The organism is Neisseria bergeri (genome assembly GCA_003044455.1).
GTDB lineage: Bacteria > Pseudomonadota > Gammaproteobacteria > Burkholderiales > Neisseriaceae > Neisseria > Neisseria bergeri.
On record POWY01000006.1, the window covers coordinates 57,342 to 111,560 of the forward strand.

Sequence of the window (54,219 nt, forward strand, 5' to 3'; positions counted from 1 at the left end):
AACCCGGTGCCACGCAGTTGACGGTGATTTTGCGTTTCGCCAGTTCGACTGCCAAGGCTTTCGCCGCGCCGATAATGCCCGCTTTTGACGCGCTGTAATTGACCTGCCCGCGGTTGCCGGTCAAGCCGGACACTGATGCCATGCACACAATCCGTCCGGCTTTGCGGCGGCGTATCATCGGCATAACCAGCGGATGCAATACATTGTAAAAACCGTCCAAATTAGTCCGCAGCACCACATCCCAATCGTTGTCTGAAAACGCGGGGAAGGCATTGTCGCGCGTCAGTCCGGCGTTCAACACCACGCCGTAATACGCGCCGTTTGCTTCGATGTCGGCGGTCAGAATCTCGCGGCAGGCTTCGCGGTCGGACACGTCAAACTGCAACACGCGCGCATTTCTGCCCAAAGCGCGGATTTCTTCCGCCACGGCTTCGGCTTCGTCGCGGCGGCTGCGGCAGTGAACGGCGATATCAAAGCCGTCTTCCGCCAAACCGAGTGCGGCGGCTTTGCCTATGCCCCTGTTGGAGCCGGTAATCAGGACGGTTTCGGTCATCATTGTTCTCCGTATGTGTGTGCCTGTTCAGACGGCATTAAGTTGTTTTGACAGGGTGTTCGGGGCTGTACACGTTGAGTGAGGCGCGCGCCAAAATGCCGTCTGAAGGGAGTGTTCCGGACGAAGTTTCCGGCGCGTCTGTCCAACGCAGTTCGCAGTCGAACACGCCCATTCCCCCGACATCCTGAATAGACATATGCGCCGTTGCCAACAGATGCGTGCCGACAGGGACGGATTGGGCGAAGATTTCAAGTTTGCGCGTGCCGAGCAGGAAGCCGAGCCGAACCGGTTGCGCATTTTTTCGGGCTTGGATACCGGCATACGCGCCGACAGCCTGTGCCATCAGTTCGATAAATGCCGTGTAGGGCAGTATGCCGCCGGCCAGCAGGATGTGGTCGGGTTTTATCTGCGCCCCTGCTTCGACAAAATCATCGCCGTATCGGGTAATGCGGTCTATCAGAACCATACGCCCGCTGTGCGGCAGCAGGGAGGCGGTGTCGGTAATCGGGCATTCTGGCAGTGTGTCCATATATTGCGGCGGCAGGCTGGCAAATACCGGCATTATAATGATAAATGTAAATTCAGGCTAATTCTGGCGGTTTGCCGAGGGGCGGCGTTGTCGGAGAAAGGGGCAGAAATGCGTTTGAATTTCGGCATTGTCAGGGGGATAGGCTTTGGTTAGAATGCGGCACAGTGTAAATTTTTGAAAGAAACTATGCCGCCGATTATTTGCCGGTTCCACTTCGACATCGCCGACTGGCGGGTTTCGGGCAGCAAAATGCGCGATATGGCGCAGTGGGCAAAATGGGCGGAATGTCCGGATTTTGCCGACGGTTTGCCCGATGTCAGGCCGGAATTGCCGTTCCTGCCCGCTATGCAGCGCCGCCGTTTGAGTAAGGCGGCGCGTCTGGTGTGCGATGCGGCTTGGGACATTGCCTCCGCCCATCCCGGCAGTCCGGTAGTTTATGCCTCGCACGACGGGGAAATGGCGCGCAGTTTCGATTTGTGGTTGGAACTGTTGAAATCGCATACCGTGTCGCCGACTTCGTTCGGTTTGTCGGTGCACAATGCAACGGCTGGGCAATGGTCGATATTGCGTCAGGATATGAGCGAGCAGACGGCATTGGCCGTGTGTGCCGACGGTGTGGAAACGGCTTTGGCGGAAGCGGCATCACTGTTGGAAGAGGGATGCGGGTCGGTTTTGGTTTTGGTGGCGGACGATCCGCTGCCGGAAGGATATGCCGTATCGGCAACGCGCGCGCCGTTTGCTTATGCTTTGGCGATGGTTCTGACCAAAGGGACGCGTTACAGCCTGACTTTGTCTGCTTCGGACGATATGCCGTCTGAAACCGGTATGCTGTCCGAGGCATATTGGAGCGGTTTGGAATGGGTGCGTTTTCTGTTGAACGGCAGTCGGGAATGCCGCCGGGTATATCGCAATCGTGAATGGCTGTGGCAGCGGAATGGATAAATTGGATTATTGCCGCCGTTTTGCGGCGACTTGGTTAGGATTTGTGATTTTCGGTGTCGGCGGCATTATGATGAAATTGGTTTTGCTGCCTTACACTTTGAACGGCACTTCAAGGTCTGTTGCCCGCCAATTGGCGGCGCGCCGGATTATCGGAACATCTTGGCGTTTGTTCGTTGCTTATCTGAAATGGTCGGGCGTGTTGGAGGTATCGTTCAAGGGTGTTGAAAAACTCAACCGCCCGAGACAGTTGATTTTGGCAAACCATCCGTCTTTGCTGGATGTGGTGCTGCTTGTCGGCCATGTGCCCGAAATGAACTGCATCGTGAAAAAAGATTTGCAGCACAATCCGGCAATGAGCAGCCAGATTAAAGGTGCGGGCTATATTCCGAACGAAGAGTCGGAAGCAATGCTGGAAACGGTAAAGGCGGTTTTTGACAGCGGGCAGAGCCTGCTGGTGTTCCCCGAAGGAACGAGGACGGGTTGGGACGGACGGGTAAAAATGCACCGGGGCGCGGTTTCTTTGGGGCTGCGCTATGCCGAAGTGATTACGCCCGTATGTATCAAAATGAATCCGCCCAATTTTAAAAAGGGGCAGCCGTGGTACCGCATTCCCCCGAAAAGGATACGGTATGAAATTACCGTCGGAGACGACATCCTCCCCCAAGACTGGCTCGCCGAGAAACCGTTGCCGATTGCGGCGCGGCGGCTGAATGAATATCTACAGGACTATTTTACAAGGAAAACCATATGAACGACTTGGAAAACCAAATCAAACAACTGATTATCGACAGTTTGGCTTTGGAGGATATAACCGCCGCCGATATCGGCAGCGAAGACGCGCTGTTCGGCGACGGAGGGCTGGGACTGGATTCCGTCGATGCGCTGGAATTGGGCTTGGCGGTGCAAAAACATTTCGGTTTCCGATTGGACGGCGAGCAGGAGAACTTGCGCGAACATTTTGCCAATGTCAAAACACTCGCCGCCTTTGTCAAAAGCCGCCAAGCATAAGGATGAAACATATGACCGAACAAGAAATCTACCGGTTGTTGCGCGATACCCTGACCGAGTTGTTTGAAATCGAACCGGAACGGATTACGCCCGATACCAACCTTTACGAAGATTTGGAAATCGACAGCATCGATGCCATCGACCTGATCGACCGCATCAAGCGCGAAACCGGCCGCAAGCTGCAGGCTGAAGATTTCCGCAATGTCCGCACCGTCAACGACGTGGTACAGGCGGTATTGAAGATTCAGGCGGGGTAGGCGGCATCTCTGATTATTTTTCAGACGGCATATTATTATCGGATGCCGTCTGAAAACATTTGTGCGGATTCAAAATGAAACTCGGTTTTTTCGGACATATTTTTCTGACCGTATCGAGTATTGCCTATCCGGCTTTGTGGTATTACGGCAGGGAGGCAGGGTGGTTTGTCTGGCTGGCGGCGGCGATGTGCGGGTTGTGGCTGCTGCGCGCCCTGACTGCCAAACTGCCCCAACAGCGTTATGCGGCTTTGTTTATTACACTGTTTTTTGCCGCAGTATTGGTGTTCGGGCGGCACGATTCGATGTATTGGTATCCTGTCCTCGTTAATTTGATGATGTTGGCGGTGTTCGGGGGAAGCCTGTTTGCCAAACAGACGGTCATAGAAAGGCTCGCGCGTTTGCAACAGCCCGACCTGCCTGAAAAAGCCGTGCGCTATACCCGCCGGGTAACGCAGGTTTGGTGCGTATTTTTTATAATCAACGGGACGCTTGCCGCTTTGTTGGCCCGGTTGGGGCGATATGATTGGTGGGCAGTTTATACCGGCGTGATTGCCTATGTATTGATGGGGATATTGTTTGCCGGCGAATGGCTTTACCGCAAACTCGTTTTGAAAGTCTGAAACCTTATGTACACTTGCACTTCCTGCGGCGAAAACCACGAAGAAATGCCCGCAATCGGCTTTACCGCCCCCTATCCCTATAATCAACTCAGTGAAGAAGAACGCATTGCTTATCAAGCGGAATGCGATTCTGATTTCTGCATCATCCGTTATCCCGACCAAACCGACCGCTTTATCCGCGCGGTGCTGCCGATCCCGATTATCGGGCATCAGGAAACGCTGGAATACGGCGTGTGGGTGTCCGTCAGCGAAAAGAGTTTTAACGACTATCAAGGCCGCTTTTACAATAATTCTGAAAACGCCGTTTATTTCGGCATGATCTGCAACCGGCTGCCCCCTTACGAATCCGACACCTTCGGTTTGCATTGCAATGTTGTTACCCAACCCGATGGTCAACGCCCTTTGCTGCAACTTCATCAAAGCAGCGGACATCCGCTGGTACGCGACTTTTATCACGGCATAGAATATGCCGAAGCGCAGGCAAGGATAGGGGCGGTATCCGAATCAGATTGCTCAGGATAAAAAGGACAAAAAAGGATGAATATGAAATACAAAGACCTGCGCGACTTCATCGCCATGCTCGAGCAGCAGGGCAAACTCAAACGCATCGCGCACCCCGTTTCCCCGCATTTGGAAATGACCGAAATCGCCGACCGCGTGCTGCGCGCCGAAGGGTCGGCGTTGCTGTTTGAACACCCGATTAAGCCCGACGGCACGCGCTACGATTATCCCGTGTTGGCAAACCTGTTCGGCACGCCCGAACGTGTGGCGATGGGCATGGGCGCGGACAGCGTGTCCAAGCTGCGCGAAATCGGGCAGACGCTGGCGTATTTGAAAGAACCCGAACCGCCCAAAGGCATCAAAGACGCGTTTTCCAAACTGCCGCTGCTGAAAGATATTTGGAGCATGGCGCCGAACGTGGTGAAAAACGCGCCGTGTCAGGAAATTGTGTGGGAGGGTGAAGACGTTGATTTGTATAAACTTCCGGTTCAGCATTGCTGGCCGGAAGACGTTGCGCCGCTGGTAACATGGGGCTTGACCGTCACGCGCGGGCCGCACAAAAAACGCCAAAATCTCGGCATTTACCGCCAACAGTTAATCGGCAAAAACAAGCTGATTATGCGCTGGCTGTCGCATCGCGGCGGCGCGTTGGATTATCAGGAATTCCGCAAACTCAATCCCGATACGCCGTATCCCGTCGCCGTCGTGCTCGGCTGCGACCCCGCCACCATTTTGGGCGCGGTAACGCCCGTTCCCGATACTTTGAGCGAATACCAGTTTGCCGGATTGCTGCGCGGTTCACGGACGGAACTGGTGAAATGTATCGGCAACGATTTGCAAGTGCCTGCCCGTGCTGAAATCGTGTTGGAAGGTGTGATTCATCCAAACGAAACCGCGTTGGAAGGTCCATACGGCGACCACACCGGCTATTACAACGAGCAGGACCATTTCCCCGTATTTACGGTCGAACGCATCACCATGCGCGAAAACCCGATTTACCATTCGACCTACACGGGCAAACCGCCCGATGAGCCTGCCGTTTTGGGCGTGGCGTTGAACGAAGTGTTCGTACCGCTTTTGCAAAAGCAGTTCCCCGAAATCACCGATTTTTACCTGCCGCCCGAAGGCTGTTCCTACCGCATGGCGGTGGTCAGCATGAAAAAACAGTACGCCGGACACGCCAAGCGCGTGATGATGGGCTGCTGGTCGTTCCTGCGCCAGTTTATGTACACCAAATTCATCATCGTGGTCGATGACGACGTGAACGTGCGCGACTGGAAAGAAGTTATCTGGGCGGTAACCACGCGCATGGACCCCGTGCGCGACACCGTTTTAGTGGAAAACACGCCCATCGATTATCTTGACTTCGCCAGCCCCGTTAGCGGACTCGGCGGCAAAATGGGTTTGGATGCGACCAACAAATGGCCGGGCGAAACCGACCGCGAATGGGGACGGGTGATTAAAAAAGACCCTGCGGTTACGGCTAAGATTGATGGGATTTGGGAGGAACTCGGCTTATAGTAGATTCAAATAGATTTCTCGTGTCGTCATTCCCGCGCTGGCGGAAATGACGATAATTGAGTATTTTTTATTTTGAATCAATATATTGAAAGTTAATTTGATACGCAATGCCGCCCTACGGTTGCAGGGCGGCATTGCTATGCCGCCGTTTGGATTTTCAGACGGCATTTGTGTGTTGCCTGTGTGGTTTTGTGTTGGGATGGCAATTTCGAGGCAGCCGATGCCGTTTGAAAGGCGATTGTCTGGCGGGACAGGCGCGTTCTGTTTGTCTGTTTGGAAACGGTTGGGAAAGGCGTATGTCGGCGGATTTGTTGGGCGTAGCGGCTGGGCTTTTTGCGGCAAGCTGTGATTTTGTCCGTTACGGATTGCGGCGGCTGAAAATCCTGTACCGCGCCTAGAAACGAGGCGGCTGGCGGAATGTGCGGCGCGTGTCGCTGCGGCGGCGTTGATATTCGGCTGGTGGCTGGTTTTTTGTCGGTTGGGCCGGTTTTTAGGATGGCATGGGGGGAAGACACATGGACGAACTGTTCAAATGGGCGGTCAGGATTTTGGCGGCGGTGGCGGACTGGATACTCGAGCTGATGTGTTCGGCATTCCCGTTTGCGGAACCAAGCCGTTTTTTCCATCGGACCGCACGTATCGTTGTGCCGGTTTTGAGCTTGGGTCTGTTTCGTGTTGAAGATTATGGAAACACGGAATGTTTGGACTGGCGGACGTTTTCTGCCGATATGGGCGAATGGATAGGCGGTTGGTTTTGGTTCGCGTTCTTGCTTGCCTTTTCAGTATGGGCAGCCTATGCCCTGTCGTGAAATATAGTGGATTAAATTTAAACCAGTACAGCGTTGCCTCGCCTTAGCTCAAAGAGAACGATTCTCTAAGGTGCTGAAGCACCAAGTGAATCGGTTCCGTACTATTTGTACTGTCTGCGGCTTCGTCGCCTTGTCCTGATTTTTGTTAATCCACTATATAACCGACATACTTTGTTTTTGATGCGGCAACGAAAAATCGCTGCGGTTTGACGAAAATACAAATGGCGGCATTGCCAGCCGACACCAAGCCAAACAGTTGTGGGGCTTGTGTTTCCGATGTGGTACGGCCGGTCGGAAAGGTCATGCCGTCTGAAGCTTAATGTGTTTCAGACGGCATTTTTGTACGCAGGATGTTTACGGTTCTTTAGGTTTGAGCCACTGCCATTGTTCCAGCAGGGTGTCTTCGAGGATTTTCTGTTTCTCTTTGCGCGAATTGATGCCGCCGGTCAGCCTGCCGTAATCGACGGTAATGGACGGCTTGTCCACGGTACCGGTGATTTTCAGGGGAATCGGTTTGTTTTTCGGATGGACGGCGTTGCGGATAAGGACATCTTCAGACAATTCCTGCGTATCCAGATTGGTATAGCCGTTGCTGGTAACATAGAGGCTGTCTGAGAAGAGTTCGGTATCGATGTGGCGGCTGATGCCGTCTGAAATTTCGCTGTTGAGCGTGAATCGGTGGAAGGGTGTGCTGGGTGCGGCATTGTCGGCAGTTTTGCCCGAAATGCCGTTTTTCAGGATATTGTCCATGTCGATACCGTGCCATGCGCCGTTGGAAATATTCAGCGACAGGCTGCCCTGAAGCGAGCGGATAAGCTCTTTTCGGGTTTCGCCGCTCGCGGTCAGGTCGATGACCGCATCGCCGTTGCCACTGAAGCTGTGGAAGCCGAACAGGTCTTGCAGCAGCGGTTGGATTTGGATGTTGCTTGCATTCTGTTGCAGGCGGTAAGTGGCGGGACGGGTGTTGGCGATGCTGATGCCGCCGTCGGTATGGCCGCCGTAAAGCCCTGACTTGAAACGGCTGAGCGCGATATGGTCTTTGTCGGCGTGGAGGTAGGTTTCCATATCGTCCAGTTGCAGGCCGGGAAGTTGGACATTGCCGATTTTAAGGTGGGCCTCGATATCTCCGGACAGCTTGCCGAGGGTGTCGGGAAATATTTTGCCGTTTTGTTGCCGCACGTCGTCAAGATAGGGGGTCAGGTTCAATTTTTGCAGTGCGACGGCGGCTTCCAGGTGCGGTGCGTCTTCATGTGTGTATCTGAATTTCGCGGCAACGGTTTGGCGGTCGAACGAACCGTTGAGTTCGGCATGCCACTGATGAAGGTTTTTTATGGATATCGAACCGTCGAGCTGGCTGATGAAACGGGGTTGCGGCAGGCGGTTGACGGTATCCTGAAGGGTTGATACATGCAGGCGCGGCGCCTCCAGACCGTTATTCCGGCTCCAAACCAATGGCGAGCCGAGGGAAAAGTTGGTTTGAAGGCGGGGTGTTTTGACGTTGCCGGAGATTTCGGCGTTGCCGATGTTGGCGATACCGGGGTGAAGTTTGGCCTTATCGAGTTTGAACGATCCGCCCCATTGGGAATTCCCGCCGTCGGCGGTAGCGGTAAATGTCCCGTTGACGGTTTCAATTTTAATGCTGTTGTTCCTGAGTACCAGCGTAGGGATTTGGGCGGTCAGGTGGAGGTTGTGGAAGGCGGTGTCGGCACGTAGGCTGAGGTTGGTCGCATCCGGTCCGCCGGCGTTAAAACGGATAGTGGGGTTGCCGGTGGTGGAAACGGTAATGCCGTGCCCGTTTAGAGCGGTCTCGGCTTCGAAATGGAACGGTGAGATTTCGGGCGGATTGATGCCGTCTGAAATGAAAAGCCCTTTGCTTTTCCATGAAGCAGACAGGTTTTCGCCTGTCAGTATGCCCGAACTTTCAAACTGTTGTCCCGATGAAACGGGGGATTGCAGGTTGAGGCGGACTTCCTTCAGGGTAAACCGCTCTTGCAGGAAGTCGAGGTGGACGGTGCTGTTTTCGATAATGATGCGGTTTACCGAGGCTTTGCGTTTTGGGTTGTCGATCAGGTCTTGGATGTTCCAAACGCCTTTCCCGTCGCGCGTCAGGGCAAGTTCCGTACCCGAAACCACCCATTTTTCAACCTGTATCTGATCCGACCACAGATTTTTCCAGCTCAATCCGATTTTGGTTTCTTTGATGGAAACGGCAGTCCGGTTGCTGCCGGGTTCGGTAATGGTCAGGTTTTTCAGGATGACGGTCGGCCGGGGCAGAAGCCTGCGCTGTATATCCGCATCAAACGAAATTTTTCGGTGCGTATGAGCAATGCTTTGTTGGAGGCGGCTTCGGATGTTTTCAGGTGTGAAGATGCGATAGACGGAAGCGTGCAGCCCGATTGCCGCCAAAAGCAGTATCGTCAGCACGGCTACCGCATATTTCAGACGGTATTTGTGGAAAACCGATAATAAATCCATAGCCCGAACAATCCGTAAAACACGCCACAGTATAACACGGCTTGTAGAAATCCTATTTTGTGCGGGCGGATTATAGTGGATTAACAAAAACCAGTACGGCGTTGTCTCGTCTTAGCTCAAAGAGAACGATTCTCTAAGGTGCTCAAGCACCAAGTGAATCGGTTCCGTACTATCTGTACTGTCTGCGGCTTCGTCGCCTTGTCCTGATTTTTGTTAATCCACTATATCTTGCATAAAGGGGTGTTGCCGCGTTTGCAGGGGCGGGGGTTTCGGCGGGTATGTTTCATACGGAGGCGGATTCTGCAAGATGCTTTTTTGAAATACCGATGCCGTCTGAAATGGACAAGTTTTGTTCGGACGGCATATAATTTGCTTTTTATTCCGGAGGCACGGATATGGTCGGATGCGTTTGGCAGGCAGGACGGTTTGAAATCGGTTTGGACAAGCCGAAAATCATGGGCATCGTGAATCTCACGCCCGATTCTTTGTCCGACGGCGGCGCGTATTCGCAAAACGCCCAAACAGCTTTGGCGCATGCTGAACGGCTTTTGAAAGAGGGTGCGGACATTCTCGACATCGGCGGCGAATCGACGCGGCCGGGTGCGGATTATGTTTCGCCTGAAGAAGAATGGGCGCGGGTTGCGCCTGTTTTGGCGGAAGTGGTGGGGTGGGGCGTTCCCGTCAGTTTGGACACGCGCCACACGGTGGTTATGGAAAAAGCGTTGGCACTCGGCGGCATCGATATTATTAACGATGTGGCGGCGTTGACCGACGAAGGCGCGCTCGAATTGCTGGCGTGTCAGGCGGATACGGGCATTTGCCTGATGCATATGCAGGGCTTGCCTAAGAATATGCAGATTAATCCGAAATATCAGGATGTTGTCGGTGAAGTGGCGCGGTATTTGAAAGCGCGGGCGGCGGAATGCATCGCGGCAGGCATCGCCCCGCAACGCATTACACTCGACCCCGGTTTCTGCTTCGGCAAAACCTTGCAACACAATATCACACTGATGCGGCATCTGCCCGAATTGATGGCGGAAACGGGCTATCCGCTGCTGATCGGCGTGTCGCGCAAAAGCATGATAGGCGAACTGACGGGCGAAACCGACGCGGCGGCGCGCGGACACGGCAGCGTGGCGGCGGCTTTGGCGGCTGTGGCACGCGGCGCGAAAATCGTGCGCGTGCACGATGTGAAGGCGACGGCGGATGCTTTGAAGGCGTGGGAAGCGTTGGGCATCAATCTGTAAACAGCGGTTCGCATACTTTATGCCGTCTGAAAAGGGCGGAGCGGCTTCAGACGGCATCAACGGTGCAGACAGCAAGGTACAAACAGACTGTATAATCTCGGACAACGGTTCACATTCTCGGAGCAACACATGGCAAAAAAATATTTCGGCACGGACGGCGTGCGCGGCGAAGTCGGGCAGTTTCCGATTACGCCCGATTTTGTATTGAAACTCGGCTATGCGGCGGGTCAGGTTTTGGTTCAGCACGACACTGACCAGAAACCGACCGTCCTCATCGGCAAAGACACGCGTATTTCCGGTTATATGCTGGAAGCCGCGCTAGTGGCGGGCTTTACGGCGGCGGGTGTGAATGTGGTACAAACCGGTCCGCTGCCTACGCCCGGCGTGGCTTATCTGACCCGTGCGCTGCGTTTGTCCGCCGGTGTGATGATTTCCGCGTCGCATAATGCCTATTCCGACAACGGCATCAAATTCTTTGCCGAGGGTGGCGTGAAGCTTTCCGATGAAATCGAGTTGGAAATCGAAGCCAAAATCGACGAAGAAATGAAAACCCAGCCTTCTGCACGCCTCGGGCGCGCACGCCGTATCAGCGGTGCAGACGACCGCTATATCGAATTTTGCAAATCCACCTTTCCCAGCCATTCCGACCTTCGGGGTTTGAAGTTGGTTATCGATACCGCCAACGGCGCGGGGTACGGTGTCGCACCCAAGGTGTTTCACGAACTGGGTGCACAGGTTGTCAGCATCGGCGACGAACCCAACGGCTACAACATCAATGAAAAATGCGGTGCGACTTATACCAAGACACTCCAAGCCGCCGTTTTACAGCATGAAGCCGACTACGGCATCGCCTTAGACGGCGACGGCGACCGCCTGATGATGGTCGATAAAAACGGTAAGGTTTACGACGGCGACAGCCTGATTTACGTCATTGCCAAAGCCCGCGCCCGAGAAGGTATCAACATCGGCGGCGTGGTCGGCACGGTCATGACCAATATGGCGATGGAAATCGCCCTGAAAGAGCAGGGCGTCGATTTCTGCCGCGCCAAAGTCGGCGACCGCTATGTGTTGGAACAGCTGAACCAACGCGGCTGGCTCATCGGAGGCGAAGCCAGCGGCCATATTTTGTGCATGGACAAACACAACACCGGCGACGGCATTATTTCCGCGCTGCAAGTTTTGGCGGCGCTGCAAATCCTGAACCAAGACCTCGCTACCGTTTGCGCCGACTGGCAGCCGTATCCGCAAACGATGATTAACGTGCGCATCCAAAAGGGTCAGAAATGGCAGGAGGCTTCGAAAGACGTGTTGGCGGAAGTGGAAAAAGAACTCGAAGGCAAAGGAAGGGTTGTATTGCGCGCTTCGGGAACCGAACCCGTCGTGCGCGTGATGGTGGAGGCGCGTCAGGCGGATTGGGCGCGCGAAGGGGCGGAACGTATTGCTTCCGCCATCGGCAGCATTTAGGCAAAATCAGAAAAAACCGTTTTCAGAACCGGCCGGTTTTCTGTTTAAATGCCGTCTGAACATGCGGAGGATGCGCGAATCTGCCTTTTTTCCGCTTTCAGACGGCATAATCTTTGATAGAATGCCTGCTTCATGTAGAAAATGTTTCGGTTTGTTCTGACTTTTTATCTCCGACAATGGAATATCCGCCATGTTTGCTTTTTTAGAAGCCTTTTTTGTCGAATACGGTTATGCGGCTGTTTTTTTTGTATTGGTCATCTGCGGTTTCGGCGTGCCGATTCCCGAGGATTTGACCTTGGTAACAGGCGGCGTGATTTCGGGTATGGGTTATACCAATCCGCATATTATGTTTGCAGTCGGTATGCTCGGCGTATTGGTCGGGGACGGCATCATGTTCGCCGCTGGACGGATTTGGGGTCAGAAAATCCTAAGGTTCAAACCTATTGCGCGCATCATGACGCCGAAACGTTATGAGCAGGTTCAGGAAAAATTCGACAAATACGGTAACTGGGTCTTATTTGTTGCCCGTTTCCTGCCCGGTTTGAGAACGGCCGTATTTGTTACAGCCGGTATCAGCCGCAAGGTTTCATACTTGCGTTTTATCATTATGGATGGACTGGCTGCACTGATTTCCGTCCCTATTTGGATTTATCTGGGCGAATACGGTGCGCACAACATCGATTGGCTGATGGCGAAAATGCACAGCCTGCAATCGGGTATTTTCGTTATCTTGGGTATAGGTGCGGCCGTCGTTGCTTGGATCTGGTGGAAAAAACGCCAACGTATCCAGTTTTACCGCAGTAAATTGAAAGAAAAGCGGGCGCAACGCAAAGCCGCCAAGGCAGTGAAAAAAGCCGCGCAAAGCAAACAATAAAATCAAGCACCTAAATAGCTTGCCGATATTCAATAGTTTCCGTGTTTTTTTCATCCACAAAGCGGTATCTCATGCGTTGGAAATTCTCGCAAGGTCTCTGACCTTGTTGCGGTTTCCGTCCTGAGTCTCACGCTTCGTGAATATAGTGGATTAACAAAAATCAGGACAAGGCGACGAAGCCGCAGACAGTACAAATAGTACGGAACCGATTCACTTGGTGCTTCAGCACCTTAGAGAATCGTTCTCTTTGAGCTAAGGCGAGGCAACGCCGTACTGGTTTAAATTTAATCCACTATAAAAATCCACTTGGAAAATCAAATATCGACAGCCCTTGGGTGCTTTTTCATTTGAAGGCCGTCTGAAAACCGTCCGCGCCGCCAAATTGCCAGCTTGTCCGAAATATAGTTAAATAAGCCGCATCATTATGTTCAGACGGTACGACAATGCTATGAAACAAAAAATCTTCGTCCTCTACACGGGCGGCACCATAGGCATGACCCAAAGCAGCGAAGGTCTGCGCCCCGATACCGCACTGGTCAGCCAAGCCCTTTCCCCCTTTTCAGACGGCCTCGATTTCGAGTGGCACGTCTGCAATCCCTTGATTGATTCCTCTTCCGTTACGCTGCAACACTGGCGCGGTTGGCTGGACATCATTGCCGACAAATTGCCTTCCTGCGACGGCATCCTGATACTGCACGGCACGGACAGTATGGCGTACACCGCCAACCTTCTCTCGCTCGCCCTGCAAGGCTTGGACAAACCCATCGTCCTGACCGGTTCCCAATGGCCTTACGCCGCCAAAAACAGCGATGCCCCGCGCAACCTCTCCACCGCCGTTGCCGCCTTCAGCCTCAAGCTCAAACAAACCGTCATCGCGTTTGACGGCAAACTGTATCCCGCCGTCGGCAGCAGCAAAGTCAGCACCGAAACCGCCGCAGGCTTCGACAATCCGCATTTCGGCGCCATCGCCGAATGGGATGAAACTCAAGGCTGGCACAATCTTCGCATCCCGTCCCAAGATGCGGCGGCCGTTTCAGACGGCCTCAAAATCCGCTATCCCGATTCTCAGGCAAAAATCGCCGTCCGCACGCTTATCCCCGGCTTTGCCGTTCAAGAACTTGCGGACGGACTCGGACAGCTTCCCGCCCACGCCCTTATCCTGCAAAGCTACGGACACGGCAACACACCCGCAGACGAAGGTTTCATCCGCGCCGTGCAAGACTTTACGCAGCAAGGCAAATTGTTGCTCAATATCAGCCAAGTCCGACAAGGCAGAACTGCTGCCGTTTACGCGCAAGGCAATGCGTTCCGCAACTCGGGCATCATCAACGGCGGCAAATGCAACCTCGAAACCGCCACCGCGCTCATGACCCTCGCCGTATCACAAGGCTGGAGCGCGGAAGATGTAGAAAAAGAGTTGGTAAGACTGCAATTATTGTGAAATTGAAATGAACTTCACCGACACTCATTGCCACCTTGCCGATCCCGCCCTGCGCGAAAACCTGACGCACGTTTTGACCGCAGCGCGGGAGGCAGGGGTAGGGCGGTTTATCGTTCCCGCAACCCGACCGCAGGATTGGCAGGACGTGGCGGATTTGGCTCAAAGGTCGTCTGAAAATCCGCTTTTAGGCAACATCCATATCGCGCTCGGCATCCATCCTTGGTTTTCAGACGACGTTTCCGAACCGGATTTCCGGCATTTGGAACAAGCATTGCAGGCGCGTTCGACGGCATGGGTCGGCGAAATCGGCTTGGATTTTTACGACAAAACCCAAACGCCGCCACAGCGCGAACGGCAAATTCAAGTCTTCAGCCGCCAGCTTGCCATCGCGCAAACCCTGCGCCGCCGCGTGATTATCCATAATCTCAAAGCCACCGCCGACATCGCCGCCGCCGTCAAACAGACAGGCTTTGCCCAAGGCGGCATCGTTCACGCCTTCTCAGGCAGCGCGGAAGAAGCGCGCGTGTTGACGAAACTGGATTTCAAAATCGGCATCGGTTCGTTGTTGCTCAACCCGAACGCCCGCAAAATACGCGAAACCCTCAAAACACTGAATGACACCGATTTCGTCTTGGAAACCGACAGCCCGTTTATGCTGAAAAAAGAGATTAATACGCCTGCCAATATTCCGGGTATTGCAAAGATTGCTGCGGAAATCCGCGGAACCTGTGTAGAAGAGATTGCCAAGGTAACGGAGCGCAATGCCGATGCCCTGTTGGGACGGTAGGTTATCCATCTAAGATTATCTTTTTGAATATCCGGAAAACCTATTATAATAATCCAGTGTTGATGCCGTCTGAACATTCAGGCGGCGTTTGTTATGGAAGAATTATGAAGCCGTCTATCTTAGAAAAACTACAACAACTCAGCGACCGACTGGAAGAAGTTACCCACCTTCTCGGACAGCCCGAAGCCACGTCCGACATGGACAATTACCGCAAGCTCACGCGTGAACACGCCGAATTGACGCCCGTGGTCGAAGTATTCCAAAACTATCAACTGGCGCAAAGCGACTTGGCAGATGCCGAAGAAATGCTGTCCGACCCCGAAATGAAAGACTTTGCCGCCGAAGAAATCGAAGCGGCAAAAGCCAAAATCAACACGCTCGATACTGAACTGCAAAAACTGCTGCTGCCCAAAGATGCCGACGACGACAAAAACATCTTTATCGAAGTACGCGCCGGCACGGGCGGCGACGAAGCCGCGCTGTTTGCTGGCGATTTGCTGCGTATGTACAGCCGCTACGCCGAGCGCAACCGCTGGCAGGTCGAAATCGTGTCCGCCAACGAAAGCGAATTGGGCGGCTATAAAGAAGTCATCGCCCGTATTGTCGGGCTCGGGGCGTACAGCCGTTTGAAATTTGAATCGGGCGGACACCGCGTGCAACGCGTTCCAGCCACCGAAAGCCAAGGCCGCATCCACACCTCCGCCTGCACCGTTGCCGTCATGCCCGAAGCGGACGAACTGGAAGACATCGAGTTGAACCCCGCCGACCTTCGTATCGACACCTTCCGTGCATCCGGTGCGGGCGGTCAGCACATCAACAAAACCGACTCCGCCGTCCGCATTACCCACCTGCCCACCGGCATGGTGGTCGAATGCCAAGACGGACGCAGCCAACACGCCAACAAAGCGCAGGCAATGAAAGTCCTCGCCGCCCGCCTGAACGACGCGCAAAAACGTGAAGCCCAAGCCAAAGAAGCCGCCGAGCGCAAATCTCTCATCGGCAGCGGCGACCGCAGCGAACGCATCCGCACCTACAACTACCCCCAAGGCAGGGTAACAGACCACCGCATCAACCTCACCCTGCACAAGCTGGATTTTGTGATGGACGGCGACTTGGAAGAAATCACCAACGCCCTGATTGCCGAGCATCAGGCGGAGCTTCTGGCGGCAATGGGCGATTGAGTTTTGTGTCCGGATAAAAAAATCGGTGTTTGAACAAGGGGCGGTTTTGCCTGTTTGCAAGAGTAAGACGGTTTCATTTGTTCGGATGGCGGGCGGTTTTGCCGGATAAAAAGAAATTTTTAAAACAAAACCGTATCTTTAATGGCTCTGTTGCAAGTGTAACAATCTCCACACCCTGCATCATTTGCATGATGCGGGATATTTTTTAAGGAAATTTTATGGAGTTTTTTTTAGCGGTTTGGCATTCAATATTTGATTTCATAACTGGTCTATTTATATTTAAACCATGGGAAGAAGATACGGCAGAAAATAAAATAAAAAGTTTAGCTTTACTTTTCTTTCTGACAATTTGCGGCTTTATTTTTTATATTTCAGTCTTTTAAGGCAAAGCACATAAAAAACATGAAAATAATGAAAAATCAATAGCAAAACCGGCGGCATATGGCGGACAGTCTGAAAAATGCCGTCTGAAAAAGAAATGCTTTTTCAGACGGCATTTTTCCGCCGATCGGATGATAAGCGGAAGGGATGCGCCCGCATATTCCCGGCTTTTTTGTTCGGAAATAAGGAAAAAAGGGGATTTGAACGTGCGCCCTCTTTCGGAAACATAAGGTGCAAACGGCGTTCGGACGGCATTTTGACGTGCCGGGCGGTCGGGCAGGGCGCGCCTGCGGCGCAAAACCGCGAAAACAAGCCGCCGGCTCTGCCCGAATCCAGTGTATGATGCCGTTTTCGACAACGGACAAGGGATAGGAATCCGGATGAAGATTGCGATTTACGGTACGAAAAGCTATGACCGCGAACATTTTGCCCGCGCCAACCGGCATTTCGGCTTCGAGCTGGAGTTTTTTGATTTTATGCTGGATGTAAAAACGGCGAAAATGGCGGAAGGTGCGGAAGCGGTCTGTATTTTTGTGAACGACGACGGCGGCCGGCCCGTGTTGGAACGACTGGCAAAAATCGGGGTAAAGGCGGTCGCCCTGCGTTGCGCGGGGTTTAACAATGTCGATTTGGAAGCGGCTGGAGAATTGGGCCTGAAAGTCGTGCGCGTTCCCGCCTATTCGCCCGAATCGGTTGCAGAACATACCGTGGGGCTGATGCTGACCTTGAACCGCCGCATCCACAAAGCCTACCAGCGTACCCGCGATGCCAATTTTTCTTTGGAGGGGCTGACCGGTTTCAATATGTACGGCAAAACGGCGGGCGTTATCGGCACGGGGAAAATCGGTATCGCAACGATGCGGATTTTAAAGGGTTTCGGTATGAACCTGCTGGCTTACGATCCGTTTTGCAATCCCGAAGTGGAAAAACTCGGCGGCAAATATGTGGATTTGGACGAGCTGTATGCCCGATCGGACATCATCACGCTGCATTGCCCCGCCACTCCGGAGAACCACTATATGCTGAACGAAGCGGCGTTTGCCAAGATGAAGGACGGCGTGATGATCATCAACACCAGCCGGGGCGGGCTGATTGACAGTGCCGCCGCCATCGAGGCGTTGAAGTGTCGGAAAATCGGCGCATTGGGTATGGACGTGTATGAAAATGAACGCGAATTGTTTTTTGAAGACAAATCCAACGACGTGATTACCGACGACGTGTTCCGCCGGCTGTCGTCTTGTCATAACGTGCTGTTTACCGGCCATCAGGCCTTTTTGACGGAGGAGGCGCTCGGCAATATTTCGGAAGTAACCCTGTCCAATATCCGCGAGGTCTTGCAGACCGGCGATTGCGGCAATGCGGTTCGTGCCGGCGGCTGATGTGTTTTAAGAGTTTAAAGGAAATGCCGTCTGAAACAGGTTTCAGACGGCATTTGACGTTCAGGCAGCCTGCAACTTATTTGACTTCCAATTTGGCAACGCCGCCCATATACGGTTGCAGTGCGGCAGGGATGTTGATGCTGCCGTCGGCGTTTTGATGGTTTTCCAATACGGCGACCAGCGTTCTGCCGACTGCCAAGCCGGAGCCGTTCAAAGTATGTACCAAGCGGTTTTTGCCGTTTTCGTCTTTGAAACGCGCCTTCATGCGGCGGGCTTGGAAATCTTCGCAGTTGGAGCAGCTTGAGATTTCGCGGTAGGTATTTTGCGCGGGAACCCAAACTTCCAAGTCATACGTTTTAGTTGCGCCGAAGCCCATGTCGCCGGTACACAGGGTAATTACGCGGTAGGGCAGTTCCAAAGCCTTCAGGATGTTTTCGGCATGGCCGACCATTTCTTCCAGTGCTTCGTATGATTTTTCGGGATGAACGATTTGCACCATTTCCACTTTGTCGAACTGGTGTTGGCGGATCAGACCGCGCGTGTCTTTGCCGTACGAACCCGCCTCGCTGCGGAAACAGGGCGAATGCGCGGTCAGCTTCAGCGGCAGTTCGCTTTCGGACACAATGCTGTCGGCAACGGTATTGGTCAGGGTAACTTCGGCTGTCGGAATCAGATATTGCGTGGTTTTGGTTTCATCACCGCCACGGGTAACGTGGAACAGATCTTCCGCAAACTTCGGCAGCTGGCCCGTGCCTTGCAGGGTGGTGTCGTCCACGATATAGGGCGTGTAATGCTCGGTGTAGCCGTGTTTCAGCGTGTGCGTATCGAGCATGAATTGCGCCAGCGCGCGGTGCAGGCGGGCGATTTGTCCGCGCATCACGGTAAATCGTGCGCCGGAAAGTTTCGCGCCGCCTTCAAAATCTAAACCCAAAGGTTCGCCCAAATCGACATGATCTTTGATTTCAAAGTCAAATTCGCGCGGCGTACCGACTTTTCGGATCTCGACGTTTTCGGTTTCATCCTTACCGACAGGCACGCCCTCATGCGGCAGGTTCGGAATGCTTAACAACCATGCGTCCAATTCTTTTTGAACGGCATCCAAATCGGCGGCAGCCTGTTCCAAATCGGTTTTGATTTGGGCGACTTGATCCATGGCCGCCTGCGCCTCTTCATGTTTGCCCTGACCTTTCAGTGCGCCGATTTGTTTGGAAATGCTGTTGCGCGAGGCTTGTAGTTCTTCGGTTTTCACCTGAACGGACTTGCGTCGTTCTTCCAGTGCGTCAAAACGTGCGGTATCAAAGTTATAACCGCGCCGTGCAAGCCGTTCGGCAACGGCGGCGGTGTTGCTGCGGAGCAATTGGATATCTAACATGGTCTGATTCCCGAATTAATTTGAAACGTATTATTGTAAACCAAATTCAAGATATTTTCCCAAATCCCCCCGTGTTTCGGCACACGTACCGCCATGCCGTCTGATTTGTCAAAACCGCCTGATTTGTGGGAAAATCTCAAGATTGAATTTAACGGAGGGCGACACCGTGTTGGACAGAGAAGGCTATCGCCCCAATGTCGGTATCATCTTAATCAACAACCGCAACGAGGTCTTTTGGGGCAAGCGTGTACGCGAACATTCATGGCAGTTTCCGCAAGGCGGCATCAAGCCGGGCGAAAGCCCCGAAACCGCCATGTACCGCGAGTTGTACGAAGAAGTCGGACTTCTGCCGCAACACGTCAAAATCGTCGGGCGGACGCGCGACTGGCTGCGTTACGACGTGCCGAACAACTGGGTGCGCCGCGAATGGCGCGGATCCTATCGCGGACAGAAGCAGATTTGGTATCTCCTGCGCCTGACCGGCCGGGATTGCGATGTCAACCTGCGCGCCACCCGCCACCCCGAATTTGACGGCTGGCGTTGGCACCAATATTGGGCGCCCGTTGACGAAGTGATTGATTTCAAACGCGACGTTTATTTGGGGGCGTTGAAAGAACTTTCTTCCCGCTTCCTGCGCGGTATGGAAAGTTATGAAGACTTTGCCGCCCGCCAACCTTCCGGCAACCGGTAAAACAACGGAACGCAACGCTTTCAGGCCGTCTGAAAGCGTTGTTTTTCATCCTTTCAGACGGCATGGCATTCAAATTATACAGACTGTAAAATCATATTTTTCTGACACCAGCAAATGCTCCCATGAAGCAGAAAGTAATAAAATGCAAGTAAAATCAATAACTCTACATAATATTGGACAATTCAAAGAATTAACCATTCCACTCGCGCCTTTAACTGAAAATGCACCTAAGGTTGCTGTTTTTATTGGGAATAACGGCTCAGGAAAAACAACAGTTTTGAAATCGTTGGTTACGGCGTTGAGTTGGCTGCCTGCGCGTATTCGTAGCGAACGTGGGCGAGGTTTGGATATTCCCGAAGAAGTGATTATGAATGGACGGTCTTCAGGAATGGTGGTGCTGAGTATTGAAAATACCAAAAAATCATTTACATGGCAGCTTAGCAAAGCTCAAAAGGGCAGGAAAAATCAGTTTTCTACTGATTTGAAAGATATTAATGAATTAGCAGATATTCATCGCACTAATTTAACCGAAAATGAACAAGCTGATTTGCCGATATTAGCTTTTTATCCTGTTGAACGCAGCGTATTAGATATTCCGTTAAAAATTAGAGAAAAACATTCTTTTGAACAACTTAACGGTTATGATAATGCGTTGGAAATGGGCGTTGATTTTAGACGATTTTTTGAGTGGTTTCGTGAAAGGGAGGATATTGAAAATGAAGAAAATGCATTTTCAGAAATAGGTCAAATAATCAATGGGCTAGGTGATCTGGATTCAAACATGGACAGTTTGTTTAATGCTTTTGATAAGATGGCTTCTTTACGAAAAGATATTGAAAAAAAAGAGAACGCGCTTGTTAAAGCTAAAAATGATAATGAATTAGAAAAAATAGCTGATTTCTCTGAGCAGTTAATTGAATTGATGAATAAATTTATTGAAACAAAATCACAGACTGATTTATTTTTTACAAACGCTGTGCCATCGATAGGAAAAGATGCTTTAAGAAAAAAAATAAATTATTTGGATATCCAATTAAAAACAGTTAAAGATGCAGTACAGAATTTTACTAATTTTGAAAATATTAGGGTTCAAAGAAAACCTAAATTACGCATGATTGTAAAAAAAAATAATCTAGAATTTGAAGTTTCCCAACTCTCTCAAGGCGAAAAATCCCTAATGGCATTGATAGGCGACATTGCTCGTCGTTTGGCAATGCTTAACCCAAGTTTGGAGAATCCCTTGAATGGACATGGTATTGTAATTATCGATGAAGCCGATTTACATCTACATCCACAATGGCAACGTCAATTAATTGAACGACTGACCAAAACCTTTCCAAATTGTCAATTTGTATTAAGCACACATTCGCCGCTTGTAATTAGCGATAGTAAGGATATTATTGTTTATTCATTAGAAAATGGAGAAATACAACAAGTATCATCACAATATGGGCAAGATGCAAACACGGTTTTATTGAATGTAATGGAAACAGCTATTCGCAATGAAGAAGTTACCCAAAAATTGAATCATTTATTGGATTTAATTCAGGATAATCAATTGGATGAGGCAAAAATTAAGTTAACTACATTACGCCAAGATCTGCCTGAAAATAATTTAGAATTAGCCAAGGCTCAACTTTTACTCAAAAAACAGGAAATCCGTTATGAGAAAAATTCAAAAAGCTGATGAGCCTGTCAGTTTTGCCAGGTACAAACAAGACAACCCTGCTCATCAATACAAAGATTTAAATGATGAGATTGTCCGCCAAGATATTCGGCAAAAATGCACAGAAGAACAATATTATTTATGTGCTTATTGCTGCAAAGAAATTTCAGGAACAAATGTGGATACCATGAATGAGCATATTCAGCCACGTCATCATTACCCCAATTTGTCTATGGATTTTAATAATATTGTAGCAAGTTGCAATCAAACAGGGCATTGTGACAATTCAAAAGGTTCGAAAATCCTTCCACTTACGCCTTTGATGGACGAATGTGAAACTGAATTTGAATTTAGAATAAATGGTGCTGTAAGTGGTAAAACAGAAAGGGCAAGAAGTGCAATTGATATTTTGCAATTAAATCATAAAAAATTATGCGAATCAAGAAAGCAAGCTATTAATTCCATGCTTATAAGTCATGGACTTGGAAATCCAATTGAAGTGGAAGATGATGAGTTATTACAATCCGTTTGTGATGATATTATGCAACCTGAAAACGGAAAACTTATTGCTTTTACGCCAGCCATTGTCAATGCAATTAAAAATTGGACTAACTCATAAGAAAATAGCCAAAACTTGATTTTTATTATATTAAAGCTTTTTACTAATAAGAAATATGGTATGTCACAAGGAATATTTTACTAATTAATCAAATTTTCAAATTCCATTTGGCAAACAACATAATTATGACAAAAAAGACACAATACAGCGAATCCAGCATTACCGTCCTCAAAGGTTTAGAGCCGGTCAAAGAACGTCCCGGCATGTACACACGCACCGACAGCCCGACCCACATCTGCCAAGAAGTCATCGACAATGCGGCGGACGAGGCGTTGGGCGGTTTCGCCACTGAAATCGACGTGCGCATCCACGACGACGGTTCGCTTTCCGTACACGACAACGGGCGCGGCATTCCCGTCGGGCTGCACCCTGTCGAAGGCGTGCCCGTGGTCGAACTCGTGTTTACCCGTCTGCACGCGGGCGGCAAGTTCAACAAAAAAGACGGCGGCAGCGCGTATGCCTTTTCAGGCGGCCTGCACGGCGTGGGCGTGTCTGTTACCAACGCGCTTTCCACCCGCCTCGAAGTAACCGTCAAACGCGAAGGCAAAGTCCACCGCATCGTGTTTGCCGGCGGCGACGTGGTCGAACCGTTGGCGGAAGTAGGCAAATGCGCCGTCAAAGACAGCGGCACCGAAGTGCGCGTCTGGCCGGACGGCAAATATTTTGAAAGCCCGAATTACAGCATTCCCGAACTCGAACGTCTGCTGCGCGCCAAAGCCGTGCTGCTGCCGGGCGTGCGCGTTTCCCTGACCCGTCCGGTCAAAGACGAAACGCAAACCCAAACCTGGCACTACCCGGACGGTCTGAAAAGCTATCTGACCGACCTGATTGCCGATGCACAAGAAGCCGCGCCTATCTTCTCCTGTGAAAACTACATTTCAGACGGCCACAACGGCGATTTCAGTATCGGCGAAGGCGCGGCGTTTGCCCTGACTTGGCTGGAAGAAGGCTCGTGCGCCAACGAAAGCTATGTCAACCTCATCCCCACCCCGTTGGGCGGCACGCACGAAGCAGGCTTGAAACAAGCCGTGTTCAACGCCGTCAACAACTTCATCAATCTGCACAACCTCCTACCGCGCGGCGTGAAAGTACAAAGCGACGACGTGTTCGGCAAAACCGCCTTCGTCCTCTCCGCCCGCGTCCTCGATCCGCAATTCCAAGGTCAGACCAAAGACAAGCTGACCAACCGCGATGCGCTGAAACTCGTCGCCGCCGTAGCGGGCGACCCTTTGGAATTGTGGCTGAACCAAAACGTGGACTTCGGCAAAAAAATCGCCGAACTCGCCATCCGTCAGGCACAGGCACGGCTGCGTTCGGTTAAAAAGATTGAAAAGAAAAAAGGCAGCGGCGTCGCCGTCCTGCCCGGCAAACTGACCGACTGCGAAAGCGAAGACATCCGCGAAAACGAACTCTTCCTCGTCGAAGGCGATTCCGCCGGCGGCTCCGCCAAACTTGCCCGCGACAAAGCCACGCAGGCCATCCTGCCACTGCGCGGCAAAGTGCTTAACAGCTTTGAAGTCCACCCCGACCAGCTTTTCGGCAACGCCGAAATCCACGACATTTCCGTCGCCATCGGCGTCGATCCGCACGGCATCAACGACCATCCCGACTTAAGCGGCCTGCGCTACGGCAAAATCGCCATCCTGTCCGATGCCGACGTGGACGGCTCGCATATTCAAGTTTTGCTGCTGACCCTGTTCTACCGCCACTTCCCGAAACTGGTCGCCGACGGACACATCTACGTCGCCCAGCCGCCGCTGTTCCGCGTCGATGTCAACGCACAAGGCAAAAGCAAACCCGCCCGCAAATTCTACGCCCTCGACCAAAACGAACTCGACAGCATTTTGGAGCGGCTGCAAAAAGAAGGCGTTAAAGAAACCGCCTATTCCATCAGCCGTTTCAAAGGCTTGGGCGAGATGAACCCCGACCAGCTCAAAGACACCACCATGCACCCCGACACCCGCCGCCTGTTGCAGGTACAAATCCCCGAAGGCGCGGATGACGAGACGCGCGACATCTTCGTCAAACTGATGGGCAAAGGCGAAGCCGCCGCCCGCCGCGCATGGATGGAACGCGAAGGAGATACGGCGGAATTGGATATTTGAACCGTGATTGCCGCATACGAAAAAATGCCGTCTGAAACCGAATCGGTTTTCAGACGGCATTTCGTTTGGGGATTTATTCTGCTGCGGAAGATTCGGCTGCTTCGGCTTCAACAGACGGCGTTTCGGCGGCAGCTTGGGCGGACTGCTGTTGCAAAGCCTGCTGCACGAAAGGATGGTTTTGCGCGATCGCCTGTTCTTCGGGGGTAACTTCGCCTTTGAAACGGTTGTTCAAATCGAAACGTTTGCCGCCGCGCGCCAAGGCTTTCAGATAACGCGGACGGCGGCAGTGGTTGGCGAGGACGCGTGCAATCAGTGCGGAATCGTATTGCGGCAAAGCGGCAATCAAATCCTGATCGATGCCGAGCGCCAACGGTTTGAAGCGTTTGAATACATCGTATTTGCCGTAGATATGGTCGACAATCATTTCTGTCTGTTTCTTTTTGCTCATGGTTTGGACCGCAGATTTCAGTGCTGCGCCCAAAGCGGTTTCTTGTATCATTTCAGTTGCATTCCTCTAAACAAACCCGTGCGTCAAGGCTGCACGGCAATGCTCGATATTCTATTATAAAGTCTGTGTTTTGGCTAAATTTTTATTTGTTTGAAAGGGTAATGTCGGGCGTATTAACCTGAACGTCGGCATTTTGCGCGCGATGGCGCAGGGCGTGGTCGATGAGGACTAATGCGAGCATGGCTTCTGCAATCGGCGCGGCGCGCAGTCCGACGCAGGGGTCGTGTCTGCCGTGGGTGGCGAGTTCGACGGGGTCGCCGTTGATGTCGATACTGCGGCGCGGTGTGGCAATGGAGCTGGTGGGTTTGATGGCGATATTGACGTGGATGTCTTGTCCGGTGCTGATGCCGCCGAGGATGCCGCCTGAGTGGTTGGACAGGAAGCCTTGCGGGGTCAGTTCGTCGCCATGTTCGCTGCCGCGTTGGACGACGCTGCCGAAGCCCGCGCCGATTTCTATGCCTTTGACGGCGTTGATGCCCATCATGGCGTAGGCGATTTCGGCATCGAGGCGGTCGAAAACGGGTTCACCCAAACCGACGGGGACGTTGGTCGCTTCGATATGCAGTTTCGCGCCGACGGAATCCAAGGATTTGCGCACGCCGTCCATATAGTTTTCCAGCTCGGCAATTTGGCTTTGGTTGGCGGCAAAAAAAGGATTTTGGGAAATGTGTTCGTAGCCTTCAAACTGAATTTCTTTTTCGCCGACTTGGGTAACGTAGGCGGTAATTTCCGTGCCGAATTTTTCTTTCAGCCATTTTTTGGCGACGGCTCCGGCGGCAACGCGGGTGGCGGTTTCACGGGCGGAACTCCTGCCGCCGCCGCGATAGTCGCGCGTGCCGTATTTGTGCCAATAGGTATAGTCGGCATGGCCGGGGCGGAAACTTTGGGCGATGTTGCCGTAGTCTTTGCTGCGTTGGTCGGTATTGCGGATTAAGAGGGCGATGGGTGTGCCGGTGGTTTTGCCTTCGAAGACGCCGGAGAGAATTTCGACTTGGTCGGCTTCGCGGCGTTGGGTAACGTGGCGGCTGGTGCCGGGTTTGCGCCGGTCGAGGTCGGCTTGGATGTCTGATTCGGTCAATGCCAGTCCGGGCGGACAGCCGTCGATGATGCAGCCCAAACCTGCGCCGTGGCTTTCGCCGAAGGTGGTAACGGTAAAGAGTTGTCCGAAAGTGTTGCCTGCCATGATTTTTCCCTTTATCGGTATAGTGTGGAAAGATGACGGATTTTAGCACAAAAGCCCGTCCGCCATTGAAGGGGAGGCAGTCAAAGAGTTTACGTGTGGTGAGGAAAATCGGCTTATAATCCGGTCTGATTTTTCAGGATAGAGATATGAGCGACTACACGCAGCAGCTTCAAGATAAAAAAGACTGCCTTAAAACCCTTTTTGCAGGTTTGGATTTCCCTGAGTGGGAAGTGTACGAATCTCCGGACAAACACTACCGTATGCGCGCCGAATTCCGCATTTGGCACGAAGGCGGTGAAATGTTTTACGCCATGTTTGAAAAAGGGCAGAAAGCCAGCAGCGCAAGCATGATACGCTGCGACCGTTTTGAAGCAGCTTCCGAGGCCGTCAACCGCCTCATGCCCGAGCTGATTGCCGCCGCCGCGCAATCCCCCGAACTCAAAAACCGCTGGTACGCCGTCGAATTCCTCTCCACGCTCAGTGGCGAAATGCTGGTTACTATGATTTACCACAAAAAACTCGGCGACGGATGGCAACAGGCGGCACAAGAGCTGCAAGAACGGTTGGACATTGCCGTTATCGGGCGGAGTAGGGGGCAGAAAATCGTTTTAAAACAAGATTACGTAACCGAAACCCTGCGCGTCGGCGACCGCGATTTCCACTACCGCCAAATCGAAGGCAGCTTTACCCAACCGAATGCTGCCGTGTGTCAAAAAATGCTTGAGTGGGCGTGCCGCGCGGCGGAAGGCTTGGGCGGCGACCTGCTCGAACTATATTGTGGAAACGGCAACTTTACGCTTCCTTTATCTGAAAAGTTTGAACGTGTTTTGGCAACCGAAATCTCCAAAACCTCCGTCAGCGCGGCGCAATGGAATATTGAGGCAAACGGGATAGGCAACATCAAAATCGCCCGCCTGTCTGCCGAAGAATTTACCGAAGCCTATACCGGCAAACGTGAGTTTACACGCCTTAAGGAGGGTGGTATTGCTTTGACGGATTATGCATTTTCCACTATTTTTGTTGATCCGCCGCGTGCCGGTATCGATGAGGAAACTTTGAAGCTGGTGTCGCAGTTTGACAATATCATCTACATTTCCTGTAATCCCGAAACGCTGCGCGCCAATTTGGATACCTTGGCGGAAACCCATACGGTCGAACGTGCCGCCCTGTTCGACCAATTCCCGTTTACGCACCATATCGAAAGCGGCGTACTGTTGAAAAAGAAAATCCTTTGAAAAAGCAAAAGGTAAAGACTATGTACCGACACGTTGAATATTACCCCGGCGACCCGATTTTGAGTTTGGTCGAAACCTTCAAAAACGACCCGCGCCCTGAAAAAGTCAATTTGAGCATAGGCATTTATTTCGACGACGAAGGCAAGATGCCCGTATTGGAATCTGTGAACCGTGTCGAAACCGTCCGCGCCGCCACGCCTGCGCCGTCGCCCTACCTGCCGATGGAAGGTTTGGACACTTACCGCAGCGCGGTGCAACATTTATTGTTCGGAAAAGACAACCCCGCGCTCGCGCAAGGACGCATCGTTACCGTACAAACCTTGGGCGGCTCGGGCGCACTCAAAGTCGGGGCGGACTTTCTGCACCGCTGGTTCCCCGCAGCGCGCGCCTACGTCAGCGACCCGACTTGGGACAACCATCGCGGCATTTTTGAAGGCGCGGGTTTCGAGGTCGGCACTTACCCATATTACGACCCCACCACCGTCGGCGTGAAATTCGACGAAATGACCGCGTTTTTCAACACCCTGCCCGAAAACAGCGTCCTGATTCTCCATCCCTGCTGCCACAACCCGACCGGCGTGGATATGTCGGAACAACAATGGGACGAAGTGTTGCACATCATCAAAACGCGCAAACTGATTCCGTTTATGGACATTGCCTACCAAGGATTCGGCGGCGATTTGGACAGTGATGCCTACGCCGTCCGCAAAGCGGTGGAAATGGAATTGCCGCTGTTCGTCAGTAATTCCTTCTCGAAAAACCTGTCGCTCTACGGCGAGCGCGTCGGCGGCTTAAGCGTGGTTTGCCCGAATAAAGAAGAAGCGGAATTGGTGTTCGGACAACTCAAATTTACCGTCCGCCGCATTTACTCCAGCCCGCCCGCGCACGGCGCGTATCTCGCCGCCGGCGTGATGAACAACCCCGAACTTTACGCCTTGTGGCAAAACGAAGTTTATATGATGCGCGACCGCATCCGCGCCATGAGACAGAAACTTTACGATGTCTTAACTGCACAAATCCCCGATCGCGATTTCACTTATTTCATCAAACAGCGCGGCATGTTCAGTTACACAGGGTTGAGCGTAGAACAAGTCCGCAGGCTGCGCGACGAATTTGCCGTTTACCTGCTGGATTCCGGCAGGATGTGCGTCGCCGGGCTGAATACATCAAATATCGCCTATGTCGCCGATGCGTTTGCCGAAGTGTTGAAATAAGAGTTTGAAGTAAGTCAAAAGGCCGTCTGAAAAGTATTTATCTTTCAGACGGCCTCTTTATAATTGGCGCACCCAACAGGGATCGAACCTGTGACCTCCAGCTTCGGAAACTGACACTCTTCCAACTGAGCTATGGGTGCGGAAAACGTAAGGTTAACGTAAATTCTGCAAATTGGCAAAGGTTATCTTGCGCCGTCAGGCGGCGTATGGAGGCATAATGGGAGTTTTCTTGGAGATAATCCAGTATTTTCAACGGATTATTTGTTTTGCACAGATACTGTTGGCAAATTTTTTCATATTTTCAATGATAGCGATTGGAAAGACCCTGTGAATTCAGTATAATCCAGCAAAATATTGTTAACTGCGTTTAACACACCAAACTATAATCTACAGCACAACCTAACCTGACGGCGAGGCCTACCAAATGAAACAACTCCGCGACAATAAAGCCCAAGGCTCTGCACTGTTTACCCTTGTGAGCGGTATCGTTATTGTTATTGCAGTCCTTTATTTCCTGATTAAGCTGGCGGGCAGCGGCTCGTTCGGCGATGTCGATGCCACTACGGAAGCGGCAACGCAGACTCGTATCCAGCCCGTCGGACAATTGACGATGGGCGACGGCATCCCCGTCGGCGAACGCCAAGGCGAACAGATTTTCGGCAAAATCTGTATCCAATGCCACGCGGCGGACAGCAATGTGCCGAACGCCCCGAAACTGGAGCACAACGGCGACTGGGCGCCGCGTATCGCGCAAGGCTTCGATACTTTGTTCCAACACGCGCTGAATGGCTTTAACGCCATGCCCGCAAAAGGCGGTGCGGCAGACCTGACCGATCAGGAACTCAAACGGGCGATTACCTACATGGCAAACAAAAGCGGAGGTTCTTTCCCAAATCCTGATGAGGCTGCACCTGCCGACAATGCCGCTTCAGGGGCAGCTTCTGCTCCTGCCGATAATGCAGCTCCAGCGGAAGCGGGGGCAGAGGGCAAAGGTGCTGCCGCACCTGCTGCAGGCGGCGTTGACGGCAAGAAAGTTTTTGAAGCAAGCTGTCAGGCGTGCCACGGCGGTTCGATTCCCGGTATTCCCGGCATAGGTAAAAAAGACGATTGGGCTCCCCGCATCAAACAAGGTAAAGAAACCTTGCACAAACACGCCCTTGAAGGCTTTAACGCGATGCCTGCAAAAGGCGGCAACGCTGGCTTGAGCGATGACGAAGTCAAAGCAGCGGTTGACTACATGGCCAACCAATCCGGTGCGAAATTCTAAATTCGGATTAAAATTTCGGATTAAATAAAAACGGGGCAGGTGTCTGCTCCGTTTTTTTATGGGAATTTATTTGTTTGTCCGTGTGGGAATGACATCAAAGGGTGCAAATAGGCTTTTCATCTTCAAAATCTGTCTGCTCAATCGGATGAATAAAAAGCAGGATGATAAAAAAAACCCGGTGTATGGATATTGGTTTAACCCATTTGTTTTAAAGTTATAGTCGAGATACGTGTATCGGTGCAACCGGTCCGCCGTTGACGAAAATGCCGTCTGAAAGTGTTTCAGACGGCATTTGTCTTCGGGGTTTCAACGGTCAGTCTTCATAATTTTCCATCGGCGGGCAGCTGCACACGAGGTTGCGGTCGCCGTACACGTCGTCCACGCGGTTGACAAAGGGCCAGAACTTGTGTTCGCGCACGAACGGCAACGGGAAGACGGCTTCTTCGCGGGAATACGGGCGCGCCCAGTCGCCGGTTATATCTGCGGCGGTGTGTGGGGCGTTGGCCAGCGGATTATTGTCTTTCGGCCATTCGCCGTCGATGACTTTCTGCACTTCGCGGCGGATGGATTTCAGGGCGGCGATGAAGCGGTCGAGTTCGGCTTTGCTTTCGCTTTCGGTCGGCTCGATCATCAGCGTACCGGCAACGGGGAAGGAAACGGTCGGCGCGTGGAAGCCGTAGTCCATCAGGCGTTTGGCGATGTCGGTTTCGGTGATGCCGCTTTCGGCTTTGAGCGGACGCAAATCAACGATACATTCGTGCGCGACGCGGCCGTTTTTGCCTGTGTAGAGAATCGGATAATCCTCGCCCAAGGCTTTGGCGATGTAGTTGGCGTTGAGCAATGCGCGGCGCGTTGCCTGTTCCATACCTTGTTTGCCCATCATAGCGATATACATCCAAGTAATCGGCAGGATGGACGCAGAACCGAAGGCCGCAGCAGCAACGGCGGTTTGGTCGGCACTGGCGCTGTGGGTGTCGGTCAAAGCGTGTCCCGGTGCAAACGGAGCGAGGTGGGCTTTCAAACCGATAGGGCCGACGCCCGGGCCGCCGCCGCCGTGAGGGATGCAGAAGGTTTTGTGCAGGTTCATGTGCAACACGTCCGCGCCGACTTCGGCAGGCTGCATGATGCCGATTTGGGCGTTGAGGTTGGCGCCGTCCATGTAAACCTGTCCGCCGTTTTCATGGATGATGCGGCAGATGTCGCGGATGCCTTCTTCATACACGCCGTGGGTGGACGGGTAGGTAATCATGATGGCGGACAAGGCGTCGCGGTGTTGCTCGGCTTTGGCTTTCAAATCGTCGATGTTGACGTTGCCGTGTTCGTCGGTATCGACAACGACGACTTTCAAACCAAGCATGGCGGCGGTGGCGGGGTTGGTGCCGTGGGCGGATTTGGGAATCAGGCAGATGTTGCGGTGTCCCTCACCGTTGGCTTCTTGATAGCGGCGGATGGAGAGCATGCCGCTGTATTCGCCCTGCGCGCCGGAGTTGGGTTGGAAGGAAATCGCGTCAAAGCCGGTAATGGCTTTCAGGCTGTTTTCCATGTCGATCAAGAGTTCGCGGTAGCCTGCGGCCTGGTCTTTGGGCGCGTAGGGGTGGATGTCGGTGAACTCTGCCCAGGTAATCGGCAACATTTCCGCAGTCGCGTTGAGCTTCATGGTGCAGCTACCGAGCGAAATCATACTGCGGTTCATCGCTAAATCGCGGTCTTCGAGTTTTTTCAGGTAGCGCAGCATTTCGTGTTCGGTGTGGTAACGGTTGAACACGGGATGTTGCAGAATATCGTCCTGACGCAGCAACTCGGCGTTCAGACGGCCTTTGACATCATCGGCAAATGTAGCCGTATCCTTGCCGGTAAACGCGCGGTACAAATCGGTTAAATCTTCGCGTGTCGAAGTTTCATGGAAGGCTGCCGCAACTTGAGTATCGTTGACGCGGCGCAGGTTGTAACCCGATTCCAAAGCAGCGGCAAACACTTGGTCTGCTTTCTCTTTGTTGCCGAAATCGACGGTAACGGTATCGAAGAAGACTTTGTGAACCACTTTGATGCCGTCTGAAACCAGAGCGTCGGCAAAGGCGGAAGCCAGCGCGTGAATGCGGTTGGCAATGCGTTTCACGCCTTCGGGGCCGTGATAGACGGCATACATACCGGCCAAGTTTGCCAGCAATGCCTGCGCGGTACAAATATTGGATGTCGCTTTTTCGCGGCGGATGTGTTGCTCGCGGGTGGACAACGCCATACGCAGCGCGGGTTTGCCCGATGCGTCTTTGGATACGCCGATGATGCGGCCCGGGGCGGAACGTTTGAACTCGTCTTTAAACGCGAAATAAGCGGCGTGCGGCCCGCCGAAGCCCATCGGCACACCGAAGCGTTGGGTGTTGCCCAACGCAATGTCCGCGCCCAATTCGGCAGGCGGTTTCAGCAAGACCAAGCTCATGATGTCGGCGGCAACGGCGACAATCGTGCCTTTGGCTTTCAGACGGCCTATGACGCTTTGCAAGTCTTGCACGTCGCCGTCTTTGCCGACGTATTGGAACAGCGCGCCGAAGTATTCGCCTTCATCCGCTTGGGCAAAATCGCCGACCACCAATTCAAAGCCGAAATATTTGGCGCGGGTTTTCATCACGTCCAAAGTTTGCGGATACACGCGCGCATCCACAAAGAAACGCTCGGATTTCACTTTGCCCACGCGGTGCGCCATCGCCATCGCTTCGGCGGCGGCGGTCGCTTCGTCCAGCAAAGACGCGCCCGCCACGGGGAAACCGGTCAAATCGATACACACTTGTTGGAAGTTCAACAACGCTTCCAAACGACCCTGCGCGATTTCCGCCTGATACGGCGTGTAGGCGGTGTACCAGCCCGGATTTTCCAATACGTTGCGCAAAATCACGTTCGGCACACGAGTCGGGTAATAACCCAAACCGATATAGGATTTGTTGATCACATTTTTCGACGCAATGCCTTTCAATTTCGCCAATGCGTCCGTCTCGGTCAGGGCCTCGGGCAGATCGAGTTCGGACGGCATACGGATGCTTTGCGGCACGGTGTTGCCGATAAAGTCGTCCATGCTTTGCTCGCCGACAGCGGCAAGCAACGCCGCTTCGTCGCCGAAACTCAAATGGCGCGCGGCAAATTCGTTGGGGTTGAACAGTTCGGACAGTTTCATTTCTACTCCTTCGGGTTTGTAGGGCTGCCATCAGGCAGAATTTTTAGACATCGGATGATTCGGGTAAGGGTAGCACAAAAGACGGGATAATGGCGGACAATGCGCCAGAATGCAGCAGGTCAGGACAAGAAGCACCGCAAGCGGCAGCGATAAGGGAAAGCCGCCGACCAAAACCATGAAACCCTCAAGCACCAGCCAAGCCAAGGGATGCGCCGGAAGCGGAAAACAATATTGAGCAGAACCAAAATCACGACAAACAGCGGCAGCCCCGCCATCAGGTTGGCACGCCTGTATGTTGCGTACGGGTCGGATGCTTCTTCAGGTTCGCAATATTTCATGATTTCAGCCTGTCCGGGCTTTATCCGCAGCAGGTTCGGACGGTCGGTCATGCCGTCCGAACCGGCAGGCCGTCTTTTTCAAAAAACGCCATACCGCTGCAACTTCATGCGGCTGTATGGCATAGGTTTTGCACTTCAGACGGCATATGCGTCCCGAAGCAGTTTGGTGTTCCAGTCGGTTCATGATTATATAAACAACTTGGGTGCGGATAAACCTTTGTTTATCTGAACCCCTGTTTTCTCAAAAATCGATTCAAATCTTCGGCAAATTTCCGATAGCCTTTGCCGTTGGCGTGGATTTGGTCGGATTTCAGATTATTATCGCCCAAAATTTCCGCCCACGCGCCGCCGAACAGCGGAATGCCGTATTCCTCGGACAAATCCTCATACAGCGGATGATCGCTCAAATGCCCGAACAATGCGCCCAGTGTGATGTGCGGCACGCCGACGAGGACGGCGGGGATGTTTTCCTTTTGCACGGTTTCGATGATTTTCGCGATATTGGCGCGGGTCTGCTCCTCGGGAACTTTGCGCAGAAAGTCGTTGCCGCCTATGCCGACAATCACAAGCTTGGGTTTGCGTGCCAACAGCGTGGGCAGGCGCGACAGGGCTTGTGCAGACGTATCGCCAGATACGCCGCCGTTGACGACGCTCCACCCCGTCAGTTTTTGCAGTTGAACGGGGTAGGATTCGCCGGAGTTTGCGCCGTAGCCGAAGGTGAGCGAATCGCCCAAGGCAAGCACGGTGCTGCCTTCGGGAATTTTGGCGTGGGTTCGGGAGGATTTTCTGCCGCAGGCGGTAAGAAGCAACGCGCCTGCGCCGAGGAGGAAGGTTCTTCTGTTCATTGGTTTTTCAGACGGCATCGAGCCATTTCGGGTGGTATTTCAGGGTTTCACGGTAAACCGGACAGCTTTCGGCGTGCGCGCCTTTGAGGTAGCCGGTACTCATCAGAAATTCGCCGACGATTTCGCCGCCGACGAATTTGAAATGTTTTTTAAAGAGTTTGACCCATTCAGCCTTGTCGAGCGGATGGTGCGCATCCAGCCAGTTTTTGAATGAGCCGTATTCTTGCTGTATTTGTTTGATTTGTCGCGCGTTATAAATGGCTGCATTAATTTTCAGGCGGTTGCGGACGATGCCCGTGTCGGCAAGCAGGCGTTCGCGGTCGGTGTCGTCGAAGGCGGCGACCGTATCGATGTCGAAACCTTCAAATGCCGTCTGAAACGCCTGCCGCTTCTTCAGCATCAGCGTCCAGCTTAATCCTGCCTGATTGATTTCCAACACCAGCCGCTCAAACAATTCATTGTCGTCCTCAATCGGAAAACCGTATTGCGTGTCGTGGTAATGTTTGTTCGGGTTGTCGGTGTTTTCGGGAAGTGAGGCGGCAAATTCGCAATAGTTCACGGTTTACTCGACCATCTGTTGTGCCGCCTGTTTCAGTCCCTGTTCGAGTGCGGCGGTCATGGCGGCGTAGCCGTTACCCTGCTGTTCGGTTTCGATATGGAAGGGTTTGTTCGTGCCGTCGGGTAGGACGGCGTAGCCGCTGATGAGGGTTTTGCCCGTGTAGCTGCCTTGGAATGCGTCGATATAGACCGTCCATTTTTCGGTACTGCCGCTGCGTGAGGCAGGAACAAAGATGTGTGCGCTGTCCAAACGGTTGAATGCATTGCTCAACGCCGCTTCGAGCATATCGTCCAAGGTGTCTGCCCAAACGTGGTTTTGTGCGGTGTTGAGGCGGTAGGGGTCGGTTTGATAGACCAGTCCGCCGCGTTTGAGCGGTTCGGCAAGACGGACTTCGACGGCGGTTTCGCCGCCTTGCGTTGCAGGACGGATGTAGCGGCTGTCGGGCAACACGAAATATTGTGTGCTTTGCACAGTACCGCAGGCGGCAAGCGTCAGGGCGGCGGCGATGGGGAAAAGGCGCATTATCGGCTTCCTTTCGGGATAGGGTCTTTGCTGCTGCTGTTGAAAATCAGCGCGTTGGGTTTTTCTTTCAAAGTGTTAATGACGGGTTGAACGTCTTTTAAGGTTTTGTCCAAACTTTGCAGCGTATTTTGTACGTCGCCGTAGATAGGCGATTGCGGCGATACGCCTTGCAGGGTTATGCGCAACTCTTTCAGGGTTTGGTTCAGTTCGTTCGGAATGTTTTGCGTCTGCGGTTTGCCGACCAGTTTGTCGATGGAGCTTAAAGCAGCATTGGCAGATTTGAGTGTGGACTTGAGCTCGGCAAGCGAGCCGTTCAATTCGGTAACCGTCTTATCCAAAGGCAGTTTGCCGAACTTGTCCAGCAAATCCACCACTTTCGCCTGCAAGTCGTCCAAACCGCCGCCCCGTGTGGCGATGACGGTATCGCCTGCATAAACGGTGTGCGGTCGCAGCTTGGGCGAGGTGGAAGGCTGATCGTTCAACTCAATCATTTTGCTGCCGGTCAGCAGGTTGTTGCTGGAGATGGTGGCGGTCAGGCCTTTGTTTAAAGCCGTCTGAAATTGTTGTTTCCAATGCTCTTTGCTTTGCTCGTCGGCATTGATTTCCAAACGGGAAGGCTCGATGCGGATGCGTACGGGAATCCAGCCGTTTTCAAACAGGTGCAGGCTGTCGTTGCGGTCAAAATAAGGGACATCGGAAACTACGCCGATATTCAGACCTTTGTACTCGACGGGCGAACCGACGGTCAGTCCGCGCACGGATTGTTTGAAAAACGCGGTGTAATACAGCGAGCGGTCGTCAGGCAGGTTGGCGACTTCGCTGCGGCTGTCGTAAAGCGTGAAGCTGTCTTCGCTTTTGACGTTTTTACTGTTTTTGGTTTTCGGCGAATCAAATGAAATCGCGCCCGACAGCAGGGCAGGCAGAGGGGCGGAATTGAGTTTGATGCCGCTGCCTGTGGTTTCGATATTAATGCCGCTTTCCAGCCAAAAACGGCTGGCGGAATGAATCAGTTTGTCGTTGGGGCTTTGGATGAAGATGGTGTAATGCACGCTTTGGTCGGACGGGTCGAAATGCGCGCTTTCGATTTGCCCGACCATAAAGTTTTCATACAAAACAGGGCTGTTGACGTTGAGGATGCGGTCGTTTTTCCCAATCAAATTCAAGCGCAGTCCGCTTTGCCCGATGGCGGTAACGGGCGGAATGTCCTGCACCTGGAACACGTCTTTTGCCTCGTCGCTTTTGCCGGGTGTAAAAGCGATGTACGAACCCGAAAGCAGCGTACCCAAACCGGTTACGCCGCTTTGGTCGATACGCGGCTTGACTACCCAAAACTGTGTATCGCTGCGGATGAGGCCGGATACGTCCGCATTGAGTTGGGCGGTTACTTCCACGCCTTTTTGGTCGTCGCGCAGTTTGATTCGGGTAACGCGTCCGACATCGATGCTCAATACCTTAATGACCGTATTGTTGACCTCAATGCCTTCCGCGCTGTCCATCAAGAGCGTAACCACAGGCCCCCTGTTGCGGATTTCCTTAACCCACAGCCAGCCGCCGGCAATCAGCGCGATCAGTGGGACCAGCCAGACGGTGGAGAGGAAGGTGCGGTTTTTGCGGACGCGTGCTTGAGCGTGTCCGTTTGGAGGAGGGCTGTTGTCAGTCATATTTTTCCGTTTCATTGAAAGCAATGCCGTCTGAAGCGCGTTTGTCCCAAAGCAGGCGCGGGTCGAAATAATAGGCGGACAGCATCGTCAGAATCACGACCAGGCAGAAATAGACTGCCGCACTGCCCGGAATGACGCGCGCGGCATAAGTGTGGAACGAACACATCAAAATAATAATCACAAAAATATCAATCATCGACCAGCGGCCGACTGCTTCGGTGATGCGGTAGAGGTGCGACAATTTCTTTGCGCCCGCCGGCAAAGCGAACCGTGCCGCCGCAATCAAAACCGCCATTGCCGCAATCTTCAGCACCGGCACCAAAATACTCGCGCTGAAAATAACCGCCGCAATCAGCCTGTCGCCCTCGTCCCACATATAAGCGATGCCGTTAAGGATGGTATTGACCTCCGTGGCGGCAGGATTGGACGAAATCATAATCGGCAGGATATTGGCAGGGAAATACAAAATAACCGCCGCCGTCAGAAACGCCGACGAAATACTCAGACTTTTCGGCCGTCGGCGGTACAGTTCCGCACCGCACACACCGCAGGGGGATTCGGCACTGTCGCGGAAATACAGGCAGCGGCTGCAACAGGTTTTGTCTTCTGATGCCGTCTGAACCGCATTATCCCCCGTCAGCCGCCCGATTTGAAAATACACCCAATGCTGGGGAACGGATACCGAAGTCCGAATCAGCATAACCGACAGCGCGAACATCAGATAAAACGCCGACCCGAAGCGAACCTCTGCCACAGACGAGAGCTTGATATACGCCACCAGAGTGGAAACAAAAAACACATCCACCATCATCGCCTGCCTCAAGCGCACCATTACGCGCGTTGCCAAACGCAGCGCAGGATACGCCTGTTTCCGTATCAGCGCGGCATAGACATACAGGCACAGCAGCAGAAACAGAACCGGCGCGCCGAAGGTCAGCACAAACATCACTTCGGCTAAAAAACCATAATCCTGAAACACCATCAGGCGCATCATCTCGGGCAGCGAAAGGACGGATGCCGCACCCGGTATCCCGACCTCGATATACGTCATACCGTAAGCAAACGCCATCAAAATCAGCGAAGCCGCCGCATAGGCGGGCGGGGCGGAAAAAGGATGCCTGCCCACCCTGAAGAGTTTGTGTCCGCAACTGGGACAGAACGCCGCCTCTCCACTGTCCAACCGAGGTACATCCGCGCGGCAGCCGCATTCCGGGCAATCTACCGTATGCAGCGGCAGGGCTTCGTCGCGGCAGTTGCCGCGAAGGCTGTGGGGGATATTTTCGGCAAACGGTTTCATCGGAAAAGTGGCAAATATAAGTGTCGGCATTATAAAGGAAAAAAGGCGATACACCCAATCAGGATGCAAAACCGGCAGGTTCGGCAGTATGAACAAACCATTGGTGTCTGGCAAAAATATTTTTGAGCGGCTGTCCGCCGACTGCCGAACCCATTTGATAAAATCCCGATTCTGTAAAGAATAGTAAAATACCTGCTTAAAAACATCACGCAAATGATATTTTTTCCAAAAATATGTGATAATAAATCTCGTTTATTATTTTTGTATGCGGTCAGGTACGGATTTTGCCCGCACCGCATCCTTATCCCTTACCGACAAAGGAAAAGCTATGAGCGAAACCGAAAATCAAGCCCTGACGTTTGCCAAACGTCTGAAGGCGGATACCACGGCGGTTCACGACAGCGTGGATAACCTCGTTATGTCTGTCCAACCGTTTGTCAGCAAAGAAAACTACATCAAATTTTTGAAACTCCAATCCGTTTTCCACAAAGCCGTCGATCATATCTATAAAGATGCCGAATTAAACAAAGCCATTCCTGAGTTGGAATATATGGCGCGATACGATGCCGTAACGCAAGACTTGAAAGACTTGGGCGAAGAGCCTTACAAATTTGACAAAGAATTGCCACACGAAACCGGCAATAAAGCCATCGGCTGGCTGTATTGCGCCGAAGGTTCTAATTTGGGCGCGGCATTCTTGTTCAAACACGCGCAAAAACTCGAATACAACGGCGAACGCGGCGCACGCCACCTCGCACCCCATCCCGACGGACGCGGCAAACACTGGCGTGCCTTTGTCGAGCATCTGAATGCCTTGAACTTAACTCCGGAAGCCGAAGCGGAAGCCATCCAAGGCGCGCGCGAAGCATTTGCCTTCTATAAAGTCGTGTTGCGCGAAACTTTCGGCTTGGCAGCAGATGCCGAAGCTCCCGAAGGAATGATGCCGCACAGGCACTAATGTATTTTACGACCCTGCCCCGGTTTGTGAAGCAGGGTCGTATTTCCTGCCGCGAATGACGGCATTTTTATAAACCATCAAATACAAATAATTATCATATTTTTCATTAAAAATATGCCATAGGAGATAATTATGACGATTCCTTTCAAACCGAGCCTGCTTGCAATGGCATCCATCCTCGCCCTTTCCGCCTGTATTTCAGGGGGAGGGGGTACACCTGTAGTCAAATCCTCAGAAACGCCGTCAAATAAAGTTACCCCCCCCCCCCGCTGATACGGTAAGCCCTGCCACGGGTGCTGATACGGCAGGCACTGCTTCGGGCGGGGATGGAAGAGAATCCAAAACAGAAATACCGCCTAAAGATACGCAGGGAGAAGGGGAAACCGCGCAGGCAGGCGCTGATGGCGGAGTGCAAAATGATGCGCCCCAACATGTGGAAACTTCAACAGAATCAACACCACCTTCTTCAACTTCAGAAGGGACTTCAAGTTTTAGAAGAGCAGGAGAATATCGAGCAACAGCTAGAAGAGTAGCACGTTCTGTAAATGAACCTGAAGGAACAATAAACATAAGTTATAATTATGATGGAATGCCAGATATTCATGGATTTTTCGCTGATCCCGGAGAGAATAATACAGTAACTGTCACAAATTCAACAACTGAAGATAAAGTAAAAGAATTAGTTAAAGCAAAAATTCAAGCTAAAGCAAATGAATTAGCTAAACATGGATATAAGGTAAAAGAAGAAATAGTATTTGAGCAAGATACTGATGTGAAAAACTTTAACTACGTAGTAACTTTCACTAAGGAAACTACAGGTTTCAGAAATGATAATGCTCCGGCAACCGGCACATCCGGCAAGCAGCCTGAAAAAGAACGTATGCCCGACAGTGATGCCGGAGGGACGGATGGCAGCAATCAAGATACCGATGCGCCGAAAAATGCGGAATCTCAAGATGGTACGGAAGAAAACGCTGTAAGCGAAGATGCGGAGATGAAGGCAGCTCCTTCTTCTGAAGAAACCGGACATGAACATAATGATAATGCGCCGGCAACCGGCACACCCGAGACGCAGCCTGAACACAACCGTATGCCCGGCAGTGATGCCGTAGGGGCGGATGGCGGCAATCAAGATACCGATGCGCCGAAAGATGCGAAATCTCAAGATGGTACGGAAGAAAACGCTGTAAGCGAAAATCCGGAGATGAAGGCAGCTCCTTCTTCTGAAGAAACCGGACATGAACATAATGATAATGCGCCGGCAGCCGGCACACCCGAGACGCAGCCTGAAAACAACCGTATGCCCGGCAGTGATGCCAGACGGGCGGATGGCGACAACCCGGCCGCCCATTCTCCCCAAGATCAAGACCAACAAGCCCAAAATGCTGCCGATAACCGACCTAAAACAGGCGTGTTTGGCGAGAAATATTTTGACGGCACGGGAGAAATCACGACGTTGATGATTGATGGGGAAACCATTGACTTAACGAAAGCTGATGAGCCAGTATCAAGTAGAAATCACCCCGGTTTGATGAGTGATTTTGACAAGGTAATGGTTTCTCAAAAACAATATAAGAATCTGATTTATGGAGCTGTTAAATTAGAAGACGGCACATACACCCTTTTTGTACAGGGTAAACCGACAGAACAATTGCCGGTGGGTAATGCAACATACAATGGAAAGGTGCTGCATTTTAAGAAAGCATACGAAAACAATTGGTTTAATAATAGTGCATATCAAGCTGCAGGAACATTTACGGCAAATGTTGATTTCTCACAGAAAACCTTAACAGGAAAAATTGATACCAAAGATCCTTCAGGTATGGGGATGCAAGAATTTACTGCAAGTATCGATGGAAGTGGATTTCAAGGTAAGTGGAAATCGGATAATGATCAAGGCGATATTTCCGGGAAATTTTATGGTCAAGATGGCGCGGAAATGGCAGGCAGATACGACTATAAAAATCAAGATAATAGAAAAGACGGCTTCGGCGTATTTGCAGGCAAAAAAGAAGCAGATGCCCGTTGATATTTATCCTATGTTTCACAGTCGGGAACAGTTCGGGTTTCCTTCGGACAGGGTATCGGTCAACACTTTGATGTGTTGACCTGCCTGCAGAAGCAATCCTAATTGAACGATTATCTGTATTACCGATTTGATTTATGAACTATGCCGTCTGAAAAATGTTTCAGACGGCATTTTTTGATTGCCGATATGTTTAACGGACGATGACCACGCGGACGTGGAACGAGCCTGCCTGACAGTCGAATTGCCCGCCTTGCAGCGGCTGCTTGTCGAAGTAGCTGTGGAAGCCGGTAACGCCGCGTCCGCAAGGGTGGCGGCAGATACCGCATTGTGTTTATAATGCCGTGTCAGACGTTTGATTTATGGGAAAATAATGATGCTTACCAATCAGGAAGTAACCGGTGTCAAACTGGGATACCGCAAAGCCGTTTTACAAGAGCTGGCCCGGGATTTCGGGGGCAGTGTGCACAGTATCGTATTGGATGCGGTGGATGGTCATATAGAACGCTTGAAAGCCAAACAAGCCTACGATAAGCGGGCGATGCAGGCTTTTCAGGATTATCGGGAAACAGGATTGCATATTACGCTTAATGAGTTTGCGGACTGGGTGGACGGCTTGGATGGCGATGGATCAAAGGATATGCCCGAATGCCGCAAGTGAAGTTGATAATTACACGCCCCGCTCAATCTGATTTGGTCAGGATTTATAATTTTTTGAATGATTTGGGTGCGGAACGTCAGGCAAATACAGTGATGCGGCTGCTTAAAAATTCTTTTGTTTCTACACAAAGCAGCCCGAGTAATGGGAAACCTTATGATTTGTCGGTGGCGGGGGAAACTTTGCAAAATGTAAGGGAAGTAATCGTGCCCTATGGCAAAAGCGGTTATAGCTATTTGTTTTGGCACGATAAATCAGGTAAGCAAATATTGATTTTGACGGTGAGGCATTTCCGTGAAAATGCCTACCGCCTGAGCTTTCCTTTTTTATAACGTCATTTGGTTTGGCGGCTTTCCCTTGTGCGGGGCAATGCGTTTCGGCTTTATTGCGGCACGTTCGGATAAACCGCCTTCAAGAACATAACCGGACTGCCGCTTTGATTCCGTTCCGCAGGCGGGATGTTTGAACGGTGCAGATATGGAAGTATGGAGTGTCCCGATCTGAATCTGCCGCACAATAAGGCAAGGGGATTAAAAATGCCGTCTGAAAAATGTTTCAGACGGCATTTTTGGTTGCCGAAGATTGTTACTAAATAGCAAGGTGTGAATAAAACGGCGGATATAATCAAATATATGTAATGAGATTCCCAAAATTTTGGTAATGATGTATATTAGTTAAGTTAGCTAATCATGAGAAGTGTTATGTTTCAAGCGAATATTCATCAGGCAAAAACCAATTTGAGTCAATTGATTCAAAGAGCAGAAGCAGGGGAAATCGTTATTATTGCGAAGGCAGGTAAGCCTTGCGTCCAACTAACCGGTATTGAAAAACCGGCACGAAATGCAGGAAGGTTGAAAAAATTCAGTCATATGGAAAATACGGATATTTCACGTATTCTTGAGAATGACAATGAAACGGCAGCTTTATTTGAGGAGTCGGCTCTGTGAGAAAGATTCTGCTTGATACCCATGCTTTGCTGTGGTGGTTGTTGGATGACAAGAAACTGGGGACATCTGCACGCAAACTGATAGAAAATCCGAGAAATGCGATCTTTGTCAGTGCAGCAAGTATTTGGGAAATTTCCATCAAGCAGAACAAGGGGTTGTTGAAATTACCGGAAGAGTTTTTTGATGTGCTTCAAGAAGAGGATTTTGAAATGCTGCCTATAGGTCTGTTTCATGCAAAACAGGCTGGAAGCCTTCCGGAAATACACAAAGACCCTTTCGATAGGATGTTGATTGCACAAACCCAAGCGGAAGGCTTTGAACTGATGACTGTCGATGAATATATTCCGCAATATGGAATTAGAGTTGTCAATGCATCAAGCTGACAAATATAAAAACTGTGTACACAAGAAAGACCGCTGAGGCGGTCTTTTCGGTTATTGTCTTCGCTTAAAAGCCAGACTTCCGTCGCGGCCTATAGGTGTGCCCCGATTTGAATCTGCCGCACAATCAGGCAAGGGGATTAAAAATGCCGTCTGAAAAATGTTTCAGACGGCATTTTTTGATTGCCGATATGTTAACGGACGACATTGGCGCGCATGACCACGCGGACGTGGAACGAGCCTGCCTGACAGTCGTATTGCCCGCCTTGCAGCGGCTGCTTGTCGAAGTAGCTCTGGAAGCCGGTAACACTGCGTCCGCCGAGTTTGCCTGCGGTCTGTTGGAATTTGCGGGCTGCATTGATTAGGGCGCGTTCGCAGGCCTCGGAGTCGGATTTGCCTACGCCGTTTGCTGCTTGCCGTGTAACCAAATTTCTGCCGTTTGCAACCGGTACGCCCCCACCGCCAAAGCTGACGGGAATCCCGGATTCCAATACGCCGTCTGCAATGGCTGCATTTATTGCCGCCTGACCGTTGCTGCAACGGTAAATGATGTTTTTGCCGCTTCCTGCGGTGTCGCCCCGGATGACTTTGCATGATTCTCCGGCCGGTGTGCCGGCGGATGCCGTGTGTACGTTTTTAGGCGCGCGGCCGGATTGGCAGGCTGCCAGCATCAGGGCGGCGGCGGAGAGTATGAGGATTTTTTTCATGTCGGATGTCCTTGTTTGCTGTGGGAAATCATTAGCATTGTACAGTAAGATTCAACAAAATGCCGTCTGAAAACGGGGGTTCAGACGGCATTGTGGCTCAGGGGTTCAATACGCGTGCGATGAGGGCTTTTTCTTTGCCTTGCATATTCGGGATTTTGACCTGAATACCGTTGCCGGGTGCGACATCGACAGGCTGGCCTTTACGGGTCATTTGTTCCAATTTGATGGTTTGGTTGCCGCTCGGGTGGATGATTTCGAGCGAATCGCCGACGGCAAAGCGGTTTTTGACTTCCACTGTTGCCCAGCCGTTTTCGTCGATTTCGGTAACGTGGCCGACGTATTGGCTTTGTTTGGCGGTGGAATGGCCGCTGAGGTAGTTTTGATAGTCTTGGGTTTGGTGGCGCTCGAGGAAGCCGCTGGTGTAGCCCCGGTTGGCGAGGCCTTCAAGTTCGCTCAACAGGCTGTAATCGAACGGACGACCTGCAACGGCATCATCAATCGCTTTGCGGTAGGACTGGGCGACGCGTGCAACATAATAGAGCGACTTGGTGCGGCCTTCGACTTTGAGGCTGTCCACGCCGATTTTGGCGAGTTTTTCGACCACTTCGATACCGCGCAGGTCTTTGGAATTCATGATGTAGGTGCCGTGTTCGTCTTCCATAATCGGCATCATCTCGCCCGGGCGGTTGGACTCTTCAATCAGGAAAACTTTGTCGGCGTAGGGATGGCGTTTCTGACCGTTGATGCCTTCAAAGTTTTGGTTGGCTTCTTCTTGGGCTTTTTCAAAGTTGAAACCTTGCAGAAGCTGGGCGTCGCCCGCATCGCTTTCGACGGCGTTATGGACTTTGTAATCCCAACGGCAGGAGTTGGTGCAGGTGCCTTGGTTGGGGTCGCGGTGGTTGAAATAGCCGGAGAGCAGGCAGCGGCCTGAGTAGGCGATGCACAATGCGCCGTGGATGAAGACTTCGAGTTCGATGTCGGGGCATTCTTGGCGGATTTCGGCGATTTCTTCCATGCTCAATTCGCGCGACAGGATGATGCGTTCGACGCCGATGTTCTGCCAGAATTTCACGCCCCAGTAGTTGGTGGTGTTGGCCTGTACGGACAGGTGGATCGGCATTTCCGGCCATTTTTCGCGCACGGTCATAATCAAACCAGGATCCGCCATAATCAGCGCGTCGGGTTTCATGGCAATCAAGGGCTCCATGTCGGAAACGAAGGTTTTGAGTTTGGAGTTGTGCGGCAGCGTATTGACGGTCAAAAAGAATTTTTTGTTGCACTCGTGCGCTTCTTTAATGCCTTGCTCGAGAACGTCGAGTTTGGCAAATTCGTTGTTGCGGGCGCGCAGGGAGTAACGCGGACTGCCGGCATAAACGGCGTCTGCGCCGTAGTCGTAGGCGGCGCGCATACGTTCGAGACCGCCTGCTGGCAATAAGAGTTCGGGTGCTTTCATGATTTGTATGCTTTGTAAAAATGTTTCAGACGGCATTGCTGCAAATGCCGTCTGAAGGGTGTTTGAAGATGGGCGGATTATCCGCCTTTTTGTATTTTCGGTCAATTTTGACGGGAAATTTATAAGGATTTATCAAGTATTTGCCTGCTTGGGATACAATGCGGCAGTTTGAATGCGAGAGAGAGAATGTGATGAATCCTAAAATCGTGTTTTTCGACATTGACGATACGCTGTACCGCAAATATACGGATACCTTGCGCCCTTCCGTGAAAACGGCGGTGGCGGCTTTGCGCGGCAAAGGTATATTGACGGCGTTGGCAACGGGGCGGTCTTTGGTGACGATTCCCGAAAAGGTCAGGGACATGATGGCGGAAACGGGTATGGATGCCGTGGTAACGATAAACGGGCAGTTTGCGCTGCTGCACGGAAAAACTGTGCGCGAAGTACCGATGGATGCCGGTTTGATGGGCAGGGTTTGCGCGCATTTGGATGGCTTGGGTATGGATTATGCGTTTGTCGGTGGAGAGGGGATTGCGGTGTCCGCGCTGTCGGAATGCGTGTGCCGCGCCTTGAAGCATATCGCCAGCGATTTTTTTGCCGATAAGGATTATTTCTCAAGCAAACCGGTGTATCAGATGCTGGTGTTTGCGGAGGAAAACGAAATGCCGCTCTGGTCGGATATTGTGGAACGGGAAGGCTTGAAAACGGTGCGCTGGCACGAGGAAGCGGTCGATCTGCTGCCTGCGGGTGCGTCGAAAACAGACGGCATCAGAAGCGTGGTGCGCGCATTGGGTTTGGAAATGGCAGACGTGATGGCGTTCGGCGACGGTTTGAACGATGTGGAAATGCTGTCTGAAGTCGGGTTCGGCGTGGCAATGGGCAACGGGGAACAGGCGGCGAAAGAAGTGGCGAAATATGTTTGCCCCGGCGTTGATGAGGATGGTGTGTTGAGGGGTTTGCAAGATTTGGGCGTGATTTGAACGCATAATAACAACCCTGCCGGTTTCAGACGGCAGGGTCGGTTTTTCAGCCCTTCATGCAGCCTTCGTTTTGAAGCAGGGTAAATAAGGGCGCGCCGCTTGCACGGATATTTTTGCCGCCTTGAAGGTCGGTAAATTCTAAAATGGCGGCGGCTTCGACAATTTCTCCGCCGAGTTTGCGGATCAGTTCCAGTCCGGCAAGCATCGTGCCGCCCGTGGCAACCAAATCATCGACCAGCAGCACGCGCGAACCGGGTTTGACGGCATCGGTGTGGATTTCCACCGCAGCTTCCCCGTATTCGAGCGCGTAGCTTTGCGATACGGTTTCAAAAGGCAGCTTGCCTTTTTTGCGGATGGGGACGAAACCGACGTTGAGCTGGTAGGCGAGTGCCGCGCCGATAATGAAGCCGCGCGCGTCCAAACCGGCAACGATGTCGATTTTCTGATCCATATAGCGGTAAACCAATAAATCGACCAAAAGGCGGAAGTATTCCGCACTTTGCAGGACGGGCGTGATGTCGTGGAATAAGATGCCTTTTTGCGGCCAGTTTTCGATTTTGCGGATTTTGTCGGCAAGCGCGCCGACACTCATAGCTTCGGGATGAACCAGCATTGTGTGTTCCATGTTTGATGTTTTTAACGCCATATTGTAGCCGTCAGCCTGCCGCTTGCCAAATCAATCAAAACAATAGCGGCAAAATATGGGCATCGGCAAATAGGAAACCTAGTGTCCGTTGTGATACAATCGGTCGGAAAATATACAGGTAAAAAATATGTCCGCTTATCGAAAAGGCAACATCTTTATCATTTCGGCCGCTTCCGGCACGGGCAAAACCACGCTGGTGTCGCGGCTGTTGGCAAACCATAACGGTTTGCGCGTTTCCGTGTCGCACACGACGCGTCCGCCGCGTGAAGGCGAAGTAAACGGCGTACATTATCACTTTGTTTCCAAAGAAGAGTTTGAGTCGCTTATCGCGCAGGAGGCTTTTTTGGAATACGCCGATGTATTCGGCAACTATTACGGCACAAGCGCGGAGGGCGTGAATGCGTTGGCGGCGGCAGGCTATGACGTGATTTTGGAAATCGACGTTCAGGGCGCGGCGCAGGTTCGAGATGCGCTGCCCGAAGCCGTCGGCATCTTTATTCTGCCGCCTTCTTTCGACGTACTTGCCGCGCGCCTCAACGGACGCGGGACGGACAGTCGGGAAGTTATCCAAAGGAGGCTGTCGAAGGCAAGGCATGAAATCGAACAGTCCGTATTGTTCGACTTTGTCGTGGTCAATGACGACTTGGCGCGGGCGGAGGAGGATTTGCTCCATATTGTGAATGCCTGCCGTCTGAAAAGGTCGAGGCAACTGGGATTTATTGCAGATTTGTTGGAAAATTCCTAAAAAACCGCGAAAATACTCGGTTTCCCAATTTAAATATTTTTGAAAGAAAGCAAATAATATGGCACGTATTACCACCGAAGACTGTACCGGAAAAATTTCCAACCATTTTGACCTGACATTGGTAGCGGCCCGCCGCGCCCGCCAGCTTGAGAATGGCAATACGCCGCTTGTGGACGATGTCCGCAATAACAAACCGACCGTTACCGCCTTAAGGGAAATCGCCGCCGGGCATATCGGTACGGAACTGCTGACGCGCAATAAATAAATCCTGCCGGAAACGCACGTCGGCACATTCTGCCGCCGTGCAGTCCGACGGTTTGAAACGAAAAATAAAATATGTTCCGAAAGCCGTCTGAAATGCCCGCCCCCCAACCTTCCGCCCCTTACGATCCCCTGACCGCCGAAGCGCGTGTCCTGCTTTTCCATACCGCTTCCTATCTCAAGCCTGAAGAACAGGTTGAGCTCGAGAAGGCTGTTGCCTATGCATTTCACGCTCATGACGGACAAACCCGGAAAAGCGGGGAACCATACATTACGCATCCGATTGCCGTTGCGACACAGCTTGCGGTTTGGCATATGGACGTACAGGGTCTTTGTGCGGGTGTGATGCACGATGTGCTGGAAGATACAGGCGTTACGAAAGAGGAGATGGCAGCAAGATTCGGCAATACGATTGCTGAGATGGTGGACGGGCTGTCCAAACTCGAAAAACTCAAATTTGAAGATCATGCAGAGCATCAGGCGGAGAGTTTCCGCAAACTGATTTTGGCGATGACCAAAGATGTACGCGTGATTGTCGTTAAACTTGCTGACCGTCTGCATAATATGCGGACACTCGGTTCGATGCGTCCCGACAAGCGTCGCCGTATTGCAAGAGAAACCCTTGAAATCTATGCGCAAATTGCCAACCGTATAGGTTTGAATAATGCATATCAAGAGCTTCAGGATTTATCTTTCCAGAATCTCCATCCCAATCGCTATGAAACCATGAAAAAGGCGATGGATAAGAGTCGGAAAAACAGGCAGGATGTTGTTGGAAAGATTTTGCGTGCGTTCAGCCAGCGTTTGGTAGGTGCGAACATAGAAGCCAAAATCAAGGGTCGGGAAAAGAACCTGTACGGCATTTATCGGAAAATGTTAGAAAAAAAACTGCATTTCTCCGAAGTTATGGATATTTACGGTTTCCGTGTCATCGTTAACAGTATTCCTGCATGTTATGCTGCGCTCGGAGCATTGCACAACCTCTATCAGCCCAAACCCGGACGGTTCAAAGACTACATCGCTATTCCGAAAAGCAACGGTTATCAAAGTCTGCATACGACTTTGGTCGGGCCTTATGGTTTGCCGGTTGAAGTGCAGATACGTACCAGGGAAATGGATGCTGTTGCCGAAGGTGGAATCGCCGGACATTGGAGCTATAAATCAGATTCCAAAACGGTCGATCAGGCGGTGCTGCACACCAATCAATGGTTGAAAAACATTTTAGACTTGCAGGCAAGCAGCGCAAATGCCATTGAGTTTCTCGAACACGTTAAGGTAGATTTGTTTCCAAACGAAATCTATATCCTTACGCCAAAAGGAAAAATCCTAACATTGCCCAAGGGTGCAACACCTATCGATTTTGCTTATGCGGTGCATACCGATATTGGGCACAAAACCGTTGCTGCACGTATCAACAATATCATGATGCCGTTGCGTACGAAGCTCAAAACCGGCGATTCCGTCGAAATTATTACATCTGAACATGCCAAACCAAATCCTGCATGGTTGAATTTCGCCGTGTCAGGCAGGGCGCGCAGCGCCATACGCCAATATATTAAAAACCTTAACCGGCACGATGCGGTCGTTTTGGGAGAGAGCCTCTTACAAAAAGCCCTGTCCAGTTTGCTGCCCAAAGATGTCCTGCTTTCAGACGGCATCAAAGAAAAATACCTTGCCGATCTCAACGACAAACAGACTTCATTTGAAGAAGTGCTGTACAACGTCGGTATGGGGCATACCCTGCCTGTTTATGTCGCCATGCATATCGCCGAATTGGCAGGGGAGCATTTCGGCAGCGAGGTCAGGCTCAGTTCCATTAAAGTTGATGGACAGGAAAGCGGACATATTCATTTTGCAGAGTGTTGCCACCCTGTTCCCGGCGATTCCATCCGTTTGCTGTTGGTTAAGGGAAAAGGCATGATTATCCATAGGGATACCTGCCCGACGTTGTTGAAGTCCGATCCCGAACAGCAGCTGGATGCAGACTGGGAAAATATGAACGGGCAGAACTACCGTGTCGGGCTTCAAGTCCAATCGGAAGACAGCCACGGCCTGTTGGCATTAATGGCGCAAGCGATTTCCGATTCCGGGGCGGACATCGAGTCGGTCGAAACACCGTCCAAATCCCAGTCGGGAACGGAAGGTTTTGTCGAATTTAAATTCTTATTGAAAGTCAAGAATTTGGATCAGTTGAATCAGATTATTCAAAATCTGCACAGCATCCCATATATCCGCAAAGTCATCAGAAGTTGAAGCAGGTAAAACAGGTTGCCTTTTGATTAACAGGAAACCCGTTTTATGGTTTATCCGTTCAATTGCTTATCTGCCTGTATGCTTTTGACGATAAGCTGCGCACCTTTGAGGGTGGTATCCCCGCCGCTTCGGATAATCGTTTTGCCGGCCGTGCTGCTGATATGGGTGTGGCGGTAGGCTGCTTTTGTCTGATTGCTGTTACGATTTGTTAAAAGAAAGGCCGTCTGAAACTGTATTTATTGTTTCAGACGGCCTCTTAGCTCAAACCTTGAGAAGCGCATACGTGTGTTCCGCACACATCCTACTTGTTAAGTTTAGGTTTCATATGGGCTACAGCTTGCTGATTTCAGAAGATCTTTTTAATTTAGTTGGGTTTTCAACTCAACTTACACACTTAATCTGAAAGTTCATACAGCATATCCAAAAAGGCATCAAAACTATCTGCAATATGGCTAGTTACCATTTTCGTATCTCCATTCTCATCTTCATAAAAATCATCATGATACATCAGAATGATACATGGATTTTCATTGCATTTTCTGTAATCAAAACAGATATAATCGCCATTAGCTGAAATCCCAAAAGCAATCACTTTTTTTGTATACCCATATTCATCATCAATACATGAATAGCTATAAATATCTTCAGAAATGTGTAAAATTTTTATATATAAAAAACTTCTAGCTAAAACTAGAAGTTTAGAGAATTTTATCAGCTATTTCACAGAAATTTATATTTTAAAGATAAGCTAGAATCATGATGTATAATCTAGGATATGCTTTGAAACAGATTCCTTTCCCATCTAAACCCTTATCTTCCTCATTTATTCCATAGCTTTTATCAATTTATACGTCTCCATAAAACGAAGACCTCGGGCTCCCTTACTCGCTGTGATTTCTTCATAGATATCACCCAAGGTGCAGGCAGGTGCTAAAGTCCACAGAACATAATCTTCTAATATGACCTTACCAATCTTCTCAAATTTATCTAGTAAAAGCCCCAAATCCTTGTGATTAAACCAACAGTCAGTATCAATAGCATACTGTCTATTATTCATCTTGCAAGCAATCTCGCTATTCAAAAAATCTGTCATAGTGGGCTTATTCTTTTGTAGCAACCTTGTAAAGGCTAGGTGATATTCTATTTTTCTCGTACTTTGGTCGAGAGCTGAAACAAAACCGACTCCGTATTCATTTTCAAATTGGACCACAAGCACATCTCCTACCTTAAAGTACGGCTCCCTCTTTGTTTTTGCCTTTGGAACTTTAAGAGGTTTCGGATTGACACTTTGTAGCTGAATAGCTAGTTTATCAAGTACTTTCTGTCTTTGTTTCAATGCTTTGCTGTCAATTTCAAGCCAGAACTTATCCGCTCCTTTTTCGATAATTTTGAGAGTTTTATTTTTTATGTCTTCTGGTAAATGTCCAATCTTCCACAAGGAGTAGGCAAAGGCTGTCCAATAAATCTCAGTATAAAAATCATCTATACAAAAATTATTTTCATCATTTAAAATATCTTCGATTATCTTAGCAATATTTTCGCCGTTTTTATATCTTCCCACTATGGTGTTATAGATATCGTAAGCATCATCGCTGTCTATAATCTTTACTCCGTCTATTGCCATTGCAACCTCCAGTCTAGTCTCGGACAGTCATTTTACAAAGGGCGAGATTCTCCAGTCCATCACTACCACCGATATAATTGTTTCAACACTTATTGTTTATATACATTTATGTATCTCTATCCGAATCTTGATGCGATTACTATCTGTACTCTTTATCGTAAATCGGAGGAAGATTAAAATACCTGTCTTCAATCTTGATTCGGGCACAGAGTAAGCCATCTTGATAGACATAGCCTTCAAATGGAGGGTATTTGTCTAAGCTTCATAGCCTAAATTTTGCTTATACCCTAAAAATGAAATGTCCCTTTCATCATTTTCACCGTATTGATTGACAAAATTGAAAATATTTTCTTTAGGGTATAAATGATCATGTTTGCTAAGAAGTGATACATATGAAACAGGAAAAACGACCCCTGCATCTTCAGCAAATTGTTGAATTGTTCTTATTGGAACCAATCCCTCATCTGATGATATTGATAGTTCTTCCATGTTCACCAATCTTTCTTTAACGATTTTTGACCGGTATGCCTAACAGCTTTATGAATACTATTAGGAATTAACTGCATATTATTAGGAGAGCTTTGCGCATTATGATGCCATGTATAACCAGGAATTTTTTCATTTCCTGCTTTAATCTTCGTTATTTGTTCATTAGTAAATTGATTTTTGGGCAACTTGTCCACGTTCAATAGTTTTCCATAAATCTTTAGTAGCTGCCTTCATCTGTCCCGTATTTGTTCAAATATACGGCAAGCCTTTCAACAATCCGCATTGCCGCTTCATTTTTACTTGTTTCGGGGAAAGACAGTTCCCCGTCGTCCCCGATAATGGTAATCCGGTTGGTCGGTTTGCCCATTGCGATTGAAACATCATTGGCAACTATCACCGGTATTTTTTTCTTAATACGTTTTTCCCGCGCATATGCCATTACATTCTCCGTTTCAGCGGCAAAACCGATGCAGAACGGCGGGTTCGGCAATGAGGCAATGGAAGCCAAAATATCAGGGTTTTCATCTAATTCGATGGATAACGGTTTGGCATTTTTATCTTTTTTGAATTTTTGCGTACTCCTGTTTTTAACCTTATAGTCTGAGACGGCGGCAACAGAAATAAAAGCATCTTGTTTGTCGATTAAACGATGCACTGCGCGATGCATATCTTCGGCACTGACGGCTTGAACCGTATCGGATATGCCGAAAGGCAGTTCGGTTTGAAGTTGCCCGTAAATCAGGCTGACTTCCGCACCGGCGGCACGGCACGCCCGCGCCAAAGCTACGCCCATTTTCCCGCTGGAAATATTTGTGATGCCCCTGACAGGGTCAATGGCTTCAAATGTCGCACCTGCGGTAATCAAGATTTTCTTGCCCTTTAAAATTTTCGGTGTCCATAAATCCGGAAGCAGGTCCAGCAATTCTGCTGGCTCCGGCATCCTTCCCATACCATTTTCTCCGCAAGCCTGTTCGCCCAAGCCCGGCATATAGACAGTAATGCCGTCTGAAGCCAGTTGAGTGATATTCCTTTGGTTGGCAGGATTCAGCCACATTTCCACATTCATGGCAGGAGCGATGGCAAGAGGACATTTCCGTGCGGCTGCCAGATTGGTCAGTAGGTTATCTGCCACGCCGTTACAGATTTTTGCCACGGTATTCATACTTGCCGGCGCAATCAGAAAAACATCCGCATTCCGGGTTAAGTTGATATGTTCCATACCGTTTGACCCGTTGCCACCGTGCGTGTCGGTCAGAACGGGATTGCAGCTCAAAGCCTGAAAAGTCAGCGGAGAAACAAATTCAGTTGCCGAGCGGCTCATAACCACCGTAACCGAATGCCCCTGTTTTTTCAGCAGCCGCACCAACTCGCAAGACTTATACGCTGCAATACTGCCTGTTACACCTAAAAGAATATGTTTGCCCATTTTGACAATTTCTAAATTACGAAGAAAAACAGCAGCCATTCTATAACAAAGTACGGATACATTAGTTACCGTTTTGGATACAAAATGCCGTCTGAAGCCCCAAGTTTCAGACGGCATATTCACAAAGGCGCACCAGCCAGAGGAGGGGGAGGAAGGGATTATTGGAGGCGGTGCAGCGTTTGGCGGAAATAAAAAACCTTATCCGACAGAGATATGACAACATTTCCCGAAAAAATCCCACTGAAAGTATTGACCGTATACGTCTTCAAGCGTATAGTTCGCGTCTTCGCTGCTGACGAAACGGCGGTGATGAAGTAGTTCAAACGCTCTTTAACAAAACAGATTACCGATAAGTGTGAGTGCCTTGAGCCTCACACTGTTTAAAAGACAGACAAGATAATGTTTTAAACATTGTCCTGTCGGTTTCTTTGAAGCAGACCAGAAGTTAA

The 54,219-nt window shown here is 51.0% G+C and carries 53 protein-coding genes, 1 tRNA gene and 6 pseudogenes (1 of these 60 cut by a window edge); 33 read left to right on the forward strand and 27 right to left on the reverse strand.

All coding sequences use genetic code 11. The features are described from left to right. Together fabG and DBY86_RS07400 are read right to left on the reverse strand one after the other, a co-directional pair. Positions 1-553, reverse strand: partial view of a 3-oxoacyl-ACP reductase FabG gene (gene fabG, locus DBY86_RS07395; protein ID WP_107819535.1) — the 5' portion only. Its footprint begins 176 nt before the window's first position; only the first 553 of its 729 coding nucleotides appear in the window; its start codon is at positions 551-553; its stop codon lies beyond the left edge, outside the window. A gap of 37 nt (positions 554-590) precedes the next feature. Next, on the reverse strand, positions 591-1,115 hold the full coding sequence (locus tag DBY86_RS07400; protein ID WP_199901065.1) for an ApeP family dehydratase: 525 nt from the start codon (positions 1,113-1,115) through the stop codon (positions 591-593). A 153-nt stretch (positions 1,116-1,268) separates the two neighbouring features. Between DBY86_RS07400 and DBY86_RS07405 the strand changes: the two genes are divergently transcribed. From DBY86_RS07405 to ubiD, 7 genes are all read left to right on the forward strand, one after another. Beyond that, positions 1,269-2,024, forward strand: a complete 756-nt coding sequence (locus tag DBY86_RS07405) for a beta-ketoacyl synthase chain length factor (protein WP_107819498.1) — start codon at positions 1,269-1,271, stop codon at positions 2,022-2,024. After that, positions 2,017-2,775: a lysophospholipid acyltransferase family protein gene (locus tag DBY86_RS07410; protein ID WP_107819499.1), complete on the forward strand. Its 759-nt coding sequence runs from the start codon at positions 2,017-2,019 to the stop codon at positions 2,773-2,775. The genes DBY86_RS07405 and DBY86_RS07410 overlap by 8 nt, the downstream gene beginning before the upstream one ends. Beyond that, a complete protein-coding gene (locus DBY86_RS07415) occupies positions 2,772-3,032 on the forward strand; it encodes a phosphopantetheine-binding protein (protein WP_002222118.1) in 261 nt (86 codons plus the stop codon). The genes DBY86_RS07410 and DBY86_RS07415 overlap by 4 nt, the downstream gene beginning before the upstream one ends. Positions 3,033-3,043: 11 nt before the next feature. Next, positions 3,044-3,289, forward strand: a complete 246-nt coding sequence (locus DBY86_RS07420; RefSeq protein ID WP_002222119.1) for an acyl carrier protein — start codon at positions 3,044-3,046, stop codon at positions 3,287-3,289. Positions 3,290-3,363: 74 nt separating this feature from the next. Continuing rightward, complete coding sequence (locus tag DBY86_RS07425; protein ID WP_196959780.1) at positions 3,364-3,909, forward strand: COG4648 family protein; 546 nt, start codon at positions 3,364-3,366, stop codon at positions 3,907-3,909. Between the two features lie 6 nt (positions 3,910-3,915). Next, positions 3,916-4,431, forward strand: a complete 516-nt coding sequence (locus tag DBY86_RS07430; protein WP_107819500.1) for a DUF2199 domain-containing protein — start codon at positions 3,916-3,918, stop codon at positions 4,429-4,431. A gap of 21 nt (positions 4,432-4,452) precedes the next feature. Next, positions 4,453-5,931: a 4-hydroxy-3-polyprenylbenzoate decarboxylase gene (ubiD, locus tag DBY86_RS07435; RefSeq protein ID WP_107819538.1), complete on the forward strand. Its 1,479-nt coding sequence runs from the start codon at positions 4,453-4,455 to the stop codon at positions 5,929-5,931. Here the strand turns inward: ubiD and DBY86_RS13060 are convergent. Together DBY86_RS13060 and DBY86_RS07440 are read right to left on the reverse strand one after the other, a co-directional pair. Then, a complete protein-coding gene (locus tag DBY86_RS13060; protein ID WP_159068571.1) occupies positions 5,926-6,099 on the reverse strand; it encodes a hypothetical protein in 174 nt (57 codons plus the stop codon). The two genes, ubiD and DBY86_RS13060, sit on opposite strands and share 6 nt — an antisense overlap. Then, complete coding sequence (locus DBY86_RS07440; protein ID WP_107819501.1) at positions 6,069-6,446, reverse strand: hypothetical protein; 378 nt, start codon at positions 6,444-6,446, stop codon at positions 6,069-6,071. The genes DBY86_RS13060 and DBY86_RS07440 overlap by 31 nt, the downstream gene beginning before the upstream one ends. On the opposite strand from DBY86_RS07440, the gene DBY86_RS07445 reads away from it, so the two are divergent. Further along, entirely contained in the window at positions 6,447-6,740 is a 294-nt protein-coding gene (locus tag DBY86_RS07445; protein ID WP_107819502.1) for a 6-aminohexanoate hydrolase, read from the forward strand. Here the strand turns inward: DBY86_RS07445 and DBY86_RS14130 are convergent. Then, positions 6,640-6,890, reverse strand: a pseudogene (locus DBY86_RS14130) (hypothetical protein); the annotation flags it as partial. The gene DBY86_RS07445 and the pseudogene DBY86_RS14130 overlap by 101 nt on opposite strands. Positions 6,891-7,094: 204 nt before the next feature. Then, the gene (locus DBY86_RS07450; protein WP_107819503.1) at positions 7,095-9,215 is read right to left on the reverse strand and encodes an AsmA family protein; all 2,121 of its coding nucleotides are present in this window, start codon (positions 9,213-9,215) and stop codon (positions 7,095-7,097) included. 395 nt (positions 9,216-9,610) lie between these two features. On the opposite strand from DBY86_RS07450, the gene folP reads away from it, so the two are divergent. The 7 genes from folP to DBY86_RS07495 all read left to right on the forward strand — a co-directional run bounded on the left by folP (position 9,611) and on the right by DBY86_RS07495 (position 17,969). Further along, a complete protein-coding gene (gene folP / locus DBY86_RS07455; protein ID WP_101148227.1) occupies positions 9,611-10,462 on the forward strand; it encodes a dihydropteroate synthase in 852 nt (283 codons plus the stop codon). Positions 10,463-10,591: 129 nt separating this feature from the next. Further along, positions 10,592-11,926: a phosphoglucosamine mutase gene (glmM, locus tag DBY86_RS07460; protein WP_107819504.1), complete on the forward strand. Its 1,335-nt coding sequence runs from the start codon at positions 10,592-10,594 to the stop codon at positions 11,924-11,926. A 190-nt stretch (positions 11,927-12,116) separates the two neighbouring features. Then, positions 12,117-12,800 (forward strand): DedA family protein, encoded by a 684-nt coding sequence (locus tag DBY86_RS07465; RefSeq protein ID WP_107819505.1) that lies wholly within the window; start codon positions 12,117-12,119, stop codon positions 12,798-12,800. A gap of 448 nt (positions 12,801-13,248) precedes the next feature. Beyond that, positions 13,249-14,241 (forward strand): asparaginase, encoded by a 993-nt coding sequence (locus DBY86_RS07470; RefSeq protein ID WP_107819506.1) that lies wholly within the window; start codon positions 13,249-13,251, stop codon positions 14,239-14,241. Positions 14,242-14,248: 7 nt separating this feature from the next. After that, on the forward strand, positions 14,249-15,028 hold the full coding sequence (locus DBY86_RS07475) for a TatD family hydrolase (protein WP_107819507.1): 780 nt from the start codon (positions 14,249-14,251) through the stop codon (positions 15,026-15,028). A gap of 104 nt (positions 15,029-15,132) precedes the next feature. Beyond that, a complete protein-coding gene (prfA, locus tag DBY86_RS07480) occupies positions 15,133-16,209 on the forward strand; it encodes a peptide chain release factor 1 (protein ID WP_003677750.1) in 1,077 nt (358 codons plus the stop codon). A 761-nt stretch (positions 16,210-16,970) separates the two neighbouring features. Further along, positions 16,971-17,969 (forward strand): 2-hydroxyacid dehydrogenase, encoded by a 999-nt coding sequence (locus DBY86_RS07495; protein ID WP_107819508.1) that lies wholly within the window; start codon positions 16,971-16,973, stop codon positions 17,967-17,969. Between the two features lie 76 nt (positions 17,970-18,045). Here DBY86_RS07495 and serS read toward each other — a convergent pair whose 3' ends face one another. Next, complete coding sequence (gene serS, locus DBY86_RS07500) at positions 18,046-19,341, reverse strand: serine--tRNA ligase (RefSeq protein ID WP_107819509.1); 1,296 nt, start codon at positions 19,339-19,341, stop codon at positions 18,046-18,048. Between the two features lie 166 nt (positions 19,342-19,507). Here serS and DBY86_RS07505 point away from each other — a divergent pair, with 166 nt between their 5' ends. The 4 genes from DBY86_RS07505 (at position 19,508) to parE (ending at position 24,422) form a co-directional block, all read left to right on the forward strand. Continuing rightward, entirely contained in the window at positions 19,508-20,032 is a 525-nt protein-coding gene (locus DBY86_RS07505) for an RNA pyrophosphohydrolase (protein ID WP_107819510.1), read from the forward strand. Further along, positions 19,992-21,719, forward strand: a complete 1,728-nt coding sequence (locus DBY86_RS07510) for an AAA family ATPase (protein ID WP_234403412.1) — start codon at positions 19,992-19,994, stop codon at positions 21,717-21,719. The genes DBY86_RS07505 and DBY86_RS07510 overlap by 41 nt, the downstream gene beginning before the upstream one ends. Then, positions 21,697-22,317, forward strand: coding sequence for a retron system putative HNH endonuclease (locus DBY86_RS07515; protein ID WP_107819512.1), 621 nt, complete (start codon positions 21,697-21,699; stop codon positions 22,315-22,317). The genes DBY86_RS07510 and DBY86_RS07515 overlap by 23 nt, the downstream gene beginning before the upstream one ends. A gap of 125 nt (positions 22,318-22,442) precedes the next feature. After that, complete coding sequence (gene parE, locus DBY86_RS07520; RefSeq protein WP_107819539.1) at positions 22,443-24,422, forward strand: DNA topoisomerase IV subunit B; 1,980 nt, start codon at positions 22,443-22,445, stop codon at positions 24,420-24,422. Positions 24,423-24,495: 73 nt separating this feature from the next. On the opposite strand, the gene DBY86_RS07525 is transcribed toward parE, so the two are convergent. After that, the gene (locus DBY86_RS07525) at positions 24,496-24,921 is read right to left on the reverse strand and encodes a ProQ/FINO family protein (protein WP_107819513.1); all 426 of its coding nucleotides are present in this window, start codon (positions 24,919-24,921) and stop codon (positions 24,496-24,498) included. Positions 24,922-25,012: 91 nt separating this feature from the next. Then, positions 25,013-26,113 (reverse strand): chorismate synthase, encoded by a 1,101-nt coding sequence (gene aroC / locus DBY86_RS07530; RefSeq protein ID WP_107819514.1) that lies wholly within the window; start codon positions 26,111-26,113, stop codon positions 25,013-25,015. A 146-nt stretch (positions 26,114-26,259) separates the two neighbouring features. On the opposite strand from aroC, the gene trmA reads away from it, so the two are divergent. Both trmA and DBY86_RS07540 read left to right on the forward strand, forming a co-directional pair. Then, positions 26,260-27,348 carry a tRNA (uridine(54)-C5)-methyltransferase TrmA gene (trmA, locus tag DBY86_RS07535; protein ID WP_107819515.1) on the forward strand — a complete coding sequence of 363 codons (1,089 nt, stop codon included), beginning with the start codon at positions 26,260-26,262 and terminating at the stop codon, positions 27,346-27,348. A 20-nt stretch (positions 27,349-27,368) separates the two neighbouring features. After that, positions 27,369-28,562, forward strand: a complete 1,194-nt coding sequence (locus DBY86_RS07540; protein ID WP_107819516.1) for an amino acid aminotransferase — start codon at positions 27,369-27,371, stop codon at positions 28,560-28,562. A 64-nt stretch (positions 28,563-28,626) separates the two neighbouring features. Here the strand turns inward: DBY86_RS07540 and DBY86_RS07545 are convergent. After that, positions 28,627-28,702: transfer RNA gene (locus DBY86_RS07545), tRNA-Arg, on the reverse strand. Between the two features lie 284 nt (positions 28,703-28,986). On the opposite strand from DBY86_RS07545, the gene DBY86_RS07550 reads away from it, so the two are divergent. Further along, a complete protein-coding gene (locus DBY86_RS07550; RefSeq protein WP_107819517.1) occupies positions 28,987-29,829 on the forward strand; it encodes a c-type cytochrome in 843 nt (280 codons plus the stop codon). A gap of 313 nt (positions 29,830-30,142) precedes the next feature. Here the strand turns inward: DBY86_RS07550 and gcvP are convergent, their stop codons facing one another. Both gcvP and DBY86_RS14135 read right to left on the reverse strand, forming a co-directional pair. Next, positions 30,143-32,995, reverse strand: coding sequence for an aminomethyl-transferring glycine dehydrogenase (gcvP, locus tag DBY86_RS07560; protein ID WP_107819518.1), 2,853 nt, complete (start codon positions 32,993-32,995; stop codon positions 30,143-30,145). A gap of 30 nt (positions 32,996-33,025) precedes the next feature. Next, positions 33,026-33,333 (reverse strand): annotated as a pseudogene (locus tag DBY86_RS14135) (hypothetical protein). Here DBY86_RS14135 and DBY86_RS07570 point away from each other — a divergent pair. Next, the gene (locus DBY86_RS07570) at positions 33,227-33,562 is read left to right on the forward strand and encodes a hypothetical protein (RefSeq protein WP_234403413.1); all 336 of its coding nucleotides are present in this window, start codon (positions 33,227-33,229) and stop codon (positions 33,560-33,562) included. The pseudogene DBY86_RS14135 and the gene DBY86_RS07570 sit on opposite strands and share 107 nt — an antisense overlap. On the opposite strand, the gene DBY86_RS07575 is transcribed toward DBY86_RS07570, so the two are convergent. From DBY86_RS07575 to DBY86_RS07595, 5 genes are read right to left on the reverse strand one after another with little or no spacing between them, the layout of a single operon-like run. After that, positions 33,555-34,196: an arylesterase gene (locus DBY86_RS07575; RefSeq protein ID WP_107819519.1), complete on the reverse strand. Its 642-nt coding sequence runs from the start codon at positions 34,194-34,196 to the stop codon at positions 33,555-33,557. The genes DBY86_RS07570 and DBY86_RS07575 overlap by 8 nt on opposite strands. Then, positions 34,186-34,737, reverse strand: coding sequence for a DNA-3-methyladenine glycosylase I (locus DBY86_RS07580; protein WP_107819520.1), 552 nt, complete (start codon positions 34,735-34,737; stop codon positions 34,186-34,188). The genes DBY86_RS07575 and DBY86_RS07580 overlap by 11 nt, the downstream gene beginning before the upstream one ends. 3 nt (positions 34,738-34,740) lie before the next feature. After that, positions 34,741-35,259 carry a PqiC family protein gene (locus DBY86_RS07585; protein WP_107819521.1) on the reverse strand — a complete coding sequence of 173 codons (519 nt, stop codon included), beginning with the start codon at positions 35,257-35,259 and terminating at the stop codon, positions 34,741-34,743. Then, a complete protein-coding gene (gene pqiB, locus DBY86_RS07590) occupies positions 35,259-36,920 on the reverse strand; it encodes an intermembrane transport protein PqiB (RefSeq protein ID WP_107819522.1) in 1,662 nt (553 codons plus the stop codon). The genes DBY86_RS07585 and pqiB overlap by 1 nt, the downstream gene beginning before the upstream one ends. Next, positions 36,913-38,247 carry a paraquat-inducible protein A gene (locus DBY86_RS07595; RefSeq protein WP_234403414.1) on the reverse strand — a complete coding sequence of 445 codons (1,335 nt, stop codon included), beginning with the start codon at positions 38,245-38,247 and terminating at the stop codon, positions 36,913-36,915. Before DBY86_RS07595 ends, pqiB begins: the two co-directional genes overlap by 8 nt. A 298-nt stretch (positions 38,248-38,545) precedes the next feature. Between DBY86_RS07595 and DBY86_RS07600 the strand changes: the two genes are divergently transcribed. Both DBY86_RS07600 and DBY86_RS13065 read left to right on the forward strand, forming a co-directional pair. Further along, the gene (locus DBY86_RS07600; protein WP_107819524.1) at positions 38,546-39,175 is read left to right on the forward strand and encodes a biliverdin-producing heme oxygenase; all 630 of its coding nucleotides are present in this window, start codon (positions 38,546-38,548) and stop codon (positions 39,173-39,175) included. A 409-nt stretch (positions 39,176-39,584) separates the two neighbouring features. After that, complete coding sequence (locus tag DBY86_RS13065) at positions 39,585-41,204, forward strand: transferrin-binding protein-like solute binding protein (protein ID WP_465119549.1); 1,620 nt, start codon at positions 39,585-39,587, stop codon at positions 41,202-41,204. A 190-nt stretch (positions 41,205-41,394) separates the two neighbouring features. On the opposite strand, the pseudogene DBY86_RS13365 reads toward DBY86_RS13065, so the two are convergent. After that, positions 41,395-41,505: pseudogene (locus DBY86_RS13365) on the reverse strand (excinuclease); the annotation flags it as partial. A gap of 69 nt (positions 41,506-41,574) precedes the next feature. Between DBY86_RS13365 and DBY86_RS07615 the strand changes: the two are divergent. The 4 genes from DBY86_RS07615 (at position 41,575) to DBY86_RS07630 (ending at position 43,189) form a co-directional block, all read left to right on the forward strand. Continuing rightward, positions 41,575-41,862: a hypothetical protein gene (locus DBY86_RS07615; protein WP_101127719.1), complete on the forward strand. Its 288-nt coding sequence runs from the start codon at positions 41,575-41,577 to the stop codon at positions 41,860-41,862. Next, a complete protein-coding gene (locus tag DBY86_RS07620) occupies positions 41,850-42,191 on the forward strand; it encodes a type II toxin-antitoxin system RelE/ParE family toxin (protein WP_002250719.1) in 342 nt (113 codons plus the stop codon). Before DBY86_RS07615 ends, DBY86_RS07620 begins: the two co-directional genes overlap by 13 nt. Before the next feature lie 369 nt (positions 42,192-42,560). Then, a complete protein-coding gene (locus DBY86_RS07625; protein ID WP_003706842.1) occupies positions 42,561-42,806 on the forward strand; it encodes a type II toxin-antitoxin system Phd/YefM family antitoxin in 246 nt (81 codons plus the stop codon). Next, positions 42,803-43,189 (forward strand): type II toxin-antitoxin system VapC family toxin, encoded by a 387-nt coding sequence (locus tag DBY86_RS07630; RefSeq protein ID WP_002218920.1) that lies wholly within the window; start codon positions 42,803-42,805, stop codon positions 43,187-43,189. Before DBY86_RS07625 ends, DBY86_RS07630 begins: the two co-directional genes overlap by 4 nt. 191 nt (positions 43,190-43,380) lie before the next feature. On the opposite strand, the gene DBY86_RS07635 is transcribed toward DBY86_RS07630, so the two are convergent. Beyond that, the gene (locus DBY86_RS07635) at positions 43,381-43,893 is read right to left on the reverse strand and encodes an excinuclease (protein ID WP_416302143.1); all 513 of its coding nucleotides are present in this window, start codon (positions 43,891-43,893) and stop codon (positions 43,381-43,383) included. 97 nt (positions 43,894-43,990) lie between these two features. Beyond that, the gene (gene trhP / locus DBY86_RS07640; protein ID WP_107819542.1) at positions 43,991-45,346 is read right to left on the reverse strand and encodes a prephenate-dependent tRNA uridine(34) hydroxylase TrhP; all 1,356 of its coding nucleotides are present in this window, start codon (positions 45,344-45,346) and stop codon (positions 43,991-43,993) included. A gap of 191 nt (positions 45,347-45,537) precedes the next feature. Here trhP and DBY86_RS07650 point away from each other — a divergent pair, with 191 nt between their 5' ends. Continuing rightward, entirely contained in the window at positions 45,538-46,326 is a 789-nt protein-coding gene (locus DBY86_RS07650) for a Cof-type HAD-IIB family hydrolase (RefSeq protein ID WP_107819526.1), read from the forward strand. A 46-nt stretch (positions 46,327-46,372) separates the two neighbouring features. On the opposite strand, the gene DBY86_RS07655 is transcribed toward DBY86_RS07650, so the two are convergent. Further along, positions 46,373-46,972: an adenine phosphoribosyltransferase gene (locus DBY86_RS07655; protein ID WP_014580597.1), complete on the reverse strand. Its 600-nt coding sequence runs from the start codon at positions 46,970-46,972 to the stop codon at positions 46,373-46,375. Between the two features lie 127 nt (positions 46,973-47,099). On the opposite strand from DBY86_RS07655, the gene gmk reads away from it, so the two are divergent. The 3 genes from gmk to DBY86_RS07670 all read left to right on the forward strand — a co-directional run bounded on the left by gmk (position 47,100) and on the right by DBY86_RS07670 (position 50,231). Beyond that, positions 47,100-47,717 carry a guanylate kinase gene (gmk, locus tag DBY86_RS07660; protein WP_107819527.1) on the forward strand — a complete coding sequence of 206 codons (618 nt, stop codon included), beginning with the start codon at positions 47,100-47,102 and terminating at the stop codon, positions 47,715-47,717. 58 nt (positions 47,718-47,775) lie between these two features. Then, a complete protein-coding gene (rpoZ, locus tag DBY86_RS07665; protein WP_002212665.1) occupies positions 47,776-47,982 on the forward strand; it encodes a DNA-directed RNA polymerase subunit omega in 207 nt (68 codons plus the stop codon). 92 nt (positions 47,983-48,074) lie between these two features. Beyond that, positions 48,075-50,231, forward strand: a complete 2,157-nt coding sequence (locus tag DBY86_RS07670; protein ID WP_107819543.1) for a RelA/SpoT family protein — start codon at positions 48,075-48,077, stop codon at positions 50,229-50,231. 68 nt (positions 50,232-50,299) lie between these two features. Here DBY86_RS07670 and DBY86_RS13700 read toward each other — a convergent pair. The 6 genes and pseudogenes from DBY86_RS13700 to coaBC all read right to left on the reverse strand — a co-directional run. Then, positions 50,300-50,407: pseudogene (locus tag DBY86_RS13700) on the reverse strand (hemagglutinin repeat-containing protein); the annotation flags it as partial. Positions 50,408-50,625: 218 nt separating this feature from the next. After that, positions 50,626-50,877: pseudogene (locus DBY86_RS07680) on the reverse strand (SMI1/KNR4 family protein); the annotation flags it as partial. 177 nt (positions 50,878-51,054) lie between these two features. Then, the gene (locus tag DBY86_RS07685; RefSeq protein WP_107819528.1) at positions 51,055-51,855 is read right to left on the reverse strand and encodes a hypothetical protein; all 801 of its coding nucleotides are present in this window, start codon (positions 51,853-51,855) and stop codon (positions 51,055-51,057) included. Between the two features lie 261 nt (positions 51,856-52,116). Further along, positions 52,117-52,344, reverse strand: a pseudogene (locus DBY86_RS07690) (SMI1/KNR4 family protein); the annotation flags it as partial. A gap of 2 nt (positions 52,345-52,346) precedes the next feature. Further along, positions 52,347-52,538, reverse strand: coding sequence for an HNH endonuclease (locus tag DBY86_RS07695; RefSeq protein WP_234403416.1), 192 nt, complete (start codon positions 52,536-52,538; stop codon positions 52,347-52,349). A 23-nt stretch (positions 52,539-52,561) separates the two neighbouring features. After that, entirely contained in the window at positions 52,562-53,770 is a 1,209-nt protein-coding gene (gene coaBC, locus DBY86_RS07700) for a bifunctional phosphopantothenoylcysteine decarboxylase/phosphopantothenate--cysteine ligase CoaBC (RefSeq protein ID WP_107819544.1), read from the reverse strand. Positions 53,771-54,219: the final 449 nt, after the last annotated feature.

Coding starts and splice junctions, on each gene's coding strand:
- DBY86_RS07400 (WP_199901065.1), bottom strand. CDS start 1,115: ATGCCGGTATTTGCCAGCCTGCCGCCGCAATATATGGACACACTGCCA.
- DBY86_RS07405 (WP_107819498.1), top strand. CDS start 1,269: ATGCCGCCGATTATTTGCCGGTTCCACTTCGACATCGCCGACTGGCGG.
- DBY86_RS07410 (WP_107819499.1), top strand. CDS start 2,017: ATGGATAAATTGGATTATTGCCGCCGTTTTGCGGCGACTTGGTTAGGA.
- DBY86_RS07415 (WP_002222118.1), top strand. CDS start 2,772: ATGAACGACTTGGAAAACCAAATCAAACAACTGATTATCGACAGTTTG.
- DBY86_RS07420 (WP_002222119.1), top strand. CDS start 3,044: ATGACCGAACAAGAAATCTACCGGTTGTTGCGCGATACCCTGACCGAG.
- DBY86_RS07425 (WP_196959780.1), top strand. CDS start 3,364: ATGAAACTCGGTTTTTTCGGACATATTTTTCTGACCGTATCGAGTATT.
- DBY86_RS07430 (WP_107819500.1), top strand. CDS start 3,916: ATGTACACTTGCACTTCCTGCGGCGAAAACCACGAAGAAATGCCCGCA.
- ubiD (WP_107819538.1), top strand. CDS start 4,453: ATGAAATACAAAGACCTGCGCGACTTCATCGCCATGCTCGAGCAGCAG.
- DBY86_RS13060 (WP_159068571.1), bottom strand. CDS start 6,099: ATGCCGTCTGAAAATCCAAACGGCGGCATAGCAATGCCGCCCTGCAAC.
- DBY86_RS07445 (WP_107819502.1), top strand. CDS start 6,447: ATGGACGAACTGTTCAAATGGGCGGTCAGGATTTTGGCGGCGGTGGCG.
- DBY86_RS07450 (WP_107819503.1), bottom strand. CDS start 9,215: ATGGATTTATTATCGGTTTTCCACAAATACCGTCTGAAATATGCGGTA.
- folP (WP_101148227.1), top strand. CDS start 9,611: ATGGTCGGATGCGTTTGGCAGGCAGGACGGTTTGAAATCGGTTTGGAC.
- glmM (WP_107819504.1), top strand. CDS start 10,592: ATGGCAAAAAAATATTTCGGCACGGACGGCGTGCGCGGCGAAGTCGGG.
- DBY86_RS07465 (WP_107819505.1), top strand. CDS start 12,117: ATGTTTGCTTTTTTAGAAGCCTTTTTTGTCGAATACGGTTATGCGGCT.
- DBY86_RS07470 (WP_107819506.1), top strand. CDS start 13,249: ATGAAACAAAAAATCTTCGTCCTCTACACGGGCGGCACCATAGGCATG.
- DBY86_RS07475 (WP_107819507.1), top strand. CDS start 14,249: ATGAACTTCACCGACACTCATTGCCACCTTGCCGATCCCGCCCTGCGC.
- prfA (WP_003677750.1), top strand. CDS start 15,133: ATGAAGCCGTCTATCTTAGAAAAACTACAACAACTCAGCGACCGACTG.
- DBY86_RS07495 (WP_107819508.1), top strand. CDS start 16,971: ATGAAGATTGCGATTTACGGTACGAAAAGCTATGACCGCGAACATTTT.
- serS (WP_107819509.1), bottom strand. CDS start 19,341: ATGTTAGATATCCAATTGCTCCGCAGCAACACCGCCGCCGTTGCCGAA.
- DBY86_RS07510 (WP_234403412.1), top strand. CDS start 19,992: ATGAAGACTTTGCCGCCCGCCAACCTTCCGGCAACCGGTAAAACAACG.
- DBY86_RS07515 (WP_107819512.1), top strand. CDS start 21,697: ATGAGAAAAATTCAAAAAGCTGATGAGCCTGTCAGTTTTGCCAGGTAC.
- parE (WP_107819539.1), top strand. CDS start 22,443: ATGACAAAAAAGACACAATACAGCGAATCCAGCATTACCGTCCTCAAA.
- DBY86_RS07525 (WP_107819513.1), bottom strand. CDS start 24,921: ATGATACAAGAAACCGCTTTGGGCGCAGCACTGAAATCTGCGGTCCAA.
- aroC (WP_107819514.1), bottom strand. CDS start 26,113: ATGGCAGGCAACACTTTCGGACAACTCTTTACCGTTACCACCTTCGGC.
- trmA (WP_107819515.1), top strand. CDS start 26,260: ATGAGCGACTACACGCAGCAGCTTCAAGATAAAAAAGACTGCCTTAAA.
- DBY86_RS07540 (WP_107819516.1), top strand. CDS start 27,369: ATGTACCGACACGTTGAATATTACCCCGGCGACCCGATTTTGAGTTTG.
- DBY86_RS07550 (WP_107819517.1), top strand. CDS start 28,987: ATGAAACAACTCCGCGACAATAAAGCCCAAGGCTCTGCACTGTTTACC.
- gcvP (WP_107819518.1), bottom strand. CDS start 32,995: ATGAAACTGTCCGAACTGTTCAACCCCAACGAATTTGCCGCGCGCCAT.
- DBY86_RS07575 (WP_107819519.1), bottom strand. CDS start 34,196: ATGCCGTCTGAAAAACCAATGAACAGAAGAACCTTCCTCCTCGGCGCA.
- DBY86_RS07585 (WP_107819521.1), bottom strand. CDS start 35,259: ATGCGCCTTTTCCCCATCGCCGCCGCCCTGACGCTTGCCGCCTGCGGT.
- pqiB (WP_107819522.1), bottom strand. CDS start 36,920: ATGACTGACAACAGCCCTCCTCCAAACGGACACGCTCAAGCACGCGTC.
- DBY86_RS07595 (WP_234403414.1), bottom strand. CDS start 38,247: ATGCCGACACTTATATTTGCCACTTTTCCGATGAAACCGTTTGCCGAA.
- DBY86_RS07600 (WP_107819524.1), top strand. CDS start 38,546: ATGAGCGAAACCGAAAATCAAGCCCTGACGTTTGCCAAACGTCTGAAG.
- DBY86_RS07615 (WP_101127719.1), top strand. CDS start 41,575: ATGATGCTTACCAATCAGGAAGTAACCGGTGTCAAACTGGGATACCGC.
- DBY86_RS07620 (WP_002250719.1), top strand. CDS start 41,850: ATGCCGCAAGTGAAGTTGATAATTACACGCCCCGCTCAATCTGATTTG.
- DBY86_RS07625 (WP_003706842.1), top strand. CDS start 42,561: ATGTTTCAAGCGAATATTCATCAGGCAAAAACCAATTTGAGTCAATTG.
- DBY86_RS07635 (WP_416302143.1), bottom strand. CDS start 43,893: ATGAAAAAAATCCTCATACTCTCCGCCGCCGCCCTGATGCTGGCAGCC.
- trhP (WP_107819542.1), bottom strand. CDS start 45,346: ATGAAAGCACCCGAACTCTTATTGCCAGCAGGCGGTCTCGAACGTATG.
- DBY86_RS07650 (WP_107819526.1), top strand. CDS start 45,538: ATGAATCCTAAAATCGTGTTTTTCGACATTGACGATACGCTGTACCGC.
- DBY86_RS07655 (WP_014580597.1), bottom strand. CDS start 46,972: ATGGCGTTAAAAACATCAAACATGGAACACACAATGCTGGTTCATCCC.
- gmk (WP_107819527.1), top strand. CDS start 47,100: ATGTCCGCTTATCGAAAAGGCAACATCTTTATCATTTCGGCCGCTTCC.
- rpoZ (WP_002212665.1), top strand. CDS start 47,776: ATGGCACGTATTACCACCGAAGACTGTACCGGAAAAATTTCCAACCAT.
- DBY86_RS07670 (WP_107819543.1), top strand. CDS start 48,075: ATGCCCGCCCCCCAACCTTCCGCCCCTTACGATCCCCTGACCGCCGAA.
- DBY86_RS07685 (WP_107819528.1), bottom strand. CDS start 51,855: ATGGCAATAGACGGAGTAAAGATTATAGACAGCGATGATGCTTACGAT.
- coaBC (WP_107819544.1), bottom strand. CDS start 53,770: ATGGGCAAACATATTCTTTTAGGTGTAACAGGCAGTATTGCAGCGTAT.